Raw genomic sequence first — 57,671 nt, forward strand, 5'->3', positions numbered from 1 at the left:
ACCACAAAGGTGCCACCGTCCGCCGCGATCAAATACGTCAGGTTGCTGAACCCGCCGGGGTACTGCTGAATCTCGCGCACCGCACCCACGCTCGGCGCCTGCGCGGCCGCCCACGCACTCAACGCTGCCAGCGGCATTTCCGCGCTCATCCCTGAGTCTCCCGTCGTTTCGGCATCTCGCCGTCCGCGTATTCCCACAGGGTCATCGTCATCTCTCGGTGTGAGCCGAATCAGCCAGGATACCAACGAGCCGAACGTTGATGTAAAAACTCGATCGACCCACCTTCGTCTTGGCCAGAATCCCTGCCTCGGCGAGCGCGTCCAAGTACTTGGTCGCGGTGATACGCGAAACACCCAAATCGTTTTCTACGAACTGGATTTTCGTGTACGGATGCGCGAACAAATTGTTGATCAGATCCTGCGAGTAGAACTTGAACCCGCTCCGTACCTGATGCTTCACCTCAAGCATTGCCTCTCGAATCGCGACCACCATCGCAATCGCCTCACGCGCGCTCTCCGTCACCGCAGTGAGCATGTACGTCACCCACTCCTCCCACGCCCCCTGCTCCCGCACGGCCAGCAGGAGGCGGTAGTACTCCCCTTTGGTCTGCACAATGTGTCGGCTCATGTACAGCACCGGTATGTCGAGCAGCCCTTCCTTCACAAGAAAGAGCACGTTCAAAATCCGCCCCGTGCGCCCGTTGCCGTCGTAGAACGGATGGATACTCTCAAACCGATGATGCATCACCGCCATCCGCACGAGCGGGTCCATGCGCTCGGTACGCGGCGCATTGATAAACGCCTCGAGTTCAGTCATCAGCGTAATCACGCGCGTCGCATCCTGCGGCGGTGTGTACACCACGTGGCCGGCTCCGTCCTTCAACGTTGTGCCGGGCACCCGCCGAAATCCGGCGCTGTTTTCTTCCAACTTGGCTTGTATCTGCAGTATGTGGTTGTTCGTGATCAGTCCGTCTCGGCGAACGAGATCATAGCCCACCTGCAGCGCCTGACGGTAACGCAACACTTCCTTCGCCGCCGGATTGGCAACTTCGCTGCTGTTGGACGACTCGCGAAAAAGCTCGTCGTGCGTGGTGACAATGTTCTCGATGGCCGACGAGTCCTTCGCCTCCTGTATCCCCAGCGCGCTGATCAAAATGCGCTGGTTCGGAATCGAAGCCGCCACTCCCTTCAGCTCCGCCAACTGACGCGACGCGTCCGTCACCCCCCGCAGAATCGCGGGAGTCTCGAGTGCCGCCTCGTCGAGAGGGGTGAGGTCAAAGGTCGTATATGTCAGTTTACTTTACCTCAGGATCGGATATGTATAGCAATAGGCATAAATCTATACATATACCCTCCTAAATGCAAACAATACGGCCTTTTTCTATCTGGATTCCCCCGCCGGCCCACGCCGGCGCCCTGGCAACCCGTACTCCTTCAAAATCCGGCGCGCCACGCTCGCCTTGTGCACTTCGTCTGGCCCATCATAAATCCGCGACGCGCGCTCGTGCGCATACCAACCGGCCAACGGCGTGTCGTCTGTGACGCCGAGCGCGCCGTGTACTTGAATGGCACGGTCGAGCACCCGCTGCAACACGCCGGCCACGTGGAACTTGATCAAGCTGATCCGCTCACGCGACTCGTGCGCGCCGCGCGCCTCAATCTGGGCGGCCGTGTCTAACACCAACAGCCGCGCCGCGTCCATTTCCGCGCGACTCTCCGCAATCCAGAACTGCACCGCCTGCTGATGCCCCAACAACTCGCCCGGGTTCAGCTCGCGACTCACCGCGCGCTCACACATCAAGCGGAACGCGCGCTCGCAAATGCCAATCCACCGCATGCAATGATGGATGCGCCCTGGGCCGAGCCGCTCCTGCGCCAACTTGAACCCATCCCCCTCGGCGCCCAAAATATTGGTCACCGGTACGCGCACATTCTCATAGCGCAACTCGGCGTGGCTCATCCAATCGCTCCCCGCGTGCCCAAAGGTGCTGATGTTGCGCACCAGCGTAATGCCGGGGGTGTTCATGGGCACAATGATCTGGCTCGCCCGCTTGTGCGGCGCTTCGGCCGGGTTGGTCACCGCCATCACAATGGTGAACGCGCTCCCCTCGGCGCTGCTAATAAACCATTTGTGGCCGTTGATCACATAGTCGTTGCCATCGCGCACCGCCGTGGTGCCCATGTGAATCGGGTTGCTCCCCGCAAACTCCGGCTCGGTCATGCTGAAGCAGCTGCGAATGTCGCCGCGCGCGAGCGGCTCGAGCCACTCTTTTTTCTGCGCCGCGGTGCCGTGGTCGTGCAGCAGCTCGCTGTTGCCGATATCCGGCGCTTGGCAGTTGAACAGGTAGTGCCCAATCGGGCTCTCGCCGAGCAGGGCGGAGACGTGGGCGAACTCGCTCAACGTCATTCCGCGGCCGCCGAGCGATTCCGGGAGATGCGGCGCCCAGAGCCCCCGCTTTTTGACTTCAGCGCGGAGGGTGGCCAGGAATGGCACACTCTCGGCGAAGGGCTTGCTCATCACGCCTGTTTCGGCGGGAAAGACGTGGGAGTCGAGGAAGGAGCGTACTTCCTTTAAGTAGGCAGCGCCGGTGGGGGTCATGCAGGTACCCGTGGCGGGGGAATGGTGAGGGAGGGCGTGGGGGGCGCACTTAGAATCTATCGCGGTGGCGAGGGGGCTGCCATCGGCCGAACCCCGGATTGTAACGTATAACGTTATTCGTTATACTCCGGCCTCATCCACCGAGGCAGGGACATGGCCCGAATCCCCACGCACCGCGCGCCGACCCACCCGGGCGCCATGCTCATGGAAGAGTTTCTCAAGCCGCTCGGTATTACCCAGACGGAGTTAGCCGAGCGCATTGGTGTGTCGTATCCACGTATCAATGAACTGATTCACGGCAAGCGCGGCATGACGCCCGACACCGCGCTGCGGCTGGAACGATTACTTGGCGTGGAGGCAGAGTTCTGGCTGAACCTGCAACTCACTTGGGATCTGTACCACGCGCATCACTCTGCGTTGACGACGGAGTTGAAAAAGATTCGTCCGATCGCGATAGCGTAGCGTCCTCCGGCCGGCCGACGTGGCGAATGCTGTGACAAAGGTCCGCCGCGCACGGTGAGCGTCATTCTTGACACCAATGCCTTGGTGTCCGGCGTGTTCTTTATGTTTCTCGCCGTAGCGTGAGGGGCGGAGCGCCACAGCGCAACGACGACGGTCAGCTACGCGAGCTCGTCGGCCTCAAACACAATGCCGAGGTGCTCGAGGAGGCGGTTCTCAATCTCCGCTTGGTGCTGCGCATCGCTCAGCACACCAATCTTCTCAACCAATCGCAGCGATGAAATCGACCGCACCTGCTGCGGCATGGCGATGCTCGCGTGCTGCGCGGTGAGCGTGCCCGTGGGAAGCAGCACTTCAAACGGATAGACGCGCCGCACTTTGTGCTCGAGCTTAGTGGTCGGCACCACGGTGACCATGCGGAACGTGGCGTTGTAGCCGTCGTTCGACACAACAATCACTGGACGGTGTGCGCCCTTCTGTTCGTGGCCAACGCCAGGTTCGAGATCGGCCCAGTACACATCCCAGCGATGCACCACTCCGGTGTACGACACGCGCTAGCGCTCGTGGTGATCGTGGTCGTGCGCCGAGAGTCCGTCGCTTACGGTGTGGTCGAACGCGCGCGCGGTGTCGTGCATTTCCTTCATAAACTCCGCGTCATCGGCGGCGGCCGCGTACGACTCGTACACATGCTTGCGACGATTGTCGCGCAGTTGAGCGACGATGGCCGCTTCGATAAAGGCGTCCGCGCTGGCTGCTTCGCCTGACTCGACGAGAGCGCGAATTGCGCTGGCCACGGAGTGGTGCAGGCGGAGCGTCACCTTCTTGAGCGGATCTTGCGCGGTAGACCGGCGGCGGCGGCCGGCCGGCGAAGAGGAGGTGGCGTGCGCGGACAAAGTCATCGGACTCGTGGCTCAGAGAATTGTAGTCGAGAACGGCATCCACTCAGCGCCGATCTTCATATGTGTATAGTAGGCAGAATAAGGTATGGCGTCAAGTATGGCACTAAAGCGAGGCTTTATCGTAAATTATTGTCTGTAAACGAGTTAGACACGGTTTGTCGCAGATCTCAGGCAGCCTGATAGCGGGGCTACCGTGCCTTTCGCCGTTTGGTCGCCGCTTGCAACATCGCCACATCGGATTGGTCCCGCTCTCGCCCCGTCGCCCGCTTGTTCTGAATCAGGTGCGCGAGACTCACGAAGGGCACGCGCACACCACCCACCTCCGTTTCGGTGCGGGCCTTATACGCGGCCTCAAACTTCACCCCGTCAATCGAGGTGAGAATATCCACGCGACTCGGCTCCACCCCGACCTGCACAACGATATCGGGCTTCAGTAGATGGGATCGCTTTACCAACCCGCGGGGCGCGCCGAACGCCGCGAGCGCGCCAAGTACGCGATCGGCGTTCTCCGGTGTTCGGTGTATCCAAAAATCGAGATCGCCCGTGGCACGCACGTAGCCGTACTGCGCCATCGCATACGCGCCCACCACCAAATACTCAACGCGCTCGGCGTTGAATGCGGACAACATGTCGCGAAAGTCCGGGTTCAGCACTGACTCGCCCTCCGGTAAAGGCCCAGGCGCTGCGCGCCAATGGCCACATCATCTCCAAGCGTTCGGCCGGAGTCATGGCAAGGGTATCAGTACCTTGGATGTCGTCGCACTGCCGCATCACGCGAACGCGGACGGTGGCACGATCCCGCACGGGAGCCGGCGACCCCGCATGCGACCCCGCATGCGACCCCGCGCGCGGCTTGGTGTGCGGCTTGGTGTGCGGCTCCGCGAATCCTTCGAACACCGCCCCCGGATCGCGCCGCGCAATCTCCAGTAATCGCAGCGCGGCACCCTCCGGCCGGCGACGCTCACCCTCCCAGGCCTGCACGAGCTGCGTGCTGACGTTGAGGAACCGCGCGAATACCGCCTGCGAGGCGCGGAGTGAACGCCGCAAGGCGCGAAGCTGCGCGGCGTTTACGGCGGCTGGGGCTGTTGGCAGCACGGCGCTGCGGAGGTCGCGGGGGGAGGAGGGTGGCATATACTACAATGTCGCATACTACGCTGTAGTACTCAATGCCGAAGCGCGAAGAGCTCCGACTGGGTTCGACGGACGGTACTCCGCGGCCCTGCGGGGGCCGCGGCGCGGCGCTTCGGGCGGCAAGGGAATGGTGGGGGCCGACGAAGGCCTTGGGGTGAAGTTGTTGAGCTGGGCAGGCTTCCAATTTTTGTATATTGTCATAATATACACATCTGATGCTCGCCAACTGCCGAGTGGAGCGCGAACGATATGAGCAAGCGTGCGAAGCAAATGAAACTCAAACCCATCCCGAAATTTGCTTCCGATGAGGAAGCGGGTGCCTTCTGGATGACGCATGACACCACGGACTACATCGACTGGAGCAAGGGTCGCAAGGTGTCGTTCCCCAACCTCAAGCCCTCCACCCAAACCATCTCGCTCCGGCTGCCGCTCGGCATGCTCGATGAACTCCGCGCGCTCGCCAACGAACGTGACGTACCCTACCAATCGCTCATGAAAGTCTATCTCGCCGATCGGATTGCGGAGGAGCGAGGACAGTATCCGGTCACAGCAGTCGGCTCACCGGCGAAGGCTCCGGCCAAGAAGGCGCCCCACAAGAAGGCTCCCCACAAGAAGGTGGCGAAATAGCCGCCGCCTCGGAGTGACCGTTGCGGCGGAAAAGAAATTTCGGTACGTTATTCTGTACCGTTCTATTTTTCACGAGACACCCATGGCAACGCTGAAACCAAGCCGCGACATCCAGCCGGTAACCGAGTTCCGCGCAAACGCAGCCCACTTCATTGGTCAAGTGCGCGAGAGTGGAGCGCCGATGTACCTCACACAGCATGGACGGAGTGCGGCAGTATTGCTCGATATCGCCGCTTACGAAGCGCTGACGGAAGAACTCGAACTGCTTCGGGACGTCCGCGCCGCCGAGGATGAGGTGGCCGACGGCAAAACACTCTCGCACGCCGCAGTCGCTAAGAAATTGCGGAGCCGTCACGCCAAGTGAACGTCGTCTGGTCGCCTCGTGCCCTCCAGCGTGCGACGGAGGCAGTCGATTTCATCGCCAAGGATCGGCCGCAGGCCGCTACGGCGTGGCTCGAACAACTTCTGGCGCGGATCTCCGCGCTCGATCGACTCGCAAAGCGCGGTCGGATAGTGCCGGAAATCAATCGGCCGGAGTATCGCGAAATCTTGCACGCGCCGTATCGCGTGATCTACCGCGTGGACGGCAAGCGCGTGGTGGTACTGACCATCAGGCACGCCCGCCGCGCGTGGGATACGGCGGAGATCACTGACGGCTGAAGGAGACCTATTTCCCCACCTTCTTCCCCTTCTCCGCCAGCGCCACCCACTGCTCCGTGGTCAGCTGCTCCATCCAGCTGAACTCCCCGGCCCCCTTAATAAACTCGCCGCCATCAATGCGAATGCACTCGCCGTTGATATACTCGGCTTGGTCGCTCACCAAGTAGCTCGCGAGATTCGCCAACTCCTCATACCGCCCCACGCGCTTGAGCGGAATACGGTTGATCGCCGAGGCGTGCAGCGCGGGGTCGGGCATCAACCGCTCCCACGCGCCTGGCGTGGGGAACGGGCCGGGCGCAATGCACACCATCGTAATGCCATAGCGCGCCCACTCCACGGCGAGTGATTTACTCATTGCGAGCACCGCGGCCTTGCCGGCGGCGCTGGGCACTACAAAGGCACTGCCGCTGTCGGTATACGTGGCCACAATGCTGAGCACGCGCCCTTTGTGCTTGGTGGCAATCCACTTTTTGCCGAGGGCGAGCGTCACATAAAAGGTGCCGTGCGCCACAATACCGAGCACCGCATCCACCGCGCGATGTGAGAGCAACTCCGTGGGCGAAGTAAAGTTGCCGGCGGCGTTGTTCACGAGAATATCTACGCCGCCGTAATGCTCCCACGCGGCGGCGACCATGTTCTCCACCTGCTCGGGGTCGCGCACGTCGCACGGAATGGTGAACACTTCGCCGCCCTTCGCCGCCACCATTTCGGTGGCGGCGGTTTTCAACACTTCTTCACGTCGCCCGCAGATAGCGAGATTGGCGCCGAGTTCGAGGTAGCGTTCTCCCATGGCTCGGCCGAGTCCGGTGCCGCCGCCGGTGATGAGAACGACTTTGCCTTTGAGGAGATCTTTCTCGAACACGCGTAGCTCCTGAGCGATGCGGAAGAGTGTTGCGCGCGCACGGTGAATGCCGCACGTGAGGCATTCACCGTGCGCGCGGCGTGCTACTTGTTGCCGGCCTTGGCCTTGGCAACGATGTCCTTGATTTCACTCACCAAGCGCGGCCCGTTGTAGGGGATGCCGTCCTTGATGATCCACTCGGGTCCGAGCGTTTTTACTTCCTTGCCGTCGCGAATGGCGCTCGTGCCACCGGCGTAGAGCACCTTGATGTCTTCGAGCGGATTGCCATCCACAACAATTAGATCAGCAAGAAAGCCGGCGCGGATGCGGCCGATTTTGTTTTCCATGCCGAGGATTTTGGCGTTGTTGCCGGTGCAATGCTGAATGATCTTGATGGGGTTGAAGCCGGCTTCCTGATGCAGTTCCATCTCGCGCACGAGGCCATAGCCGTACACCTCGTAAATAAAGCCCGCATCGTCGCCGCAACCGATGATGCCGCCCTTGCGTTCAAAATCGCGCAGCGCGCCCATCCAAAGCGCGTAGTTCTCCTTCCAGTACACTTCGTCGGTGCTGCTCCAGCCAATGAAGTACGAGCCGTGGTTAGCGGGGTCGGGCTTGAAGTAGTTGGCGAGCGAGGGGTGCAACATGTCCTTGAACCAAGGTTGGTTCTGCGCGCGCTGCAGATCGCGGCTGGCTTCGTAAATGTCGAGCGTAGGCACCCACGTCACGTTCGCCTTGACCATCGCGGTGAGCAGCGAGTCGAGAATCTTGGGGTCGGCCTCGCGCCACAAGCGACCGGCCCAACGAAAGCGGTCGGTCTCATTCAAATAGTTGTAGTTGCTCGGAAAGTGCTGACGGAGATCGGGAATGGCGGCGTCGGGAATGCCGTACCAGTGTTCGATGCTGCGACCGCCAAACTTCACTTCGTCCCACGCGTTGGTTTCTTCCACGCCAATGTGGTGCGCGGTGGGAAGCCCAACCTTGTGCGCTTCGTCGTACGCGGCTTCCATGAGATCGCGATCGATGCCGCCGAACTTCACGCCATCGGCGCCAAGGGCTTTGAGGCGGCGAATATGTTCGCGCGCGAGCGCGGGCGTGGTCACGCCGCGCCCTTCTTCGTTGGCGAACTGCGGATACACCAGAATGCGCGGCGCAACAATCTCGGCTTTGGCCGACTTCTCGCGCAGATCGATCGCGCCCTTGTTGTTCTCAGCGCCCACTTCGCGCACGGTCGTGATGCCGTTGGCGAGTTGCAGCTTCATATAGTAGTCGAACCCGCCCATGCTCTGGCCGGAGCGATTGCTCTGCATGTGCGTGTGCGAGTTGATCAACCCGGGCAGCACGGTGCGGCCGGTGGCGTCAATCTGAATGTCGCCCTGTGGCCGGCGCGCCTGCCCGCGATTGAGCGCTACGGGGTCGAGGTTTACGATTTGCGTGATCGTGTTGCCGTCGATCACAATGTCCACGGGCCCGCGCGCGGGGGTGCCGTTGCCGTCAACGATCATCGCGTTGCGAATGACGAGACGGGCTGGGCGGGTGCCGTGTGTAACACCCTTTGTCTGGGCGGCGAGCGGAAAGGCGGCCACCGCGAGCAAGAGCGCGGCACGGGTAAGGCGGGTCATGGGGTCTCCAAGGGAAAAGGCGCTCGCATACGTTATCGCCTGTGCTTGTGACTCGCTACCAGCGCCGCTTTTGGATTGGTCCGCACTCCGTCGCTTATGGATTGGTCCGCGCGACGCCGCGCGAAAAGGGGTCTCCCCTTCGGGCGTCCATACAGCGAGCGCCCTACGGCGAGACCCCTTTCCGCGGGCTGCGTGGGGGAGCTGTCCTGGGGCTGGTGTGTTCGAGTGAGTCCGGGGCGGCGACGCTCGATGGGCGCTACAGAGCGGGCGGGCGCACACGCGACACTCGTCGCTCGCTACGGGCAGGGCGCAAGCGAAGGCCCCCCGCAGAAGGCGCTCGCTGTATGGACGCCGTATGCGGGGGGCCTTCGCGCAGCGACCGGGTCTGATCAACGCGCTAGATTATCACACCGAGCCGACGCACTGGAGACGTACATGGATATGAATCGACGCGAAATGCTGGCCTCGGTCGGCGGGATTGCCGCCGCGCAGTCGTTTGGCTTGGGCGCCAGTGCGCCCGCCACGGGCGATGCGCGGCCCACTGAAATGCCCGCGCCCGGCGCGGAGTTTCCACGGAAGGCCGACTTTACCATTGAGAACGGTTACTCCTATCTCAATGCCGCGTACACGCACCCCATTCCCAAGGTGTCTGTGGAGGCCGCGCGGGCCGCAGCTGATCGGCGTGGCGCGATGCGCGCACCGGTGGCCTCTGGACCGAGCGCGCCCACGCCGCGGGCGCTCTTTGCGCAGTTGATCAATGCTAAGCCGTCGGAGATTGCGCACGTCTCGAGCACGAGCGCCGGCGAGAATCTTGTGACGCGCGCGCTCGGGCTCGATCATCGCTTTGATGGCAATGTGGTGACCGACGGGCTGCACTTTGAAGGTTCCATTATGCATCTCATGGAACTCAAAAAGCGCGGACTCGACGTGCGCGTAGTACAACCCACCGCCGACGCGCGCATCGATATGCGCGACCTCGAACGCGCGGTCAATAACAAAACGCGCCTCATCGAAGTGTCAGCCGCGGCGATGTACAATGGCTTTCAGCACGACCTTAAAGCCGTGGCCGACCTCGCGCATGCGCACGGCGCGTATGTGTACGCCGACATTGTGCACGCGGCGGGCGCCGAACCCTTTGATGTGAAAGCCACGGGCATCGACTTTGCCTCCTGCTCCAGCTTCAAATGGCTGATGGGCGACTTTGGGCTCGGCTTTCTCTACGCGAGCGAGAAGGTACTCGACACAATCGAACGTCCCGTACACGGCTACTACCAAGCCGATGACATTGACGCCAACTATCCGCCCACCCTTCCGGCGGGTGGCTACACGCCCGTGTCGTACAGCTTCAATCGCACGGCACAGGGGATATTCGAAACGGGTTCACTCACTGGGAGCGTGGAAGTGAACGTCACGCTCCTCGCCACGTCGCTGCAATACGTGCAGGCGCTTGGCGTGGCCAACATTCAGGCGCATCGCCTGCCGCTCATTCGTAAACTGCAGCAGGAAATGCCGCGCTTTGGTTTTTCGAGCGTAACGCCGAGTACTGCGACCGGTGGCAATGTGACCTTTGCCAAAGCCAATGTTGGCTCGAGCGATGTGCCCAAGCGACTCGCGGCCGCAAAGATCAACGTGCGCGTGACGAAGAACTGGTTGCGGGTGTCACCGTCGGTCTATAACGACATGGCAGACATCGACCGCCTGCTCGAGGCGCTTTCATAGCGCACCTCGACGCATTCATCGGTCACGGATGATATGCGCGCAGGGCGCCGACGCTCGATGCGTCGGCGCCCTTGTACTTTACCGGTCGAACCGAATCCGCAGCATGCGGCTCGCGCTCACCTCAAAGCCGTTGATCTTGCCGCTCGCGTCGCGAGTGAAGGCAACAAAGCCCTGCCCCATGGTGAATGCATCCTTCATCACCGGCTCCATCGGCGACTCACCAATCGCGCGGCCCGCAATAAGCAGTTTTCCATTCTCATTGCGCACGGTCCAGCTGGTTCCCAACTCCGCGCTCGTATAGACGCCCACGATTTGCGCGAGTTCGCTCGAGGTTGGCGTAACCGTTTCAATACGACGATAGCTGCCACTCGGCGCCCCGCCCCGTGTCAACGCAGCGCGCGTGCGCCCTTCGGTAAAGGCCAGCGTCACGGCGCCGCCCATTGCCTCCAGTTGATTTTCACGCGACGATGAAAGCGGAAGTTTTGCACCGAGCACTGAGAGCACACCTTTGCCGCCATCATTGGTGATGCTCAGCACTGACTGATGCTCTTCCGAGAAGTAGCTGCCAACATAGGGCGCGGCATCGAACGTCGCAGATTGAGCGCTCGTACCTTGAGCAACCGCTGGCGATTTCGCTCCACCCGCGGGCTCCTTGAACGCCTGTGCTAGCACAACGTCGGCCACACGCTCCGAGCGGGATTGCGTGTCGGCGTTCCCCACATTGCAGGTGAGCCCAATGGAGAGCCCCTGCTCGGGAAAACGCATGAGCATCGCACGGTAACCGGCCCAGGCGCCGCCGTGATGCACGCGCCGAAGGCCACGATATGTGTCCACGAACAGGCCGCGCGCATAGCGCACGCTGTCGCCATTGTTCAGCGCGCCGCGCTCCTGCATGCGACTGATCAACGCCGTGCCGCCAACTTTAGCGTCGTAGAAATTAGCGTCCCACTTGGCGAGCTCGAGCACGTTGGTGTTGACGGCACCGTCGCCGGCTTGGTCCCAATCGGACATGTCAATCGAAAACCCACCCTTCTCACTCGGCGAATACGCGGTGGCGCGATGCGCAAGAATGGCCGTGTGATCGGTGCGGAAATGCGTGATGGGCATGCCGAGCGGGGTGAAGAAATTGGTTTTCGCAAAATCACCCAACGTTTGCCCAGTGACGCGTTTGACAATCACGGAGAGGAGAAAGAAGCCGCTGTTACTGTAGTCCCAGTTGGTGCCTGGGGCAAAGTTCAGATTGCGTTGCGCGACGATGATTTTGAGTGCGTCGGCGTCGTCGGTAAAATCTTCGAAGTAGTGTCCGCCGAGGTAGAGGAGGCCGTTGTAGTCACGCAGGCCGCTCGTGTGCCGGAGCATGTGATCGATGGTGATGGTCGATCCGTAGCTTGGCAGTTCGGGAATGAATTTGCGAACGTCGTCGGAGAGCGAGAGTTTGCCTTGGTTGGCCAACATCACAATGGACGCGGCTGCGAACTGTTTGGATGTGGAACCAATATCAAAAACGGTTTTGGGAGTGATGGGAACGCCGAGGTTAAGGTCGGCCATTCCGTACCCTTTGGCGTAAAGAATCTTGCCGCGGTTGTAGATACCGACGGCGCACCCTGGTGTGTTCTTGCCAAAATCTTTGAACACCGCGTCGATCTGCGCTGGCGCAAGGGCAAAGGCACTTGCCTGTGCGCGAAGACCTGCTGGCACACACAACGCCGCGGCGACGGCAACAGCGAACAGAGCGTTGCGCGACGCCGCGCGCGATGTGTTCAAAGCCATAACAGTTCGAAGAGAGTGAGTGGTTGGATGAATCGAAGCGTGTGCGCTGTTGTTACTGCAGCACCTTCGGCCCGAGCGTGTACTTGGAAATCCATTCGTACTCGCGCTTCATGCGATCCATTTGGTGATAATACTCGGTAAAGCCGTGCCCTTCGCGCGGGTAAAACACGAGCTCGGTGGTCTTGCCGCGATCTTTGAGCGCACGATAAAACTCCATCGGCTGTCCAATCGGCACGCGTTCATCGTTACCACCGTGCAGAATGAGTAGCGGCGTGGTGACTTTGTCGCTGTAGCTGATGGCGGAGCGTTCGAGGTAGTGCTTGATGTTCGCGTTCACAATACTGCCGTCGTACTGTGGCATACCATTGAAGAAGGTGTCGATGTAGCCCGGAATGTCGGTGGTGCCGGCCATCGAGAGCATCGAGGGCAGTCCAGCGCCCATCATCGCGGCCTTGAAGCGCCCCGTCTGCGACACCACCCACGACGTCATGTAGCCGCCGTAGCTCCAGCCTTCAAAGGCCATGCGTGTGGAGTCCACGACGCCGGTGCGAATGAGTTCGTCCACGCCGGTCATGATGTCGCGGTAATCGCCGCCGCCCCAATCGGGAATATTGCCGCGCATCCACTTTTCGCCGTATCCGGTGGAGCCGCGCGGATTGGGATACAGCACTGCCCATCCCTGCGACGCCCACGTTTGCCCGGGGCTCGTGCCGCCCTTGAAGCCATTCGTGTGCGCGCCGGTGGGACCACCATGCGCCGAAACAAGAAGGGGCACTTTGGTGCCGGCGGTGTAGCCTACGGGCTTGAGCAACACGCCTTCTACTAACGAACCGTCCTTGCTCTTCCAGGTAATGATTTCCGAGCGGCCCATGGCAATCTCTGCGAGCCACGGATTGGTATTGGTGATGCGCTTGGGCGTTGGCGCGGCGGCATCTTGCACAAATATTTCTGCGGGCCAATCGGGCGTGTCGAGCACCATCGCCATCTTGCTGCCGTCGCGGTTAACCGAGAGGCCACCCACAAGCACGTCCTTGGTGATCTTGGCGTAGCTCTTGGTGGCAATGGTGTAATCGTAGAGACTTTGCCACACGCGATCACTCGCGGTGAACCAGATGTGCTTGCCGTCTGGCGACCAGCGCGGTTCGCCCACGGCCACATCAAACGACGCCTGCGCATGATCAGTGAGGGCGCGCGTGGCGACGTCGAACATCATGAGATGTTCATTGCGCAGCGTGCGCGGCATGATGCCGTCCTTATACCCTTTCCACTCTTGACCGATCGCGGTGTAGGCAATGGTCTTGCCGTCGGGCGAGAACGACGGCGTGCTCATTGCTTCGTGCGCGGTGGTAAGTGCATCGAGCTGCTTGGTGGCGATGGTCACCACATACGCATCGCGACGCTGATCGCGAATGAGATTGGTGGGCGACGCATCAAAGGCGAGCTTGGTGCCATCGGGCGACCAGTTCGGCGCACCGCGAACGGTGTACTCGCCGCTCGTAATCTTGGTGGCCTTCTTGGTGGCAACGTCTACCACCCAGATATGGCTGAGTCGCAGATCGCCTTCATACACTTTGGGATCGTCGCGGCGGCGTAGCTTGGCTTCGGCGTCGCGCGAGATCGAGTCGGTGGTGAGGTACGCAATGCGCTGGCCGTCGGGGCTCCACGAATAGGCGGTGACACCGTCGCGCGCGGAGGTGATGGACCAGGCCTCGCCGCCATCGGAATTGAGCAACCAAAGCTGCGGACGCGGACCGTCTTCACCGGTGGCCGCGCCGCGCGCGCTCACAAAGGCAATGAGCGAACCGTCGGGCGACCAACGTGGCTGCGATTCCCCGCGCTCGCTGAAGGTGAGCTGCCGAGTGGTGCCGCCCGTGTAGGGCACGATCCACACGTGGGAGCGACGATCGTGTTTGTCGCCGAGTGCGGTGTCGCCGCGTGCGGGATTGGCGTTGGTGTGTTCCCACGCTGATACCGTGTAGAGCACACGATCGCCCGCGGGCGAGATGGAAGCTCCGGCCACGCCGCGGACGCGCATAATGTCGTCCGCATTCATGGGGCGTTTGCTCTGCGCGCTGAGGGCAGCGGGGAGCAACGCGGCGATCAAGCCGAGTACGCGCGCGGATGCGGCGCGGGACGATCGTGACAGCATGGAAAACTCCGAGTGGGGTGCGTGTCGAATATGCGACGAACACACACCTCGCACCAGCCGCTCCGGAGGCAACAACAACGGCGCTACGCCATATGGGGCGTAGCGCCGCGGGGTGTTACTGATGTTACTGGTGTTTCTGGCGTACCGGCTACTCGCCCTGCTTGCATTACGCCTGTGCGACGACGGCTTCGGATTCGAGCGTGATTTTCACTTCGTCGCCCACCACCACACCGCCGGTCTCGAGCGCGCTGTTCCAGGTGAGCCCCCAGTCGGAGCGCTTGAGCTTGGCCGACACATTGATGGCGGCGCGGCTCAGCCCCCACGGATCCTTCATGATGCCGGTGATTTCGCCGGTCATGGTGAGCGGCTTGGTGACGCCACGCATGGTGAAGTCGCCCGTGACGGTGATGTCGGTGCCCTTCTGCTCAACCTTCGAGGACACGAACGTCATGGCCGGGAAGTTGGTGACGTCAAAGAAATCGGCGCCGCGGAGGTGATTGTCGCGGTCGGCCACGTTGGTGTCGATGCTGGCAACGTCAATGTCGATCTTGGCGCTGAGGAGCGTGCCGGCATCATCGGTGGTGGCAGTGCCGGTGACGGTCTTGAAGCGTCCCTTGACCGTCGAGATCATCAGATGCTTCACCGCGAACTCGGCGATGCTGTGGGTGGTGTCGAGATTCCAGTTCATATGTACTCCAAAGGTGTTGGGGAGCGGTACGGAGATATTTCCGTGGTAAGTATCTTACTACTGAGAATATATTGATTTGTTGGGCGATGTCAATGGAGGGGTGTCACCAGGCGGAAGCAGTGCCAGCGCCCGGGCCTCTTTGCTCGCCGCCGCCGGGGTTTGGCGGAGGCCGCGAACCGAGCCTACTCGCCTACTCGGCTACTCGGCTACTCGGCTACTCGCCTACTCGCCTACTCGCCTACTCGCCTACTCGCCTGCGAGGGTCGCGGCGGTGAGCCCGAGCTTCTTGAGCAGCACGGCGGCCACCTTTTGGTCGGCCTGGCTCAGCCCGGCAACGGCGGCGGTCATCACTTTGGCGTGGTTCGGAAAAATGTCGCGCAGCAGCTTTTCGCCGGCCGCCGTGAGTTGTGCGTAGCGTGCGCGACGATCCGTGGGGCACGCTTGGCGCGCGACGAGTCCGCGTTTCTCGAGACGATCCACCAAGAAGGTGGTGCCGCCACTCGAGACGAGCACGCGCTTTTGCACTTCGCCGAGGAGCATCGGGCCCTTGTGATACAGGAGCTCGAGCACGGCGAACTCACCCGTGGTGAGATCGTGGCGTTGGATGTCGCGCGCCGAAAACGCAGAGACGGCGTTGAAGGCGCGGGCCAGCACCACCCAGAGGTTGAGCGCGGTGGCGGTTTTGGGATCGAAGGCCGCCGGCGGGCGCGACGATCGGAGGGCCGGCATGGCTGGGGTGTCGGCGCTGGCGGCCGGAGCGGCCTTCGCAGACTTGGCGCGCGGAGCGCGTGGGGACGACACGGGGGATTTCATCTCAGTTCTAAGGTATTACGGACAGCGCGGAGTCGCAATAGCAAAAACAGTCGGCGGACCTCACGCCGAAATGCGCTAAGATGTTGTTGGATAAGGGGTTGTGATATGATAGCTTTTACGCTATCTTGATAGCTATATGGCTATCTCATCTATATCAGTCGCGTTGCACGACGCGCGTACCAGTGCGGGGCTCTCGCAGCGCGAGCTCGCTGATGCGGCGGGGACAGCGCAGTCGGTGGTCGCGCGCATTGAACGCGACGCGGTGAGCCCGACCATCGCGACACTCGAACGTCTGGCCCGCGCGGCGGGGTGTGAGCTGGAGCTGCGCTTGGTACCGGCACCGGTTCGCGACCCGGTGATCGAGGCCTACAAAAAAGATGTGGATCGCACGTTGTTGCGTGAAAACATTCAGAAGAGTGTGGAAATGCGATTGCAATCGCTCTGCGATCATTGGACATTCGCTGAAGAACTCAAACGTGCGGGAAAGGCCATGCGCACGCAGTGCACGAAACCGAAAACGAGGCCACACCCGTGACGCCATTTCCTGCACTCTTGAACATGCTGAGCCGAGGGCAGGTGGATTTTGTGCTCGTGGGTGGTGTGGCCGCCATCGCGCATGGTTCGGCGCGCCTCACGCAGGATGTAGACGTGGTGTACGCACGGACCGAGGCGAATCTTGAACGGCTCGTGCAGGCCGTGCGGCCGCACGCGCCGTATTTGCGCGGCGCGCCGCCAGGACTGCCATTCGATTGGTCGGTGGCCACGCTGCGCGCGGGCCTCAACTTTACGCTCGTCACCGCCCTGGGCCCGCTCGACCTACTTGGCGAAATCACGGGCGGCGGACGTTACGAAGACATCCTGCCACACACGGCAACGCTCTCGGTGTTCGGGCACGACACGCGGGTGCTCGACCTGCCTTGGTTGATCAAGGTCAAGCGCGCAGCGGGGCGGCCCAAGGACTTTGAAGTGCTGGCCGAACTGGAAGCGCTGGACGAAGAGCGGCGTCTTTCGTGAGCTACCGCTTGTCCACCACCACCGCCCCGCCTTTCATCACCCAGCGCACGCCAAGCAACAACGCATTCACGTCGCGCGTGGGGTCGCCCTCTACCGCAACAATGTCCGCAAAGTAGCCCGGCGCCACGCGGCCGAGTGTGTTGCTCATGCCGAGCACTTCGGCGCCAATCACGGTGGCGGTGTTGAGGGCATCGAGCGGAGTCATCCCTGCTTGCACGAGCAAGCCGAGTTCGCGGGTGTTCTGGCCGAACATCATGTGCACGGCGTCGGAGCCCATGGCGATTTTTACGCCGGCTTTGTGCGCGCGGCGTGCGGTTTCGAGATTGCGGGCGCGGTAGGCGTCGAGGCCGAGTGCTTGTTCGAATGTGTAACCGTAGTCGTCGCGGAAGTCGGCGTAGTAGCGATTGTGGTCGATGGTCGGCACATAGATGGTGCCTTGCTTGACCATCTGCGCGAGGGTGGCGTCGTCGAGCTCAATGCTATGCTCAACCGTGTTGGCGCCCGCGCGCACGGCGTCGCGTCCACCAGCGGCGCCGTATGAATGAATGGCAATGCGACGGCCGAGCGCGTGCGCGGCGTCGACAGCGGCTTTCATTTCGTCGTAGTTGAACGTTTGCGCGGTGCTGGTGTCGGCGCCGGTGCCGCGTGAGCCGTACATCTTGATGACGTCGGCGCCGCTGTCGATTTGTGTTTTGATGGCGCCGGCGATTTCACTGATGTTCGCAATGCGACTGCGCATCCAGCCCGGGACTGCGGGTGCAGTAGTCGCGGCAGCTCCTGCGCCGCCCGCGCGCGCCGCACCGGCTGGTGGTGTAGCCCCCGGAGCGGGCGGCATGATTTTTTGCAGACCAAAGCCCGCCACAAACATACGCGGGCCGATGGCGAGTCCTTTGTTGATGCGATCGCGCATCATGACGTCGGTGTAGTTCGACGCGCCGAGGTCGCGGACGGTGGTGACGCCGGTCTCGAGGGTGAGGCGGGCGTTTTCCATGGCGACCGTGGCGAGTTCCTGCGGGGTGCGCCGTGTGTTGCCGGCGCCGTACGGGCGTGAGCCTGGGGCATGATCCCAGTAGTAGGTCATGTGCGTGTGCACATCGATCATGCCAGGGACGGCGGTGTAGTTGGTGAGTTCAACTTTTGGCACGCTCGCTGGTACGGAGTTGGTGCCGGAACTGACGCTCACAATGCGATCGCCGTCTACGACAATCACCGCGTCGTTGGTGATGGCGCCGGTGCCGTCCACGAGTCGCGCAAAGTGGTAGGCGCGAGCGGTTGGTGAATAGGTGATGGAGTTGGTAGTGGTGGTATTGGTGCGCACGGGGGCGCAGGCCAGTAACGAGAGGCTCGCGAGTAACGCGAGGCTCGCGAGTGACGCGACGGCCGCGACGACCATTTTCTTCATGCGCATTTAGTGCTGCTCTCCGTGAGACGCGGCGTTGGCATTCTTCTTGGGCGCCGCGAGATACTTGGCGTACCAATCGAGCATACGCTGATGATAATCCATGAAGTCGCTTTCGGTGGTGTTTGGCACGCCGTGTCCACCGTTGGCGTAGTTCGCCCACGTCACGGTTTTTCCAAGGCGCCGTAACGCGTAGTACATCTCGCGCGTGTTGATGGCGGGCACGTTGTGGTCTTCGCCGCCGGTCATCAAGAGGAGCGGCGTCTTGATGCGATCGGCAAACATGATGGCGGAGTGCTGCACATACTTCTGCGGCTGCTGCCACATGGTGGCGCCAATGCGGTCTTGGCTTTTTTCGGCGGCGTGAATGTTGCGCACGCCGAGCCGTGGGCTGTCGGTGTAGAACGAAATGAAGTCGACCTTGCCGCTCATGTTGATGGCCGCTTTGAAGCGGTCGGTTTGCGTGACGAGCAGGTTGGTGGCGTAGCCACCGTAGCTCGTGCCCTGCACGCCCATGCGCGAGCTGTCGGCGACGCCCATGCGAATCACTTCGTTGGCGGCGGCGGTGACGCCCTTCACCCAGGCTTCGCCCGGGTAGCCGATTTCAAAACCCACCGACGGCTTGACCACGGCGTAGCCGTGCGAGGCGAGGATGTTGGCAAAGGCGTCCCACGCGTCGTCAAAGAAATCTTCGTACACGAGCATGATGGTCGGATACTTCTTGCCTTTCTCGTACTCGGTGGGGTAATGCAACACGCCGTAGCGCGTTTTTCCGTCGGCGTCGAGGTAGTGAATGAGTTCTGTTTTGGCGATAGGCTTTGCGGCGAGCTGCGGATTGCTCTCGAGCACGCGCCGCATGTTGCCAAGGGTGGCGTCGGCGACGTAGACGTCGGCAATGTGATTGCCGTCGCCAACATTCAGGATGGCGGTGGCGCCGTCTTTGGAAAGACGAAGATTGGTGTAGAACTTGTTGCCGTGCACAAGCGATTGCTTCTGCTTCGTTGTGCGGTCGTAACGCACGAGCGAGCGATTCCACTCGGTGCGCGCATTTTCGGCAAAGTACAAATAGCGGCCGTCGTTGCTCCACGCCACAAGCGTGGGGCGCGGCGTGTTGGCGTCGGACGAGTCGGGCGTGGTGACAATGAGTTCTTTGTTGCCGCTGGCGGCATCAACAATCCAAAAGCCTTCGCTGTTGGTGGCGAGCAGCGCGTCGCCGGCGGGGCTCCAGCGATTCACGCTAAAGCGTTCTTTGGCGCGGAGGGCGCGGGCGGCGGCGCTGGTGTCGGGAGCGCTGGGTGCCGGTGCGCCACTCGTGGCCGCTGGTGATGCGGCGCTGTTACCACCGGCTCGGCTCACTGTGGCGGGGCCGAGTATTTGTTTGGTGGCGGTGTCGGTAATGGAGCCAATAGCAATGCGGCCGTCGCGGGTGATAGCAAAGCGTTGACCGTCGTCGGCCCAAGCGAGTTGTGCGCCTTTGAGGGAGGCGAGAATGGTGCGTTCGTTTTTCACGGGGCGCGAGGCGATGGAGTTCGTGCTAGTGGGCGCGTCGCCTGCAAAAGTGCGCGCGACGAGTTTCCAATCGCGGCCGCCGATAATGTCGTAATCGGTTTTCTTGGTAATGTCTTGCTGCGTAGTGATGGCGCTGCCGTCTTTGGCGAGGGTCCAGGCGCCGAGCAGTGCGTCGGCGTGGAGTTGTGTGACGGTATTGGCGGCGACGTGCCACTGGACGATGGACCGATCTTCGTTGAGTCGGTTCATGGCGTCCCACTCAAGAAAATCTTCGGTGCCGTCAAGAACGGTGACCGGGCCCTTGGTGAGTTCGTTGAAGCGCTGCGTGGCTTTGGCTTTCCAGCCGACTTGGCGCGCGGCAAAAACAAGAGCGGCGCCGTCGTCGCTCCAACGGAGCTCACTGTTTTCGGCGACGTAGTGCGTGGCGGGGAGTTTGGCGCTGCTGAGTTTGCCACTCGCACGATCCCACACGGTCACCGTCTGTGCGTCATTCTCGAGCACAATCATCGCGAGCTTGGAGCCGTCGGGGTTCCAGGTGGCGCCGCGTACCGATTTCTTGGTGGGGAAGACAGCGCGTTGTGCGAGGGATTTTGTGTCGACCACAATCAAGCGCGTGAGGATGGCGCGGAGGTAGCTGGGATCACCGTCGCGTGCGGCTTCGGCCCCGAGTTGGTCGCGACGGGTGGTGATGGTGAGGGCGAGCCAGCGGCCGGCGGCGGAGAGATCGGCGACGGTGGTGGTGGCGATGTCGAGGAGGTCGCGGATGCCGAGGGAGTCGGCGCGGGCCGAGGCGGGGCGCGCGGTGGCGTGACTCGTGAGCCTCGTGGTGCTCGTGGTGCTCGTGGTGCTCGCGGGCGCAGTGAGCGTCCGTGTTGATTGTGCCGGGAGCTGCACGGCAGCGGCGATCAGGGCAAGCAGGGCAACGGAACGTGAGCGCCACATAAGAACCTCAGCGGGTGTGTTGTCACTGCTAAAGGTGCTTGGATGTGGGAGGTGGGCGCCAGAGTGGGTGTGGGCTAGGACGGTGTGAGGGAAAAGAAAGCGGGGCCGCGCCACCTGGCGCGAGCCCCGCTGACTGGCAGACTGCGAATCGGAGGTGAATTTAGGGATTCCGTTCTGCATCCGCAACAACGAACACTCGCCCGTGCTCGAACCGGGATTCGAACCCGGACGACCTTTCGGTCAGCAAATTCGCAGTCTGCCGCGTCTACCGTTTTCGCCACTCGAGCCGGGATCACCGAGGTGATCGACGCGTACGCTGCGACATACGCGCTGCGAGTATTCCCATCAGCATACGGCCAGCGCCGCGGCGGCCTGACATCGGAGAGCCGCAAGCCGGCGCGAACTATTGCTAGCGTTTTGGTTCGTATTACCGCAGTTCGTACGCCGCCATCTTGCGATACAGCGTCGTCCGCCCAATCCCAAGCACTCGGCTCGCCTTACTCAGGTTACCGCCCGTGCGCCGAATGGCGGCCGTGATGGTGGCGCGCTCCTGATCGGCGAGCGAGACATGACTCGGCGGGGTTGCTGCCGTTGTGGACGCGCGGTCGTCACCCGACTCCACCTTCGCAATGACGCGGCTGATTTCGCGCACGAGCGCGCGGAGCGATGCGTGCTGATCGGGCTCACTATTTTCGCCCGCGCGCGTCACTTCGTGTTCGAGGTGCGCCACACGCACGGCGAGACTGGCACGATCGAGTGCGTTGTGGAGTGTGGTGAGGAGCTTGGTGCGCTCGAGCGGTTTGGTGACAAAGTCGGAGGCGCCGAGTGCCACCGCCTGCCGCGCGGAAATGGGATCGTCGTCGCCGGCGAGGGCGATGATCGGCGCGTGCGGATATTGCCGACGGATGCGGCTGAGGAGTTGATCGGTGGTGGCGCCGGGGAGATGCAGGTCGAGCAGCACGGCGACCGGCGGCGCACTGTCGATCGCGGCAATGGCTCCGGCGGGATCGGTGAAGGCAAAGGCGCGGTGGCCGGCGTTCTGGATCCAGCGTTCGAGGAGGAGCCCGAGGTCGCGGTCATCGTCAATGACGATGACGCCTCGGGAGCCGGCGGGGAGGGCGGGCGCGGTCATACGATGGGGTGGGCGGCGTAGATCGGCAGAAAAGGTCCGGTGATGACTTGCTCGGAACACCACACGAATGTGATGTTCCGTTTTGGAACAGTACTGAATCGGCAGCTACTCTGCAAGTAGCTCATAGACAGGCACTTGCAGATATTGCCTAGTGCCGAATTTATGGTACATTTATGTTCCGTATGCCCCGCAAGCCACCCAATCCACCGGACTCGCAGTCCGAACTCCCCATCTCGAACGGGGATTCGGGGGCGTTTGAGGCGATGGCGGCAGCGAACACGGCGTTGGCGGCTGAACGGGATGCAGCCAACGCCGCGAACCGTGCCAAGAGCGACTTCCTGGCGGTGATGAGCCACGAGATTCGTACGCCCATGAACGCGATTCTTGGCGTGACCGAACTGGCCCTCGAAACCGCGGCAACCGAAGAACAACGCTCCCTGCTTCGTACCGTGCGCACGAATGCCGACGAGTTGATGCTGCTCGTCAACGAAATTCTCGACTTTTCCAAGATCGAAGCGGGGCAGGTCACGATCGCCGAGGAGCGCTGCTTCGTTTCCGACCTCATCGAAAGTGTGGCGGAAGTCATGAGCGCGCGCGCCAATCTCAAAGGGATCGACATCACGGCGGACGTGGATCCGGCGATTCCCGTGATGATGCTCGGCGACCCAACCCGACTGCGACAGATTTTGTCGAATCTCGTGAGCAACGCCGTGAAGTTCACGCACAGCGGCGGCGTGGTGATTTCGGCGGAAGTCATGGAACGGCACGACCGCGCGCTCCATGTGCACTTCACGGTGCACGACACGGGCGTGGGAATTCCCGACGAAGCGCAGGCGCGGATTTTTCAGCGTTTTTATCAAGTGGACAGCTCCTTGCGGCGTGCCTACGGCGGCACGGGGTTGGGGCTGAGCATTTGTAAGTCGCTCGCCGAGTTGATGGGTGGGCGGATTTGGTTGGAGAGTGTGCCCGGCGCGGGAAGTGAGTTTCACTTTACGTTGCCGTTCGTACTCACCGACGACGAACCGCCGGCGCGGCGATTGTCGGACCAAGGGTTTGCAGGGCGGCGTGCGATTTTTGTGTGCTCCGACAAACGCACGCGTCCGGGGATGGAGCGTGTGTTGCAGTCGCTGCGCTTTGACGTCACGGTGGTGGACGAAACACCGGCCGCGCTCGGCGGCGTGTTGCGCGCTACGTTGGCGACCGACGAAGCGCTCAGCGCGGTGGTGGTGCTCGACGCGGCGATTGGAGCGGAGGCGGTGGCCAGTGCGATAACGGTGATACGCGCACAGCCCGTGGTGCACGCCGTGCTTGTTGCGGCACGCGCGACGGGCGACGAACAACACGTTGCCACGGCGAGCGGTGCCGCACTGCTGGCGAAGCCGCTCGCGCGGCGGCGCACGGCCGATATCATTGGCGAACTGTTGCACATTGTGCCCGTGCACCCCGCTACGCAGAGCGTCGTGGAGCGGCGCAAGGTCCGGGCACCGCGCGCGGTCGGCGGGCGCGTGCTGGTAGTGGAAGACAATCCCGACACGCGACTGCTCGCAACGGCCGTCCTCGAGCGCGCGGGCTACGACGTGGACACGGCGTCCGATGGCGAAGAAGGGTTGCGCCTCGCTACGGAAAAGCGATGGGACTTGATCATCACGGATCTGGAGATGCCGCAGCTTGACGGCATTGCCATGACCGAAGCGGTGCGTCAGCGCGAACACGAACACCAGCTTGATCCTGTGCCCGTGATCGCGTTGACGGCGCATGTGCTGGAGGGCGTTCGCGATCGCACGCGCGACGCGGGAATGAACGACTTTATTCCCAAGCCAATTCAGCGTGACGCATTTTTGGCCGTGGTGCGTCGGCACATCGATTTGCGCCCCGTGATTCTCGTAGCAGACGATACGCCGGATAGCCGTTTTTTGATGCGCCGCATGCTCGACGGACGTGGGTACCGCATTCTTGAAGCCGCCGACGGTGACGCGGTGCTCGCGTTGTTCGATGCGGGGCGCGTGTCGATGGTGCTGCTCGACATGTCGATGCCGGTGCGTGATGGATTCAGCACGGCGCGCGAATTGCGCAAACGCTCGCGCGGCCAAACGCTGCCGGTAATTGCGGTGACGGGCTACGCGGACGCCGAAGACAAAGCGAAATGTCTCGCCGCGGGTTGCACGGGATATCTCACCAAACCGGTGCGGCGCGACACGCTCGTGGCCGCCGTTGAACAAGCGGTGGGGCGTCAGGAACCGGTGACCGCGCCGCATATGGCGCCGGTCGTGGTCACCTCCGGCGTGGACGATGGCGCGCCGCCAGTAGAGATCGATGCGGACATTGCCGACCTGATTCCGATGTACTTAAGTGGACGCCGCGCGGACGTTGAACGCGCGCGCGTGCTCGTGGCGCAGGGCAGTTTTGAAGAACTCGGCACCATTGGGCATCATCTCAAAGGCAATGGGCAGAGCTATGGCTTTACGGTGGTGACGCGGATTGGACGTGAGCTCGAAGCAGCCGCTGTTCAGCGCGATGCCCTCCACGTGACGGCGCTCACCGAGGAGCTGTCGGCGTGGGAGCGCAGCGTGCGGTGGACGGCGGTGGCGGTGGCCTAGGTCAGTGCGGACCCGCTGAGCCGCGTGAACGATTGGTGCCGCGGATAACATCCACGCGAAGTTCCGTCCAGCCATCCACCTGATAGTATTGCACCCGCACCGTGTGGTGACCCGGTGTGAGAGCGGCGTAATCCACCATGGATTCGTGCGGCGTCCAGTGGTCGATGGCAAGCGTGCCGTCGATCCAGACGCGGACGGCGTCGTCGCTGATCACGCGGAGCGTGTGGTCACCCGTCGGTACGTCGAGCGTGGTGATGGCCTCGAGTGCCCAGCGTGTGAGCGGGAGCGCTTTGATGGTGGGGCGATACCACTCGAGATCGAGGCGCGTGAGCGATTGCTCGAGTAGCGGCGCGCCGGTGAGCTGTGCGGCGAATGCATCTGTTTTGGTGCGGGGGTCGGTGGAGTCGGACCAGGCATAGAACTTGGCGCTCCAGTTGGTGCGCGGCTCGTGGTGCGCAAAGCTGAATCGCTGCACCGTGCCGGCCTTCAGCTTTTCACCGCGCGGGGAGATGGTGGCCGCGCCGGTGTATTCGAGGGTGAGTTCCCAGTCGTTGGCTGATTCGGGTTTGGGCGTAACGGTGATGGTGTCGCCGATGCTGCCGCTACTCGCTGAGAGCGTTGCCACGCCGCGCCGTGTAAGGACCATCCAGTTTCCGGCGGGGCCGAGTGTGAGGAGTCGCGGCGAGGGTGCGTGAATGGAGTCGGCGGGCCAGAGTTTGGGGGAGCGCCAGTCGTAGGGGCCCCACTCGTCCACAATAATGGCGCTGCGTACTCGGCGCGCGTCGGTGCTGACGGGCGCGGCGCGGGTGATGCGCGCGAGCGCGGGCACGCGCGCGGCGTATGGCGCTGGGATGGTGGGGGTGCACTCTGCGGTAACTGTTCGTGACACCGTGCGGCGCGTGCGCTGGCCGCGTGTGTTGCCAACGGTGTCGAGTGCGGTCGTGTTCTGTACGCGGAACAGTTCATTGTTGCCGGCGAAGACGTTGTCGGCTATGCGATAGCCGTGGCTCTTGGTGTCGCGCTTTTTAGGATAGCCCCAGTCGGACGGTTCGATGGAATCGGCCCAGAGGCGAAAGACGATGGTGTCGCCGTCAAAGCGATTGTGGGTGATGGTGTTGAGCTGACCGTGTTCAATGGCGACGGCAATGCGATTATCCGAAAAGCAATTTCCGGCGACAATGCTTTCGTAGCTGTAGCCGCCCCAGAGTCCGTGATCGCTGCCGGCAATGCGATTGCCGACAAAGATGTTGCGGCTGAAGGTGGCTTCCATACCGTTGGTGGGCGCGTAGCTGAAATCGTTGCCGACAAAAATGTTGTCGTTGACGCCACCCTCGCCGCTGTCCATGGTGCTTTGCCCGGCCCAAATGAATAGCCCGTCGCCGCCGTGGGTGACGGAATTGTATGCCACCACGTTGCGGAGGCATTGCTCGAACATGAGAATGCCCGCGGAGTCTTGGCCGCGGCGGTAGACGCCGTGGCTGTAGCCGCGGACGTCGTAGTCGATGCGGTTGTTGGCGAGGAGGTTGTCGCTCGAGCGGTAGAGGCCGACGCCCAGTCCCGAGTTGAAGGAGAAGTTGTTGTGGGTCACGCGCAGGTGATTGGTGCGCGTCATCATCAGGCCGTTCATCCCTTGTTCGGCGCGGACGTTGGTGATGCTGCCGCTGTCGACGTCCGCGAGGTAGATGGCGGCGCCGAAGCGGAGCCATTCGTCTTTTTCGTTGTGATGGAAGGAGAGCCAGTCGGTAAGGCTTTCGTGCTCAACAAGGGAAAAGAGGCGCGGTTTCCAGTTATAGCTGAGGTCGGTGCCGGTGATGCTGAGTTGGGTGGTGTTGCGAGCCACGATGCCGAACTTGAAGCCACGGGCGCGACCGTTGATGAGGCGTATGTGGTCGCCCGCTTCGACGCGGATAGCGGTGGCGAAGGCGGCGTCGGGGTCAGCCGATTCGGGAGCGCCGACGAGTGTGACGCCGGTGAGGTCGAGGGTGATGTTATGGCCGCGGACGGTAATGAAGGCCGCGTCGGGGGAGGTGCCCGCGGGCAGGCGGTACGTGCCTGGCGCAACGCGGGTGGAGTGGGTGACCACGAGGCCGACGGAGGGGCGCACGGGGCGCGACTGCGCGGGCAGTTGGTGTACCGGCAGCGCGTGGACGGCGAACAGCGCGAGGGCGCAGACGAGGGGGCGTCGGGTCATTCTAGCAATCTGCATCTATTAGAAGGCGCTGACGAGGGCTGCGTCGGGGGTTACCCGATTCCGTTGGGGCGGGCGCGGGGCGATTTTTCGGGTTCGGAGGATTTCTTATGCCGCTCGATGCTTCGACCCTCGCGCCCAATGCGCGCGAAGATCTCAGTGCGTTGCTCGCCCCCCGTTCCGTTGCCGTGATTGGTGCCTCGCGCCGCGAGAGCAATATGGGGCGGCAGATTCTGTACAATCTCATCCATTATGGATTCACGGGATCAGTGTATCCGGTGAATCCGCACGCGCCTTCCATTTGCTCGGTGAAGGCGTACCCGCACATTGGCGACCTCCCGGAGCGCGCCGATCTTGCGGTGATTGTGGTGCCAAAGGAACAGGTACTCACGACCGTTGAGGAATGCGGCGTGGCCAAGGTGAAGGGGCTGATTGTGATTTCGGCTGGCTTTCGCGAGGTGGGCGGCGAAGGCGTGGGGCGTGAGTCGAAGTTGATGGAGATTGTGCAGCGCTACGGCATGCGGATGATTGGGCCGAACTGCATGGGGGTGGTGAACGCCGACCCCGCCATTTCGATGAACGCAACCTTTGCGCCGACAATGCCGCCCTTTGGGCACGCGGCCTTTGTGAGTCAGTCGGGGGCACTGGGATTGAGTGTGCTCGACTATGCGCGCGAATATGGCATTGGTATTTCACAATTTGTGTCGATTGGCAATAAGCCCGACGTGAGCAGCAACGATCTGCTCGAACGGTGGGAGACGGATCCGTCGGTGAAGGTGATTTTGATGTACGTGGAGAACTTTGGAAATCCGCGGCACTTTTTGGAGATTGCGTCGCGCATCACCAAGACCAAGCCAATTATTGTGGTGAAGTCGGGGCGGTCACGCGCGGGCGCGCGGGCGGCTTCGTCGCACACGGGCGCTTTGGCGGCGAACGACACCGCGGTGGACGCGATGCTCGCGCAGGCAGGCGTGCTGCGGGCGAGTTCGGTGGAAGATCTCTTCGACTTGGCGATGGGCTTTGGGGTGAGTGCGTTGCCGCGTTCGCGTCGCACGGCGGTGCTCACCAATGCGGGGGGCCCTGGCATTCTCGCAGCGGATGCGATGGAGACGCACGGGCTCGAGTTAGTGGAGCTCTCGCCGGCCACCGTTGAACGTTTGCGGCCGCTCTTTCCGCCGGAAGCTTCTATTCGCAATCCGCTCGATATGATTGCCTCGGCCACACCGGAAGGGTACAAGGCGGCGCTCACCGCATTCTTGGCTGATCCGGCGATTGACGCCGTGGTGCCGATCTTTGTGCCGCCCTTTGGCGTGAAGCAAGAAGATGTGTGTGAAGCCATTGTGAGCGCGGCGGCGGAAGTGCCGAGCAAGCCGATGCTCGCGGTGTTGATGGGACGCGAGGGATTACCGCAGGGGCGCGCCGAGCTGCACGAGGCGGGCATTCCGGCGTACATCTTTCCGGAATCGGCGGCGCGTGCGCTGAATTCGCTCAACCGTCAGCGCGAATGGGCTGAGCGTGCACCGGCGCTGGTGACGGCGCGCACGGTGGACCGCGCGGCGGCGGAGGTGATTCTTGCGGGAGCGCGTGCGGCACAGCGCGAGCAGCTCACGCAGGTGGAATCGATTGCGCTGTTGCGCGCGTACGGGATGCCGGTGGCGGAGACGCGCTTTGTGGCGACTGAGGCGGAACTCGGCGCCGCAGGCTCGGCGGTTGGGTATCCGCTTGCGATGAAGCTCGCTTCCTCCGACATCACGCACAAAACCGACGTGGGCGGCGTGATGCTCGGCATTGCCGACAGCGCGCAACTCGCCGCTGCGTACACGCGCATGATGACGACGGTGCGGGCCAAGGCGCCAAAGGCAACGATTGATGGCGTAGTGCTGCAGCGCATGGTGACGGGTGGCTGCGAGACCATTGCCGGTATTGCGCGGGATTCGAACTTCGGCCCGCAACTGATGTTTGGTCTGGGCGGCGTGTTCGTAGAGGCGCTGCAGGACGTGGTGTTCCGCATTGCGCCGGTGGATGAAGTACAAGCACTCGATATGATGCATGGTATTCGCGGCGCGCGATTGCTCGACGGCGTACGCGGCGCACCGCCGGTGTCGAAGGATGCAATCGCCGAGGTGTTGGTACGGCTTGGCCAAATGGCGATGGCACATCCGGAGATTGCAGAGCTCGACATCAATCCGTTGCTCGCATTTCCGGATGGTGCGATTGCGGTGGATGCGCGAGTGCGGGTGACGTTCGGCTGATTCGCATGGGCGGGCTGGCCGGGGTGACTGGGTAGCGTTTGGGGGAGATTTTCAGCTCGGCGATGCACCGCGGCGTGGCATGAACTTGCCACGCCGTTCGCATATGCGTGGCATACAGCGCATACAGATTCAACGCCCTTCCCTTCCTCGCGCGCACCGGTAGCGTGCAAGTATGAGCTTCATACGCATTATTGGCGTGCCGATGGACCTGGGCGCCTCACGCCGCGGCGTGGATATGGGTCCCTTTGCCGTGCGCTATACCGACCTGCGTGAACGGCTCGTGCAGATTGGCCACACGGTGGATGACATCGGGAACGTTCCGGTGCCCTTTCGGGAAGATGCCGAACGTGGCGCACAGCGCGGTGCTCGGTATTTGGGCGCCATCACGGAAGTCTGCCGCACGGTAGCGGCTCACACGCAGCAGGCCGTTGCCGAAGGCAAAGTGCCGTTGGTGCTCGGCGGCGATCACGCTTTAGCGGCTGGCTCAGTGGCTGGCGCAGCGGCTCACTTTGCAGCTTCTAATCAACGAATTGGATTGATCTGGCTCGACGCGCACGGTGATCTGAACACGCCGAGCTCGTCGCGTTCGGGAAATGTGCACGGTATGCCGCTGGCGCATTTACTTGGCCATGGCGACAGCGCGCTCGCGTCAGTGGCCGGTGTGCGCCCCGCGGTGCGACCGGAGAATGTGGCGCTCGTGGGTATTCGCGATCTCGACGAACCGGAGCGCGAGCATATAGACAAATGGAAACTTCGCACCATGACCATGCGCGCAATTGACGAACGCGGCGTGCGGAGCGTGATGGAAGAAGCCATTGCGGTGGCATCCGACGGGACCGCGGGGATTTGGGTGTCGTTCGACCTGGATTGCGTCGGACCAGAAGCGGCCCCCGGGGTAGGTACTGCGGTGCCGGGCGGCATGACGTATCGGGAAGCGCATCTCGCCATGGAAATGCTTGCCGATACGAAAAAGATTATTGGCGTGGATCTCGTGGAAGTGAACCCGGTGCTCGACGAGCACAATCGCACCGCCGCTGTAGGCGCCGAACTACTGCTTAGCGCGCTCGGCAAGCGCATTCTCTGAGGACGCCATGAATACGCGAACATTGCCGCGCTACATCGTCCCGGACTTCTCGGCGGCGCGCTTCTCCAAAGCACCGCCGGCGCGCACGATTACGTGTGAAGCAGACGGCGTCCTGCCGGATGACTTTTTTGCTACAACGAATCTGCCCTCGTATGTGAAGGGTGATGACGGCAAGTGGACAATGCCGCAAGAACCGCGAATGGATGGATGCCTCGTGCGCGCGAGCGGCGGCGGATGGGTCGTGCGCGAAGCGCGGCGCGTGATGCGGGGCGAAGCCGTGGTGGTGGGACGCGCTGAGGATGGGAGCGATGGAGTCCTCGTACACGCGAATGCCTTTGACTACGGCCACAATGTGGGCGGCGACTTTCATTTTATGTCGAGCCAAGTGTCGCGCGAAAAACCGATTGACTACCGGTCGCTGGCGCAGATGCTGGTGGAAGAGAAGCGGCGCGGCGGCTACATCAGTTGGGTGGCTGGCCCGGCGCTCGTGCATTCACGCGCGCGCGACAATATGGTCTGGTTTATTCGCCACGGGTACGTGCAGTCGATGTTAGCCGGCAATGCCGTGGCGGCGCATGACATTGAGGCGGCCGTGGTCGGCACCACACTCGGCATGACGAGCACCGGTGCACCAACCGAGGGCGGTCACTCTGCGCATATGCGGGCGATCAATGCCGTGCGGCGCGCCGGATCGATAGCCGCAGCGGTGCGCAGCGGGCTCGTGGGGAGCGGCATTATGCACGCTCTTGTTATTGAAGAGGTGCCCTTTGTGCTCTGCGGCTCTATTCGCGATGACGGGCCACTCCCCGATGTCATCACGGATGCGGTGAAGGCGCAGGACGCTATGCGCGCGCACGCTATCAAAACCACGATGGCGGTGATGGTCGCGACCGCGCTGCATTCAATTGCGGTGGGCAATATGCTTCCCGCGTACTACGAGGACGCGGAGCGCGGGATTGTGGAGCTGCCCACGATCTGCGTGGATGCGAGCGAGTTTCTCGTGAGCAAGCTCAAGGATCGCGGCACCCATCAGGCCGTGGGTGTGGTGACAAACGCGCAGGACTTTATGAGTATTCTGCGAACAGCAGTGGAAGAAGAAGTGGAGACCGGCGCGCGATAGCTGGGGTGATTAGCGTGGGATAGTAGGCAGCGTGATGTGCGAGGGATGCGTGGCGTCGTGCACGATGCGCTGGTGCGCGACGACCCAGGTCGAGTCCGTTTCGTTGTTATGACCGGTATTCAGATTTCGGTCATATTTCGGGAAGAGCGCCGACGATATGCTCACGCGTAGCCGATGACCGGCGGTGAAGACGCGCGACGTGAACCAGACGTCAATCTCGTACTGCTCCACCTGCCCCGGCGTGAGCGCAACCTCGTGATCGTACCCCTTTCTGAAACGCGCGCGCGCCACGCCATCTTGCACGCGCTCGGCGTGGCCGTCCGGAAAAACGTCCAGAAGCATCACGTTCCAGTCGGTGTCTTTGGCGTCGCTCGCGGCCCAGAGTGTGGCAGAGAGCTGGCCGGTCACCTCGAGGGGTTTCGCGAGCGGCTTTGAGGTAAACACCAGCGCATCGCGCCGCGAGGCATTGAGCGCTGTGAAGTCTTCATTGAGCGACGTCTCGAGCTCGCGCGAGTCGATGAGGAATGGCGTCGGCTTGGCGGGATCGTAGGTGAAGGTGTCTGCGGCAGCACCCGTGGGGGGAAGCGTGTCGAGCACGCCGTTGCCGGCGCTGGTGTTCGCGCTGCCGTTTGACGAGAGGTACCACTTGGTGGGCACGGCGCGTGCGAGCGGCCACGCGGCTTCTTTGCGCCAGCTGTTGTCGCCGAAAACGAAAATATCTACCGGCGGTTCGCGGTCGACTCCGTTGTCGCGGCCGAGTAGGTAGTGATCGAACCAGCGGAGCTGGAGGCGGCGCGTCTCAACGCGTGACTGTGGGCCGAACTCGCCTGCCACGTAGTCGACCCCTTTGTGCGCCCCGGGGCCCATCACAAGCCGGATGAACGGATGGTTCGGCACCTGCAGCAGCGCGTTCGTGTAGTCGATGGGGCCGCGCGAGTCGTCGTACCAGCCGGAGATCTGCAGGACTGGGGCTTTCACCTTTGCGATATTTGTAGTGACGGCGTGTGCGCGCCAGTACGCGTCGAGGGTGGGGTGCGCGAGCCAGCGATCCCAGAGCGGCACTTGGCCGCAGCCGAGTTTTTGCGGCAGGTCGCTGAGTGGGAGGTGCATCATCGCCGTGCCGATGTCGAGATCGTCGGTGCGCTGCAGGGTGCGCGCGCGCATGAGGCAGGCCCAGGCGACGTTGATGGGCGAGAAGACCATGTCTTCGTAGGGGACGATACGCCATGGGTCACCGGTCGCAGCGGACGGTGCGAGCGCGGCGAGATGCGGTGGCGTGCTCACGGCGGCGTACCAAGCGAGGCGTCCTTCGTCGGAGTGGCCGATCATGCCGACCTTGCCGTTGGCGCCCGGAAGTTTGGCGGCCCACTCGACGGCATCGTAGCCATCGCGTACGTCGGTGTCGTAGTCGCCGAAGGCTGTGCCGTCGGAGATGTCGCGGCCGCGCACGTGTTGAGCGACGAAGATGTAGCCGCGTGCCGCCCACCAGCGCCCCGCCGAGTGGAGGATGCGCGTGTATGGTGTGCGTTGCATCACCACGCCAAAGGGACCGGGGCCGACGGGGCGTGCCACGTAACTCACGAGCTTGGCGCCGTCGCGTGTTTTCATGAACACTGCGGTGTCTTCGGTCACGGCGAAGGTGGAGTCAGAGACGGCGCCGGGCCAAAGGGCGTACTGCTGCTCGACGGTGAACGGGGTGGAACGGCGCACGAGGCGGAAGCGGCGACCCGCGGCTTTACCGTCGGAGAGCAGCACGCCTGTGAGAGTATCGCCGTGCCACGCGGCGCGCAGGGCATTCTTTCCCGCGTCGCTCAGCGTGATCGAATCGTTCTTCGCCACAATGCTGGTGACATCGAGCATCACCTCTCCGGTTCGCCGACGGATGGACCCGGCGAAGCCGGAATCGTGCCCCGCAAAATGCGCGAAGCCCATTCGGCGCCACCCTTCGAAGCCGTCGCCAGGCGCCGAACCGAGCGCGACGTACGCGTCCCAATCGCCGGTGAGCGTGTGCGATGCGCATCCGAGTGTTCCGGCGCATGCGAGCACGAGGGCGGCGCATGCGGCGCGATGAAGAGGTGTTTTCATGTGACGACTCCCGTCAACTGATGATCGTACCGAGGGCCACACCGAGCAGACCGAAGAGTGTGGCAAGCATAGCGAGCCAGCCGATGCCGGCGAAGAGGCCACGCACATCGCGCAGCAGATGATGCGGCGCGTGGTCTGCGCTCGCACGTTTAGTGAGTAGCCGGTCGGTGGTGCCCCAGGCGGCAAGCGCGGCGAGCATCACGCCGGCAGCGGAGAACACGGGCCACGCCGGGGGACGTCGTACATAGGTGCCGACGGTCACCAAGAGCCCGACCGCGCCAGCGCTGGCCAGCATGCCAGCGCTGGCGTTTCGCGCCTCGCGTGCGACGAACTGCGCGAGGTTTTCATTTTCGGTTTCGGGCAGTTGTTCCATGCGGTGCCTCCGTACCGTCAAGCGTCGCGTCGCAATGCCCAGAATTCGCGAGCCGCGACCGCAAGCGTTCCCACTGCAAATGTACCGAAGATCGTGAGCGTTCGGCCAAATGGGAGGACCATCAACGCGCCTACTATGCCGCCGACCAACGGCCACTGCATGGCGTCCGAGAAGCGCGACCGACGGTGCCGCGTCGCCCGTTCTCCGAGGAGTGTGCCGAGTGCGAAGCCGATGGCCGTGGCGATGGGCGCCGTCAGCAGGAGGCCGAGGGAAGCGGGCGCCGGCGGACCGTGCACGGTCGAGAAGATTGCGGCGAGCCATACGCCGTAGAGCACGCAGGCGCCTGTGACCGACATGAAGATGCGGGTGAACATCGCAGGAAGGTCTAGCCCGCCTGCGTCGTTCGGATTGCGATCGCTAGGGGCGGTCACTGCAGCGGTCCGCCCTTCTTGGTCTGCGGCACGCCGTCGGTCATCCACTTGGCGGCCGGCTTCCCCATGAGGTAGTGATCAAACCACTGCTTCATGCGGAGCTGGAAGTCTTTTTGGTTTTCTTTTTTGGCGAGGTGGTGCGGTTCGCCAGGATACGAGAGGAAGACCACTTCTTTTCCCCAGCGACGCGCAGCGTTATACCACTCGACGCCCTGCAGCCAGTCTACGGCGCCGTCGTCGGTACCTTGCAGAATAAGGAACGGAGTTTTGATGTTCCGCACATTGTGCACCGGGCTCTGGCTCTCATACAACTCGCGCGCCGTCCACGGCGTGTTGCCGTCGCCCATGCGCACTTGGCCGATTTCAAAAATGCCGTGATTGACCGTGCCGGTCTGCTTGTAGAGCTGGTCGTACATGCTCACGAGATTGGCTGGCGGTGCGCCGGTGACGACGGTGGCGAACATATCGGTTTGCGTCAGGATGAAGCTGGTTTCGTAGCCGCCCCAGCTGTGGCCTTGCAGGCCAATGTGTTTGGGATCGGCGAGCCCCATCGCAATGACTTTCTTGACGGCGGCCGTGACGCAGTCAAACGCACTTGAACCAGGCTTTCCGGTTTCGTAGACGATGTCCGGCTGCACGACGAGATAGCCGTTGCTCGCATAGGCGCTAAAGTGTGGGCGGTCATCGTACACTGGCTGCGAAAAATTGTGGTGCGTGTTGGACAGCATTTCGTAGAAGTAGACGAGCGTCGGATATTTTTTGCCGGGTTCGTAATTGGCCGGCAGCGTGACGGTCGCCTGGAGTTTCTTGCCTTTGGAGTTGGTGTAGTCCACGAGAATGCGTTTGCCCCACGCAAACTCACTGAGCTGTGGATTGACGTCGGTCACCTTCTTGGCGTTGGCAAAGTCGGTGCTGCTCGTCCAGAGATCCGGAAACTCAGTGAACGTCTGCTGCGTGAAGAGCACGCGATCGGCGTTCTCTGCCTTTTGTGCGCCAGCGATGGACTTGTCCGCCCAGATCAACGGCGTGGGCGCCTTGCCGGCGCTCACCGTCCAGTAGCCGCTCTTCTTGGTCCACTCGCCATATGCGGAGAGCGTGAGCGGCTTTGCCAGATCGAGCCCTTCTTCATCTTCGGCGCCGGCTCCACCGCCGCCGCCGCGTCCACCACGCCCGCCACGACCACCGGTGAGCCGCACGACGCGGAACTGGATGTTCTGCGCCTTACCGATGCCGTTGGTGAGGTTGGTGACTTTGCCGCTCTCGGGATTGGCCTGCCAGATGTCGTACTTGTCGTAGAGGAGCACCGAGCCGTCTTTCACCCAGCCGCCGACGCCCCAGATGGGTTTTTCGTATGGGTGATCGTCGTCGGTATCAATGAAGCTCTTGCCGCCAGCGATGGCGTCGATGTCGACCGACTTGGCGGTTTCGAGATTGAAGGCCTTGAGGTGCTTGTCTTTGATATAGAGAAACCACTTGCTGTCTGGGCTCGTGCCGTAGGTGCGCGTGAGTCCTTTGTCGATGAGCGTGCGCTCACCGGTTTCGACGTTGACGCGCATGAGGTCGGCTTTGTTGCCGCCCCACTGCACTTCACCGCGGTACGGGGCGTCGAGTCGGCCGAGCCCCCATTTGCCATTTGGCGTATTGGCGACGGTGCGCATGGCTTCATCGCCGAGTCGGACGAACTTGTTGCCGGCTACAAGGAGGGTGGCCGGATAGGTGGCGCGACGTTCCTGTTGCACGCGCACAATCTGTACGCTTTGAATTTCTGCGTCCTTCCAGTGCCAGACGTCGACGTTCGCCTTGAGTGAATCGGCGGCGGTGACTTCCTTTTCTTGTTCCTTGATGCCGAAGAAGAGGCGTGAACCGTCTTTGCTCCACCGCGGAGCGGTGAACTCGCTGACCACATGTTCTTTGGGGAAGGCGGCGTCTTTGGCGGGATCATATTCGAGCGTGGTCGGCGACGCACCAGTCACTCCGCGCCAGGCGAGGATGACATTGTCTTTCTGCTTCATGTCGGACTTCTTTTCGCCGCGCAGTACGGAGAGTGCGGTGCCGTCGTCGTTCCACGCGAGCTGATCGTAGTCGGCCGTGGCACTATGCATCGCCTTGGATTCACCGGTCGCCAGATTGAGCAGATAGATGCCATTGCCCTGTTTGTCGGTGGCATCGACGGTGTACGCGACGAATGCGCCGGCTTCGTTGAACTCGTAGGCGTTGACGTTGCCGATGTTGCGCGTGGTGCCTGCCGCGAGGTCGCGGAGCAGTAGATCGGCGCCGTTATGCTTGGCGGCCGGATCGGCTTTGTTGAGGCGTACGGCGAGAATCTTTGAGCCTTTCGAAAAACGGAAGGTCGCGGGATTCGCGAAGTTTATTTTTTCGCCGGTGGCGAGATTCAGTAGTTCGAGGTGCCGCGCCGCGCCGGCCGCTGCGGCGCCATTAGCAGCACCACGGCCGCCCGGAGCTGGTGTCGCGGGAGCACCGCCGCGACCACCGCGACCGCCCCCTGCACCGGCACCCGCCGCGCCGGTACGATCCGGCGGATTCACCACATAGGCAACCCAGTGGGCATCATCAGAGAAGAGCGGCGCCGCTCCGCCGCCACCACCACCGCCGCCGCCACCGCCCCCACCGCCCGCAGCGGCCGCACCGAGACTCACCGTGTAGCTCTTATCGCCCGCGAGTTGCTTGACGACGAGCGTGGCGTCGCCATCGTTTGGCGTCGTGACAACACTCATCCACGCGCCATCAGACGAGATAGCGGAACTCGTGATGCGCGCCCACTTGCCGTAGTCGGCCAGCACAATGGCGCGCTTCGCGTCGGACTTGGCGGGCGCGTTCTGCGCGGCCAGCGGCGCGGTGAATGCCAGCGCCGGCATAACAAGAAGCGCCAAGGCGCGGCGCGCGAGGGAATGGGAATAGCGCATGGGACAGTTCTCCTGGTGGCGCGGCTCTTTGGCCGCATGTCCTATTCTACGCCGAATGCGGCTCCAGCGCTCGGCGGAAAGCCGCGCGGGCGGCGCGAAGGCTCGGAAAACGGCAGGCGAGGGTCCGGAATGTGAAACGGCGGTCGGCGCGCTCCACCGCGCCGACCGCCGCCCAGTTGCCGTGCCCAGTGGCTCAGGGCGCTTTTTCCTTGTTCCAGACAAAGCGCTTCATAAATGCGCCGATGTGCTCAAAAGTATCGATCCAGTTTTTGTGGAGCATGGATTCGTGCAGGTCATCCGGAATGACCTGCAGTTCGTAGTACACACCGCGCGCGCGAAGGAGCTGCACGAGTCCGACGGTTTGCGCAAAGTCCACGTTGCGGTCATCGTCGCCGTGCACGAGGAAGACCGGCGACTTCCAGCCATCAATGGCGCCGATGGCGGACGAACGGAAGGCGAGATTGTTGGTATCGAGCACGGGGCCGTACTGGTGCACGCCGGCGAGATCGGCGCCCGCAATGAAGATGTCGCTGTTGCGCGCGAGGGCTTCGCTGGTGAGCAGGCCACCATACGACAGCCCCCAGATGCCGACGCGTGTCGGATCCACATCGGCGCGCCCCTGCAGATACTTGGCGCCGGCGAGCACGTCCTGATACTCGCTGTTGCCGCGCATGTTGGTGTTAGGCGCGTTGCGGAAGCTGCGACCGTAGCCAATGCCACTTCTATAGTTGATCGACAATACCACATAGCCTTGGCTCGCCAGGTACTGATTGTACCCATAGGCCCAGTGGTAGAACTGCATGTAGTGATAGCCAGGCATCATCTGCCGCGGCGGGCCACCATGCACGAAGATCAGCGCCGGACGCTTTTCGCCAGGCTTGATGTCCTGCGGCATGAAGAGCGTGTTGTGAATCTCGAGTCCGTCGGCCGCCTTGGTGACGATGATTTCGGGATCCACATGCGCCGCAGAGGGAAAATCTTTGCCGAGTGTTGGGAAGATGGTCTTGGGCGCTGCGCCGGCTGTGGGAACGAGCGCAATCGACGCCGGTGTTTTGTAGTCGTAATACACGACGGCCATTTGCTTCCCGCTGGCGAGCGGCGCCGGATACACTTCGATGCCGCGCCCCGTGGAAACTTGGCGCGGGGTGCCACCCGACGTCGGCACCGCCCAGATGTGACGGCGTTCGATATCGCTGGCATTCGTGCTGTAGTAGAACGTTTTGCCGTCGCTGGAAAGCGCGACCATAGTCGCATCTTCCACCAGACCATTGGTGGTGGTCAACTGGATGGGATCGCCACCGGCGAGCGGAATCGAGTAGTAGCGCTCGAATTCATCGTTGGGTGGATTCAGCGGGAAGATGACATGGTCGCCGGCCCACTGAATGTTGTTGATGGCGTTGTAGAGGCGGTCATTGGGCTGATTGTGCCAGACTTCCTTGGCGTCGCCGGTCGTGGCATCGGCCACCATCAGCGAGAGGTTGTAGCCACCACGGAAGGTGGCGCTGTAGAAGCCCGGCGAGCGCACGCCGCGGCCGACGCTTGAATCGGCCGACGCCACCGCACCGCGTCCACCACCGCCACCACCACGACCACCACCGCCGCCACAGCCACCGCCGAAGCCACCACGACCCGCGGCCTGCGCGCTGGGATTGTACGCGGTGCCCTGCGGAAAGCCGATGCCACCGCCTCCCTGCTGCGTCTGATTGCCGAACGGCGTGCCAGGACGGCGCAGAAACGCAATGCGTTTGCTGTCGGCGCTCCAGGTGGGGCTCACATCACAATCCACGCTTGGCGACACATACGTCACGTGGCGCGTTTTCATGTCATAGATCATCACGAACCCATGGTCCGTGCGGTCGCTCGTAAACACAATCTTGGAGCCATCGGGCGACCAGCGCGGATTGCCGTTGCGCCCCCATTCCTTAATGAACGGAATGCCGCCGGTGTCCATCGCGCTCTTGGGGCCGTCGCCCATCACGCGGCCGCGGTAGATCTGACCGTCCTTTACGAAGAGCACCCATTTGCCATCGGGCGAGAGCACGGGCGCGCCACCTTCCGCAACGCGCCAGGCCGGGCCGCCACTCGTCTTGATCGCCCATATGGCGCGCTCCGCGCCGTTTGGGTCGTGCGACGGATTGGCGATCCACCCCACACGGTTGGGTGCCGAACCGCGCACGAAGACCGCGATGGTGCCGTCGTGTGAAAGTTCGACATTGGTGAGGTCGCTGCCGTCGTCCGCGAGGAACTTGGTCAGCCGCACTGGCTTGAAGTCGGGAGCCGCTGCGGTGTACACGTTCCGCATGCCCTGTTCGTAGGCCATCCAGGCAATGCGATCGGCGCCATGCGCAGAAGTGAGCTCAAGCGGCGAAGCCGGCGAGAGAAACTGGGCCACGGTCGGCTTGGACTGCGCCGCAGCGATGGCAGAGGTGAGTAGCAGCGCCGAAAACACAGATGCGGCGCGTCGGAACATGAACATCGGGCCTCGCAGGTGGGTCGTTGAACACAGTACGGACAACCGGGGCGGGACGCTGGAGTTATGGGCGACCACGCAGGAACTCTTGAACAGCCACGATGCTCCGCGCCGGATCTTCTTCATGCGGCACATGCCCGAGCCCGTCGAAGGTGACGACGGTACTGCCGGCAATGTCGCGATGAAAGCGTTCGGCGTTCTCGAGCGGAATGAGATGATCGAGCGTGCCCCAGAGAATGAGGGTGGGCACGTGGATGGACTTGATGTCGTTGGAGAAGCTGTCCGACGGTGCCTGCTGAAAGCGCGCCGATACAGCGGCGCGATTGCCGGCGCGCAACGTGAGTTCGTAGAATCGATCGACGAGTTCCGGTGTGACCTTCGACGGATCGCCGTACACATTGCGCACGCTCGACTCGACAATCGACCGCGGCAGCACCTTCCGCATGAGCGTGCTGAGCAAAGGCGAGCGCGCAATCCGAAAGCCGATGGGGACCGACGTGGAGCGCATCGGATAGCCGGCCGCATCGACCAACACGAGCTTGGCGACGCGCTCCGGATGAGCGATGGCGAACGACGTGGCAACCGCGCCTCCCATAGAGTTGCCGATGAAGATGGCGCGCGTCACATGCAGCGAGTCGAGCAAGCCCGCGAGAAAAGCGAGGGTGCCCGGCATGGCGTAATCGCTGTCGGGGGTCGGGCCGGTGAGGCCGAAGCCCGGCAAGTCGAGGCGGATCACACGGTGCGTGGGGGCCAGCGCCTTCGTCCACCCGTCCCATGTGTGCAGGCTCGCCGATGTACCGTGCAGCAACACCAGCGGGAGAGAATCGTCGCGAAGGCCTTCATCGCGCAGATGCATCGCGAGGCCGTTGACCGTAATGAACTGCGACGGGGGTGGCGCCCAACGCGGGGCGAGTTCGGCGACCGTGCGGTCAGGCGCCCACGCGCTAAATACAAACGCCGCGATCAGCACCACGACCGCGCCAACCACAATTCCCATCCCCTTCCAGAGGCGTGTCATTCTCTGAATGTAGGGCGGCAACGGAGGGTCGGCCAGCAGACGAGGCGCGGCCCGGTTGCTGGACGCCGCGTGGTTGCGGGCGACGGTGGTCCTGCCACAGCTTGAGAGACCGACCCCAAGCGTCAAAGACCGACCCCTCGCTCCCCTTTTTCGACCGGTTTATGCTCCCCTCGCGCGTTGGTGCTCTACTCGTGTGCGGTTTCGCCGCCTTCACCTCGCTTGCCTCCGCACAAGCGCGCCCCGAGGCGCTCTGGTACGCCACGGCATCGGAGGAAAGCGTCCAGGCCTTTATTGCGCACGCGGACAGGATTTCGATTGTGTCGCCGCAGGTGTACTTCGTGGACAGCACGGGCACCATTTGGGGAAGCATCGATCGCCGGTTGGTGGAGACGGCCCGCGCTAAGGGAGTGAAGATCATTCCCTTGGTGATGAACCCGGGGTTTGATCAGCCCACGATGCACCGGATCCTCACGCACCCGGATGCCCGCAAACGGACCATTCGCTCAATCACGGCGCTCTGCCGAGATAACCGCTTTGACGGAATCCAGTTCGATTTTGAGAACATCCACATTCAAGATCGCGACGCCTTTACCGCCTTTTCGCGCGAAATGGCCGACTCGCTCCACGCGGCTAAATGCTCACTCTCCGCGGCGGTGGTGCCACGGTCGTCGGACCTCGCGGGCCAAACGCCCTACCACGCGTGGATTTTTGACAACTGGCGCGGCGCATACGATTACAAAGCGCTCGCCGACGCGATGGATTTTTTGTCGTATATGACCTACGCGCAGCACACCGGTGGCTCTACACCGGGACCCGTCGCAGGCTACACCTGGATGGAGCGCGGCCTCAAGTTCGTACTGGCCCAAGGCGTTCCGCCGCAAAAGATCTCACTCGGCGTGGCGGCCTACTCAGATTGGTGGTATCCGACCTTCGACGCCAAAACAGGGCCGCGTACGACGGGGCGTGACGTGTCATATCGCACCGCGATGGGAGTACTCGCGCGCAGCGGCATCACGCCAACTTGGGACGAGCGCCAGAAAAACTACTATGCGCTCTGGGACGAAGATGGCGTCAATCAGTTGGTGTTCGTTGAGGACGCGCGTTCGTTCAACGAAAAAGTCGCGCTCGTAAAGCAGTACGGACTGCGCGGCTATTCCGTGTGGGTGCTCGGCCTTGAAGACCCTGCGGTATGGGAGCGCCGCTGAACGCGCAACGGCCATTCGCGGGCGCGCTGGCGCGACTGCTCGTCGTGCTGCTGCTCACCGCGTGCCGCGCGCCGAAGGTGGAACAGCGCGTGTTGTTTATTGGAAATAGCTACACCAGCGCGAACAATCTCGCCGGCATTGTCGAAGCGATGGCGACTGCGCGACATCATCACATCGTCGTCCGCGCGCTAGCGCCCGGCGGGCAAACGCTGGCGCAACATGCCGAGTCAGCGGAGACGCGTGCCGCGCTTGCGGCCGATGCGTGGACGGCGGTGGTACTCCAAGAACAGAGCGTGGTGCCTGCGGTGCGCGCGTCGCGCGAACAGACGATGTATCCTGCCGTGCGCCAGCTCGCGGACGTCGTACGGGCGCGCCATGCGCGGCTGTTGCTGTTCAATACGTGGGCGCGCCGCGATGGGATGGGCCAGTTTGGTTATCCGGATTTCAGTTCGATGCAGTCGGCCATCGACGCGGCATATGCAGAGATTGGCGCGGAAACAGAGGCCACCGTTGTACCCGTGGGCGCTGCGTGGACGGCCGCGCGCGCTGCGTTCCCGAATCTGCAACTGTGGATTGCCGACGGCAGTCATCCGACGCGCGAAGGGAGTTATCTCGCGGCCTGCCTGTTTTACGTGACGTTGTTCGGCGGTACACCGGTGGGATTGCCACCGATGGAAGGGATGGACGCCGCCACCGCCCATCGTCTGCAGTTGGTTGCGATGAGCGTCACCACAGCCGGGAGTCGTCCGTAACTACCGCGCCTCCACAGCGCGCGGCGGCACCGCACTGTTATGCGTGCAGCGGCAGAACGTAGCCGAGGATTGCCCAGGCGTGACTCACACTGCCGGCGAGCACAAACAGATGCCATACCGCGTGGCTGTAACGAACGCGCTCCCACACAAAGAACACGACGCCCACCGTGTAGCACGCGCCGCCAATGAACAGCCAGCGGAGCGCATCGTGGCTCACGTGCGCGAGCATCGGCTTGAACGCAACCACCGCGAGCCAACCCATGCCGACGTACACTGCGGTGGAAATCGCCGGCAGACGGTGCGCGCCAAACACGCTTTTGAGTGTCACGCCAAAAGCCGCGAGCCCCCACACCACACCGAACAGCGACCAGCCCCATGGCCCGCGCAAATCCACGAGCACGAACGGCGTGTAGGTGCCAGCAATCAACAAATAAATGGCCGCGTGATCGAGCCGTTGAAACACGGCCTTGGTGCGCGGCATTGTGACGTGCGGAAAGGCATGGTACAGCGTGGACGTGGCGTAGAGCAGCACCAGTGTCGTGGCATACATGCTTGCCGTGACAATGCGCCACACATCATGCGTGTGCGCCGCCACCACAATCAGCGCCGGCGCCGCGACGATCGCGGCCACCAAGCCGGCGCCATGCGTGATGCTGTTGGCGATTTCTTCGCCGAATGTCTGTGCCCGTTCCTGTGCCATGCGCGCGTCCGTTTGTGCGAATATGTACCGAGCGATCAGGCGTGCTTAATAAATGTACCGTCGCGTAGCTCGCTGACCGCTTGGCGCAGCTCTTCCTTGGTGTTCATCACAATGGGGCCGTACCACGCCACGGGCTCTTCGAGTGGCTTCCCAGACACGAGGAGAAAGCGCATCCCCTCGTCACGCGTTTGTACGGTGATTTCGTCGCCACTGTCAAAGAGCACGAGTGAGCGATTGCCATTTTCATCGGTCACCGTGTCGGTGGCATCACCATCTTCCGTGCGCACGTTCTGCGGCGTGGACGCGGCGCGGAACGAACCCTTGCCGTCAAAGACATACGCAAAGGCGTGACGGTACGTCTCCACCGGCAACGTCTTGCGCGTGCCCGGCGGAATGTAGACATCGAGGTACCGCGGATCGGCGGCAATGCCATCGACGGGGCCAGACTTGCCCCAGAAGTCGCCGCAGATCACGCGCACGCGCGTGCCGTCGTCGTCAATCACTTCGGGAATGTGTTGCGACTGCACGTCCTGATAGCGCGGCGTACTCATTTTGAGCGACGATGGCAGATTGGCCCACAACTGAAAGCCGTGCATGCGACCGGCGGCATCGCCGGTGGGCATTTCTTGATGCAGAATGCCGCTGCCGGCCGTCATCCACTGCACGTCACCCGCACCAAGGGCGCCGGTGTTGCCGAGACTATCGGCGTGCGCCACGGTACCGGCGAGCACGTAGGTGATAGTCTCGATGCCGCGATGCGGATGCCAGGGAAAACCGGCCAGATAGTCCTGCGGCCGATCGCCACGGAAGTCATCGAACAACAGGAAGGGATCGAAGTCGTTGGTCTCACCAAAGCCAAAGGCACGCCGCAAGTGTACGCCGGCGCCTTCCATTGTAGGCTGTGCTTGAACGACGCGTTTGACGGGACGAATAGACACGGAGATTCCTCTCGATGCGGGGGCCTATTTAAAGAAAGAACGCCCGGCGTGAGCCGGGCGTTCCCCAGTTCCGCTTATGCGCGATCGCGACGGACGAGCAGCTTCTTGCCCTTGATAGTGGCTGCGCCGAGTGCGGCAATCACCGTGTCGGCAATGTCGGACGGCACTTCCACCGTGGAGAACCGATCGGAGATGGCAATAGCGCCGATGTTCGACGAATCGATGCCGAGCTCACCGGTGATGGCGCCCACGAGATCGCCCGGCCGGATCTTGGCCTTGCGTCCGCCGCCGATGAACAGGCGTACGGGTTCCCACGCTGGCTTCGGCACGCCACGCGGACGCTTGGAGCCGTCCGTGGGACGCGGGTTCTTTTCCGTTGAAACGCGCGCGCCGCGCACGGGGCGCGCAATGGCGCCCACGGACACACGCGAGGCGAGCGGAATTTCTTCCGGCTCATCTTCCCCGCGGCGATTTTCAACAAGCTTGATCGCCGCCGCCGCAATATCCATCACATCCAACTCAGCGGCGAGTGACTCCACCACCTTGCGATACATATCGAGTCCGCCTGACATCACCGCATCGCGCACCGAGGCGCGCGTGAGCTCCAGGCGCTTGGCCTTGAGATCGGCGATCGTCGGGACTTCGGAAATCTCAATCTTCTGCTTGGTGGCGCGCTCAATGTTGCGCAGCAGGCGGTGTTCGCGCGGCTCGGCGAAGGTAATCGCCACGCCTTCTCGTCCGGCGCGCCCCGTGCGACCAATGCGGTGCACATACGCTTCGGCGTCGGCGGGCACGTCAAAGTTGATGACGTGGCTGACGTGCTTCACGTCGAGGCCGCGCGCGGCCACGTCGGTGGCCACGAGCAGATCCGTTTTTTTGGCGCGGAACTTCTTCATCACGCGATCGCGCTGATCTTGGCTCAATCCACCGTGCAACGCTTCGGCGCGCTGGCCGTGTGCGCCGAGCGCTTCGGTGAGCGCGTCCACGTCACCGCGCGTACGGCAGAAGACGATGGCTGAGGTGGGCTGTTCCACGTCGAGCACGCGACCAAGCGCGGCAATCTTGTGCGGGCGCGGCACGATGTAGGCCAGCTGACGCACGCGCGCCGCTTCAACTTCGGGCGAGACGCTGCGGTCGATGGTCACGACGATCGGGTCGCGCAGGTGCGCGCGCGCAATGGCCTGAATGCGCGACGGCAAGGTGGCGCTGAACAGCGCCGTCTGGCGAATCTCCGGCGTGGCCTTGAGAATGGCTTCGAGATCTTCGGCGAAGCCCATGTCGAGCATTTCGTCGGCTTCGTCGAGTACGGCCATTTTGAGATGGCCGAGGTGGAGCGTTTTGCGGTTGATATGATCGAGCGCGCGTCCCGGTGTGGCGACCACAATATCGACGCCACGCTTGAGCGAGCGAATCTGCGATTCCATCGGCGCGCCACCGTAGACCGGCATGACGCTCACGCCCAGGTCGCGTCCGTACTTGTGAATCGCTTCGGCCACCTGCATGGCCAGTTCACGCGTGGGAACAAGCACGAGTCCCGTGGTGCGTTCGCGCGGGACTGCGTTTGGCGTAATGAGATGGATGAGCGGCAGTGCGAACGCCGCTGTCTTGCCGGTGCCGGTGGCAGCCTGCCCGAGGACGTCACGGCCAGCAAGCAGCGGAGGAATTGTGGCTTCTTGTACGGCGGTCGGTTCTTCGTACCCGAGGCCCGTAAGTGTCTTGAGCACGCGCTCATCGAGACCGAGGGCGCTAAATCCAGCGGCCACGGGAACTTCCTTAGACTTTATCATCCTGAAAACTACACCCGCCGAGGGGCTAAACGGTGATTTTGCCTGCTAGCACGTACGCAACGCCGGAGACGGTTGCGGTGAGAATGGTGCCCCAGGCGAGATCGACCACGGCCACGCGAGCGGGAAAGTCTTTGAGGAGCGCCAAACTGGTCAGGTCGAACGCGGCGTAGGCCGCGAGGCCAAAGAGCGCGCCGAACCCGAGCGCTCGGCTCAGCGACTGCCGTTCAATGGCCGGTTGCACGCACAGCACGATGACGGCGGCGATGTAAATGAGGTAAAACGCGATAGCCGCGCCCCATTGGACGTCGGGGCGCATCAGGTGGCCCATTTGATTCTTGTAAAACCCGCTGGCCACAAAGCCGAGCCAGGTGAAATCGAGCGCGCAGAAGGTGAGAAAGGCGACGCCGTAGAGTTTGAGGAAGTTGGTCATGGTGTGATGGTAGGGTGCTCGGGCTCCGTTTGCCAGACCAAACGGTGTCAATCGTTTCGCTCGCCGGTTCGCGACGTCACTCGACCGAGCGCGCGAGTAGTGCCTGAAAGAGCATGACTGCCGCGAACGCGCCGAACATCGTGATGAGCGATGTGGTGGTTGAGGCGCGCATCATTTTCACGACCAGCAGGCCACCGCCGATGATGACAATATTGAGCAGCATCACCAGATACGACGCTTTGTGCGCGAAATTCAGCGTGTAGAACGCGAACAAGCGGCGCCCGCGCACCACGAGGCGCGGGTCGTCTTTGCACACGTAAATGCGGCCGGCGAGCCAGTGGCGGTCGTCGGCCCAGAGGCGGTCGAGGGATTCGGACATAGTAAAAAGATGTGGGGAGGAGGCACTCCGATGGAAGAGCGCCGAGCGGCGGGTGGTTTCCGCTCGGTGTGATCGATCCCCCGCATGCACGAGCGGCGCCGCCGAAGATTCGGGGCGCCGCTCGAGTATTGCCGTTGAGGACGGTCCGCCGTGCTTGAGGATCAGCGCACGATGGACTTCATCTCACCTTCCGATCACGGGACGATCGGCATCGTCCCCTTGACCACGGTCACCGTGAGTGCCGACGGATACTGCGCCGAGTGGTGCACCACGTTGTGCGCGACCACAGGCTCGGTTTCGTTCCAGTTCTTGCCGCCGGTGTTCAGGTTGCGGTCGAAGCGCGGGAAGTTGGAGCTCGTCACTTCAATGCGCAGCTTGTGGCCGGGCGCAAAGTAGTTGCTCGTGTTGAGCGGTTGCAGCGTGACTTTATACACCTTGTCTTTTTCCATCCACACTTCGGGCTTGTCGTAGCCGTCACGATAGCGCATGCGCTGAATGGACTCATCCAAGTTGTACGCGCGGCCATCGGGGTACACGTCAATCACCTTGACGGTGAAATCCGTATCCTTGGCGTCGGACGACACATAGAGCGTGGGAATAATCGGCCCGCTCAACTCCATCCCTTCCTTGAACGCTTCTGTCGTATACACAAGGATGTCCGGCCGCGTTTCCATCTTGCTTTGGTCCATCGATCCGGCCACCACCGCGTTCCCTTGGCAGCAAACATTGCCACCGTACGACATCACGGGGTTCTTGGGATCGTAGGAGAATTTGTCGGGTTTGTCGGTCTTGGGCGCGATGGTCGAGAGCACACCGTCGCCCTTCAGCGTATTGGCGTTGCCTTCGCTACCGAGGTGGAAGGTCATCGGGACGGCGTCCTTGGGCGGCCAGACGTCCGAGGTCTTCCACTGATTGAGCCCCATCACGTAGTAGCGAACCTTCGGCACCGTATCCATCGCGGCCACGGGCTTGTCCTTGAGGAAGCGATCAAAGAACTCATACGTGAGTTCCTGATACGCGAGTCGGGCATCGCCCATATCGCGTTCGCCCACCACCGTGTGCTCCGTGGCGCGGGTGTACGAGCAGTGCGCCACGGGTGCGATAACCGCCCACTGTTGATTGGCGGCTGCGCCCTTGGCGGTTTTGCGGACGTGGTTGAACATCGCGAGGTTCGGTCCCACGGACACGTCGTACCAGGACATGAACCAGAGGCCCGGAATGTTGATGGCCATGTTCTCGTGCCAGAGTCCGCCCTTACGCCACGCCGGATCATTGGGCGTGCGCTTCATCATTGCGCCGCCGCTGGCCACGGGCATGGAATCGGCAAAGACGCCGTGCGGGCCGTCGACGGCCTTGATGAGATCAATCGTTGGCAACGTCCAGAACGCTTTCGCCCAATCCACCGGCGGCAGGTGCTGCGCGAGGTCAAACGACTTGGACACGCGAATGAGATCTTCCTGCGACGTGTTGCGTGGGAACATGGGGCGCACCTGATTCTGCTCGCCCATGAGCCAGTCAATGAACAGCATCTGCACGGCACCGCCGCGATACCAGTTGCCCATTTCGTAGTACGGGCCAACCTTGCCGACGCCGGCGCCAAAGCCCTGCACATTCATCGCGGTGAAGCCCTTGTTCCCAAGCGAGGCCACGGCCGGCTGCCATTCGGCGGTTGAAGAGCAACCGGTAGTGCCCACCTTGCCGTTGGACCACGGACGCGAGGTGAGATAGTTGAGTTCGTCGTCGCCGTCGGAGATCGGGGCGCCGAGGATGTCGTAGTTCCCCTCGGAGAAGAAGTGCCCGCGTTCTTGCATGTCCACAAACGCGTAGCCGCGTTTGACGGCGGTGAGCGCGGCGCTCATATCGCGTGGTACGCCGTTGGCGACGTCCCAGTAGTTGAAGTTGTAGGGCGTGCGCACCCAAATCGCCGGATATTTTTCCGAGGCGTTTTTGGGATAGTAGATGTCGGCGGCAATGCGCACGCCGTCGCGCATCGGGATCATCACTTTGCGTTCAACAACAGCGATCGACTTCAGTTCGTTTTCGACAGCCCAGCGTTTGGCTTGCAGGCTGTCGGGCATTCCGCCACCGCGCTGCGCGGCGGCCGGCTGAACGGAGGCAAGCAGGAGCACGGCGGTCGCCGCGAGCGGACGGAGTATGAGCTTCATACGGAAGTATCCTCAGCAGAGGTATTCCTAAGAGTGCGTCCTTGGACGCGGTGCGTCCATACGGTACTATGCAATTAGTACGCGGCACGTCGGTTACCCGCTGGGGCACCACAGGCCGTCTTCTCACTTCCGTACTCGCTCGTGCGAATCCTCAAAGGCAAGTTCACGGGTCGCGACCTCACGTCGCCATTGGATTTTCGCGTGCGCCCCACGGCGGAGAATGTGCGCGGGGCGATGCTCGATCTGCTGGCAGCCGACCTCAAGGACGCGCGGGTGATTGAGCTGTTCGCTGGCACGGGGGCGCTGGCTATTGAGGCTATTTCGCGTGGCGCGCGGACCGCGGACTTTGTGGAGACGCGCCCGTCGAGTTTACACGCGCTCAAAGCGAACATTGGGCTCTTTCGGCTCAAGGATCAGACGCGCGTCTTCAAAAAGGACGCGGTTCCCTTTGCCGCCGAGTTGGAGACCGGACGCTACGACATTGCGTTCGCGGATCCGCCGTACGGTTCAAAAATGCTTGACCATGTGATTGGCAGCTGGCGGACGCGTAAGTTTTCGCGCGTGCTCGCGGTCGAGCACGAACTCGCGCACGTGATGCCCAAAGTGCCGAAGGCTGCGGAGCGTCGCGTGATCGACGATACGGTGATCACGATCTACCGCATCTAGCGCATCGGGCGCATCTAGCGCGACGGGCGCATCTAGCGCGCTGTCTTCCGTCGCCCTCAGTCGATGCGCGCGACGCCCGGCTTGACGATCGGAAAGCGCAGGAACACAGCGGGGTCGTGACCCGGCACGATGAGCTTGGGCGATGTCGCAATCGTCGCCATACGCGCCTGCGCGGCGAGGTTTGACGCTGCGTCGAAGGTCTGCGCAATCGCGGCGTGCTTCTCAAGATTCTCGTACAAATAGCAGTTGTCCGAAGCGATCACGACCGTCCCGGCACGCGTGCGCACCGAGGCGAACTGCGACGCGTACGTGTGACGGCCGCCCGTGTACACCCGAATGCCGGGGATTGGCTCCTGATCGTCCCCTTCCACAAGCGTCACGCGGCCCGCGGCTTTCAATCGGGCGAACATTGCCGCGTCACTCGCCGTGATGCCCGACTGCAGCGCCTCCCCACTGGGCCCCACATAGTACTCATACTCGGCGCGCTGAATCCAAATGCGCGCGTTGGGAAAGAGATCAATGCCGTCGGCGTGATCCCAGTGCACGTGTGAGACAATGATATCGGTCACGCTTCCGGCCGGGACACCGAACGCCTCGACCGCTTGTGATGGGCGCACATAGTTCACCGGCTTCCACCGTGCCATGAACTCATCGCGATAGAACCCCGCGTCCACCAACACCGTGCGACCGCCCGGCGCTTTGAGCAGCCACACCATTGCCGCCACGTCGATGCGTCGCGCCGTGTCTGCGCCGGCCACAAGGCCGCGCACGGGAAAGTTGGCGAGCGTGCCGTACTGAATGGCGTACGCTTCGTAGCTTGGCGACTGCTGTGCGACGAGCGTGCGCGCGGCCAGCATCGACAGCACAACAGTCGCGAACAAACGCGTGGCACGTGACATGCGAGAACTCCCTGACATCAGTGAATACGACGTAGCGCGAGGTGCTATGAACTCTCAGATGGCCTGATAGTACACGCCTTTGGGAGGTTCGGCGATGAGGGTGCGCACTTCGTTGATTTTCTCAGACGGAATGTGTGTCACCGACGCCTGATGCGCGTCGATACTCTGCCACTCTTCGATGATCGCAAAGCGGGTGACATCATCGTGGTGCGCAAACAGTGTCACGCTGATGCACCCCGGCGCGTCCTCAATGAGCAAGACGACCTCCTGAAGAAAGGTGCGCAGATCGGCGGCTTTTTCTGGAAGGGCGTGAAACTCGTTGACGCGGGTGATGGGCATGTCGGGGGGTGGGGTTGGAGGATAGGTGAACGATGGCACAGTCGCCGGATTCGTGAAAGCGGGGGCCGTGGCACCGTGCACTCAGCGCCAGAGCCTGCTCCCGCGTACCTAATCACCGTGTGTCACGTAAGTTTCGGACTGCGGCCCCCGTAGTGGACACGCGCCCAGGATCCCGATTGTGAGCAAAAAGCGCAAGAACAACCTCGTCGCACTCGGTTCCGCCGCGGTCTTTACGATCTACGCGGCGGGCTACATGCGTACGCAGGCGGCGGCGCAGCTGTTCGCGCAGGAAACGGGCGCGCGCCGGCCAGCCGCCGAGCCGCCGCGCGTGGAGCAGGCCGCTACGCCGGCTGGGTCGGGAGTGAGTTCGCCGAATGGGGTCGCGAAGGGCGCCGCTGCCTCGGCGCCCCCCACAACCGGTCAACCCGCGTCCACGGCAGTCGTCGCGCCCAGCGCAACGACTGCTCCCGCGACGACACCGACGGTCGCGACGACCACCTCGCCAAAGAAAGCGGCTCACACGGATTCCTCGGCGGCGGCAAACAAAGCCACTGCCCCGGTCGCGCCAGTGAACGGAACTAGCAGTACCAACAACTCCACGAACTCCACTGCCCCAGCATCAACATCGGCGGCTGACAGCACCACCTCGGCGGCCCAGGGCGAGCGCGGGCCGTACAAGGACGGCACCTACTACGGCTGGGGAACGTCGCGGCACGGCGATATTCAGGCCTCGGTTGAGATTCGCGACGGACACATTTTTGCCGCCCGCATCGCCCAGTGCCTCACCCGCTATTCCTGCTCGTGGATTTGGCATCTGCAAGCGCAGGTGGCGCTCCGCCAGAGCCCAGAAGTGGATTACGTGTCCGGCGCAACGCAGAGCGTGAATGCGTTCTACTATGCCGTGGTCGAAGCGCTGAAGCTCGCTCGGTGACCGAATCCCTCGTTGTGACCACGGCGCGAATGGGGACGACGGTCACCATTCAGATCGTGGGCCCCGGCCATACCGCCATTGCACGCGCCGAACGCTCGGCGGCCATTGCGCGCGCGGATCGATGGTTTGAGCGAGTCACCGACGTGTGCAGCCGCTTTGACCCGCGCAGCGAACTGGCCCAGCTGTCGACGCGCGTGGGTGAGACCGTGAAGGTCAGGGACCTCCTGTATGAGGCCGTGGGCTTTGCGCTCGCCGTTGCCGAAGATTCCGGCGGTGCGTTCGACCCGACCGTCGGGCACCGCCTGTCGACACTCGGGTTCAACCGAAATTATCAGAGCGGCACACTCGTGCAGACGCCGTTTGAAGTCGACCCAGACGCGACGTATCGCGACGTCGTGCTGGATCGTGAGCGGCGCACGATCACGATTCGCCGCCCGCTTGTGCTCGATCTCGGCGCCGTCGCAAAGGGACTCGCGGTGGACATGGCCGCGCGCGAGCTCCAACCCTTTGAAAACTTTGCAATCGACGCCGGCGGCGACGGATACTTTGGCGGGAGCAATGCGGCTGGCGAGCCATGGAGCGTCGGCATCCGGCACCCGCGCATCGAGGGTACGCTCATTGAGACCGTGCGTGTCTCGAATGCGGCCGTGTGCACCTCCGGCGACTACGAACGCTTGAGCCCCGTCGATCCTACACGGCACCATCTGATTGACCCGCGCGCCAAAGTGGGCGCGACCACGGTCGCGAGCGCCACGGTGATCGCGCCAACCGCGATGGTCGCCGATGCGTTCTCCACCACGGCCTTTGTGCTAGGAGCTGCGCCCGGATTGGCGTTTCTCAACACCCACGACGTGGACGGCCTGTTAGTCACGCCGTCGATCGAACGATTTGAGACGTCCGGATTGCGCGATGTCCACCGCTTTGATCCGCCGCTCGTAGCGGGGGCCGATGAACGTTAGGCGCTTCTTCCGCACGCCAAAGGGACTGCTCATCATCATCTTGTCGGTGCTCACGGGCATTGCGGCGATCGGTGAGGGACTGGCCTTGGTGGCCCCGGGATTCTGCGGCGCCATTGCCGCCGCGATGCTCCTCGATGCACCGCTCCTGCGCTGGCGGCACAAGCGCTGGGTGTTTCCCGACGGCGCGCTCATCACCGGCATGATCGTGGCCGCCATTCTGAGTCCGCACGAACCGTGGTACATCGCGGCGGTCACGGCAGGCGTGGGCGTCGTCAGTAAGTATTTGTTCCGCGTGGGCAAGGCGAATATTTTCAATCCCGCTGCGTTCGGACTCGTGGCCACATTCTACGTGTTCGATTCCGGCCAGAGCTGGTGGGGCGCCCTTCCAGAGATGGCCACCCCGTGGCTGTTGTTGCTCGTCGCGACCGGCGCGTTCATTACCTGGAAAGTGAACAAGGCGCCCATCGTCCTTGGGTTTCTCGGTAGCTACTACCTGTTGATTACGCTCACAGCCTTTGCCGTCAATCCGGCCCATGTGGCCGAATTGTACCGGGCGCCGGATTTACACGCGGCGCTCTATTTCGCACTATTCATGGTCACTGACCCGCCAACCTCACCGCCGCGCGATCGCGATCAACTCATCTATGGCACCGGCATCGGTGTCGTCGCGTATGCGGCATTTATGTGGATTGGCGCGGCGTATTGGTTGCTCGCGGGGATGCTCGTGGCGAACGCGCTGGATACGTTTCGTCGAGTTCGCCGCCGGCCGCTCACTGCATAGCCCCCCCTTCACTCCCCTCCGGACCCTGCCCATGTCCCTGTTTCGCCGAGTGTCGCTCGCATCGCTCACGCTCCTCGCCACGCCAGTCCTGCTGCTCGCGCAGGGTGGACGCGGCGGTGAGCCACCCAAGAACCTGCAGGTATTTCCCAAGGACACGCCGCGTCAGCAGATCACGGCGGCGATGAACGGCTTTACGGCCGCCCTCGGTGTGCGCTGCGACCATTGCCACGCGGTGGACGCCAACGCTGCTGCCCCAGCTGGTGGACGCGGTGGACCGCCGCTCGATTACGCCGCCGACAGCAAGGAAGAAAAGAAAGTCGCCCGTGAAATGCTCAAGATGATGATGGACATCAACGGTAAGTATCTGCCGCTTACCGGCCGCACGTTTGGCGCGCGCAATAGCGTCACCTGCGAAACCTGTCATCACGGGCTGGCCAAGCCGCAGTCGCTGCGCTCGGCACTCGCCGGCGCGGTGGAAGCCAAGGGCGCTGACTCGGCCACAGCTTTGTACCGTGAATTGCGGGCCAAGTACTTCGGCAGCGCGGCGTACGATTTTGGAGAAACCTCGCTCGCCCGCGCTGCCAACGAACTCGCGCAGGCCAACCAGCGCCCGGCCGCGCTTGCGCTGCTCAAGCTGAACCTCGAGTTCTACGAAAAGTCGTCGCCGACCTACCAGTCGATGGCGCAGATCTCTCTGGCAAGCGGCGACACCGTGGCCGCCTTGGACGCGCTCAAGAAGGCGATTGCCATTCAGCCGAACAATCCCCAGCTGCAGCAGATGCTCCAGCGGATCAGCAAGACGCCGTAACCGACCGCCGGCTCCAGCAGAGCCGTCGTTTTTTCCGTAGGATTGATAGTGACGTTTCCGCAGCCGTACCGTCTCACCCATCGACCTATGACAAACTTTCGCAAAGTCACCAGCACGCTCGCCCTCGCGCTCCTCGGCGCGGCGCCGCTCGCCGCCCAGTCGTCGGACGCGACCATTCAGCGCATCTGGCGCCTCGGCATGGACAGCTCGCATGTCCAGTCGCTCGCTCAGACGTTGCTCGATTCCGTCGGACCCCGCCTGACCGGCGCCCCCGGACTTCTGTCCGCGAGCGACTGGGTGATTGGCCAGTACAAATCGTGGGGCATCGACGCCAAGCGCGATAACTACGGCACGTGGCGCGGCTGGAAGCGCGGCACATCTCATATTGATCTCATGCAACCGCGCGTGCGGTCGCTTGAAGGGACGATGCTCTCCTGGAGCCCCGGCACCAAGGGAAAGCCAGTGACCGCCGAAGCGATTGTGCTGCCGAAGTTCAAGGACAGCACAGAATTCGTGAAGTGGTTGCCGAAGGCCAAGGGCAAGATTGTGTTGCTCTCGCCGGCATTCCCCACCTGCCGTCCGTCGGAAGATTGGATCAAGTTCGCGACGCCGGAATCGAAGGCACGCATGGACACCACGATCGCTGAACTGCAGCGCGAGTGGGCCGTGATGACGGGCCCCGATGGCCGAGCCGACAGCACCAAGATGTATCGCGGCACCGGCTACACGCTCGCGCTCGGCACGGGAACGCTCGGTCTGCGTCTCGAGAAGGCCGGCGTTGTCGGCATGATTTCGTCGCGCAACAAGTTGAGCGGGTTCGCCAATCCGTTCGCCGCCGCCGGTGCTGGTGGTGCGGGTGGTGGGCGCGGCGCTGGTGGCGGGCGTGGCGGCGCAGCTGCGCCGGGCGCTGGCAGCATGCGTGGTGGTGGGCCGGCCGCGAACAATCCAGCTGCGGCGCAGGGCCGCGGTGGATTTGGTGGTGGCCCTGGCGGTGCCGGCGGCTGGGGCGTGATCGAGGTGTTTGAGACGTATAACACCGTTGCGCCCGCCGTCACGCTGACGTGCGAAGACTACGGCCTCGTGTATCGCCTCGCCGACAACAAACAGAAGCCGATGGTGCGTCTCGACCTCGAGGCGCAGGCGCTCGGCGAAAAGCCGGCGTTCAATACGATTGGCATGATCAAGGGCACCGAGAAGCCGGAAGAGTATGTGATGCTCTCCGCGCACTTTGACTCGTGGGACGGCTCGTCGGGCGCAACGGACAACGGCACCGGCACGCTGATGGCGATGGAAGCGATGCGCATTCTCAAGACCGTGTATCCGAAGCCAAAGCGCACGATTCTCGTTGGCCACTGGGCGAGCGAGGAGCAGGGACTCAATGGCTCCACGGCGTTTACCGAGGACCACCCCGAAGTGATGAAGGGGCTGCAGGCGCTGTTCAATCAGGACAACGGCACGGGACGCGTCACCTCGCTGTCGTCGTCTGGCCTCACCGCCATCGGGCCGCATCTCAAGAGCTGGTATGGTCAGCTGCCGAGTTTCTTTACCGACAGCATGAGCGCGAACGTGGTGGGCTGGAGCTTCAATGATGTGCCCACTGGCAACCCCGGCGGCACCGATGGCGCCGTGTTTGCGTGCTTCGGTACGCCGTCGATTGGGATGGGTGCGGTAGGCTGGAACTACAGCACGTACACCTGGCACACGAACCGCGACACGTACGACAAAATCGCGTTCGATGATCTCAAGCATAACGCGACTTTGGCCGCGATGATGGTGTACGCCGCGTCGGAAGATCCGGTGTTCATTGCGCGTGACAAGTCGCCAGGCACGTGGCCGGCCAACTGGCCGACCAACTGCGGCAAGGTGCCGCGCAAGACGAAGACGCGGTACTAGTTCCAGAGGTAGCAACAGAAACACCGCGCCCCCACGCCGATTGATTCGGCGTGGGGGCGCGGTGTTTTGTGCGTCGTTGGTGTATCGGTTGGTGTATCGAGCGAGGCGCGCGGCTGGCGCGCGCCGGTTGTCTTACTTGCCGCCCAACGCAGCCTTGAAGCGCGTACGAATGAGCAGCAGCTCTTCGCTCGCTTCGACGTTCTTCTTGAGGATGTCCTCGAGGAGCGTCATGATGGCAACGCTGTCGTCCACAGGCGTCGGCTCACCGCTCAGGTGCAGGCCGAATCCGAAGTGCGTCCCCGGAACGAGCACGAGCTCGTTTTTGAGCACGACGTCGTTCTTGCCGTCAGCCACGCGCACGGCGCAGAACTTCTTGCCGTGCTTTTCCATATAGCTGATGCGAAGACCGTCCACCGACGCTGGCCACTCGGGATACGTATGCACCTGTCCGTCGGTGCCTTCGAACGTCGTGCCCCCCGGGACGAGCTTGCTGAAATTGCGTTCGAAGCCGCCGACGTACATCAGAGCGTGTCGCATGGTCCCCCGGGGGTGTGGGTAATTTCTGGTAGCCGATCAAACGATCGGCCGATGGGTCAAATCTACGGCGCGCAACGGTTTCGCGCGATATCACAGGAGCGGTCGATTCCGCCCTTTGTGGGACAACGGGCACCCCTCCGGCTCACGCCAGGGGGCGCCGCGAAAGGAACCGCCGAATATGAGGCGTCAGAAGCGGGGCTAGTCGTTCCGCGTCCGTCGGGGTAAGCGCCGACGCACCCCGGATCGACCCGGCACAGTGCACAGCACCGCAATGACAGTCAAAGGGCGTCGCCATCGCAACTTCGGTGGTGTTGTAGTTGAAGGTCACATCTTCGAGCGGATCAATATCGCATACCGCCACGAGAGACTGTCCGCGCAACACCGTGTTGGGTTCGCAGTGATGGTTGGTATAGCGCCAGAAATACTGGTCGAGCATTTCGATGTCGCTGCACCCGTCAGGCGTATCGACGTGCATGTCCGTGCCAATCTGCACGGAGTGCCGCGTTGGCGTGACGCTGGAAACCCCCTCGATCCGGTACACCTCGGTCCCCGCCGCCACACGCACGACCGCCACGACGCGGCGCGCCCCGTCGTGCTCAATGACGCCGACGAGCTCCGAGCCAACGCTCCGCAGCACGTTCGTCATTCGGCCAGCACGAAGGCGCGCACCGGAAACGTGCCAAATCCGCGCACCTTCACTGGCACCGCAAAGAATTTGCCTCCGCGATCCGGCGCCGCTCCAAGTCCGCACAAATGTTCGGCAATCGGAATGTCGTGCTTGAGCAAGACGCTATGCACATCGTGCGCGCCCGTATCGGTGCTGTCGATATTGAACGAGTCGATTCCCACAAATACCGCGCCGGCCTTCACCAGCCACTCGGCGAGTTCGCCGGTGAGGTGCGGGTGTTTGTCGTGATACGCATCGGTGCGCCAGTGCCGGTCCCAGCCCGTGTGCACAATCACCGCCTTTCCGCGTACTTCGTCGGCG

At 62.6% G+C, this 57,671-nt stretch carries 51 protein-coding genes, 1 tRNA gene and 1 pseudogene (1 of these 53 running past the window's edge); 19 read left to right on the plus strand and 34 right to left on the minus strand.

From position 1 onward, the window contains the following. Positions 1-207: 207 nt before the first annotated feature. A complete protein-coding gene (locus NTZ43_13675) occupies positions 208-1,221 on the minus strand; it encodes a Fic family protein (GenBank protein MCX5768263.1) in 1,014 nt (337 codons plus the stop codon). A gap of 159 nt (positions 1,222-1,380) precedes the next feature. Beyond that, positions 1,381-2,598 carry an acyl-CoA dehydrogenase family protein gene (locus NTZ43_13680; protein ID MCX5768264.1) on the minus strand — a complete coding sequence of 406 codons (1,218 nt, stop codon included), beginning with the start codon at positions 2,596-2,598 and terminating at the stop codon, positions 1,381-1,383. A 153-nt stretch (positions 2,599-2,751) separates the two neighbouring features. Between NTZ43_13680 and NTZ43_13685 the strand changes: the two genes are divergently transcribed. Then, positions 2,752-3,060, plus strand: coding sequence for a HigA family addiction module antitoxin (locus NTZ43_13685; protein ID MCX5768265.1), 309 nt, complete (start codon positions 2,752-2,754; stop codon positions 3,058-3,060). Positions 3,061-3,218: 158 nt separating this feature from the next. Here NTZ43_13685 and NTZ43_13690 read toward each other — a convergent pair whose 3' ends face one another. The 4 genes from NTZ43_13690 to NTZ43_13705 form a co-directional block, all read right to left on the minus strand. Beyond that, positions 3,219-3,608 carry a type II toxin-antitoxin system PemK/MazF family toxin gene (locus NTZ43_13690; protein ID MCX5768266.1) on the minus strand — a complete coding sequence of 130 codons (390 nt, stop codon included), beginning with the start codon at positions 3,606-3,608 and terminating at the stop codon, positions 3,219-3,221. Between the two features lie 3 nt (positions 3,609-3,611). After that, complete coding sequence (locus NTZ43_13695) at positions 3,612-3,956, minus strand: hypothetical protein (protein ID MCX5768267.1); 345 nt, start codon at positions 3,954-3,956, stop codon at positions 3,612-3,614. Between the two features lie 188 nt (positions 3,957-4,144). After that, positions 4,145-4,585, minus strand: coding sequence for a nucleotidyltransferase (locus tag NTZ43_13700; GenBank protein ID MCX5768268.1), 441 nt, complete (start codon positions 4,583-4,585; stop codon positions 4,145-4,147). Beyond that, positions 4,554-5,087 carry a hypothetical protein gene (locus NTZ43_13705; GenBank protein ID MCX5768269.1) on the minus strand — a complete coding sequence of 178 codons (534 nt, stop codon included), beginning with the start codon at positions 5,085-5,087 and terminating at the stop codon, positions 4,554-4,556. Before NTZ43_13705 ends, NTZ43_13700 begins: the two co-directional genes overlap by 32 nt. A gap of 270 nt (positions 5,088-5,357) precedes the next feature. Here NTZ43_13705 and NTZ43_13710 point away from each other — a divergent pair. The 3 genes and pseudogenes from NTZ43_13710 to NTZ43_13720 all read left to right on the plus strand — a co-directional run bounded on the left by NTZ43_13710 (position 5,358) and on the right by NTZ43_13720 (position 6,374). After that, a pseudogene (locus tag NTZ43_13710) lies at positions 5,358-5,609 on the plus strand (BrnA antitoxin family protein). Between the two features lie 187 nt (positions 5,610-5,796). After that, a complete protein-coding gene (locus tag NTZ43_13715; protein MCX5768270.1) occupies positions 5,797-6,078 on the plus strand; it encodes a type II toxin-antitoxin system Phd/YefM family antitoxin in 282 nt (93 codons plus the stop codon). Beyond that, positions 6,075-6,374, plus strand: a complete 300-nt coding sequence (locus tag NTZ43_13720) for a type II toxin-antitoxin system RelE/ParE family toxin (GenBank protein ID MCX5768271.1) — start codon at positions 6,075-6,077, stop codon at positions 6,372-6,374. Before NTZ43_13715 ends, NTZ43_13720 begins: the two co-directional genes overlap by 4 nt. A gap of 7 nt (positions 6,375-6,381) precedes the next feature. Here NTZ43_13720 and NTZ43_13725 read toward each other — a convergent pair whose 3' ends face one another. Together NTZ43_13725 and NTZ43_13730 are read right to left on the minus strand one after the other, a co-directional pair. Further along, positions 6,382-7,236: an SDR family oxidoreductase gene (locus NTZ43_13725; protein ID MCX5768272.1), complete on the minus strand. Its 855-nt coding sequence runs from the start codon at positions 7,234-7,236 to the stop codon at positions 6,382-6,384. Positions 7,237-7,319: 83 nt separating this feature from the next. After that, positions 7,320-8,837 (minus strand): amidohydrolase family protein, encoded by a 1,518-nt coding sequence (locus tag NTZ43_13730; protein ID MCX5768273.1) that lies wholly within the window; start codon positions 8,835-8,837, stop codon positions 7,320-7,322. Positions 8,838-9,278: 441 nt separating this feature from the next. Here NTZ43_13730 and NTZ43_13735 point away from each other — a divergent pair, with 441 nt between their 5' ends. Continuing rightward, on the plus strand, positions 9,279-10,556 hold the full coding sequence (locus tag NTZ43_13735) for an aminotransferase class V-fold PLP-dependent enzyme (GenBank protein ID MCX5768274.1): 1,278 nt from the start codon (positions 9,279-9,281) through the stop codon (positions 10,554-10,556). Between the two features lie 78 nt (positions 10,557-10,634). Here NTZ43_13735 and NTZ43_13740 read toward each other — a convergent pair whose 3' ends face one another. The 4 genes from NTZ43_13740 to NTZ43_13755 all read right to left on the minus strand — a co-directional run bounded on the left by NTZ43_13740 (position 10,635) and on the right by NTZ43_13755 (position 15,964). Further along, positions 10,635-12,326 carry a serine hydrolase gene (locus NTZ43_13740; GenBank protein ID MCX5768275.1) on the minus strand — a complete coding sequence of 564 codons (1,692 nt, stop codon included), beginning with the start codon at positions 12,324-12,326 and terminating at the stop codon, positions 10,635-10,637. A 52-nt stretch (positions 12,327-12,378) separates the two neighbouring features. Next, positions 12,379-14,475 carry a S9 family peptidase gene (locus NTZ43_13745; protein MCX5768276.1) on the minus strand — a complete coding sequence of 699 codons (2,097 nt, stop codon included), beginning with the start codon at positions 14,473-14,475 and terminating at the stop codon, positions 12,379-12,381. A gap of 166 nt (positions 14,476-14,641) precedes the next feature. Continuing rightward, positions 14,642-15,163, minus strand: coding sequence for a YceI family protein (locus tag NTZ43_13750; GenBank protein MCX5768277.1), 522 nt, complete (start codon positions 15,161-15,163; stop codon positions 14,642-14,644). Between the two features lie 246 nt (positions 15,164-15,409). Further along, positions 15,410-15,964, minus strand: coding sequence for a MarR family transcriptional regulator (locus tag NTZ43_13755; protein MCX5768278.1), 555 nt, complete (start codon positions 15,962-15,964; stop codon positions 15,410-15,412). A 148-nt stretch (positions 15,965-16,112) separates the two neighbouring features. Here NTZ43_13755 and NTZ43_13760 point away from each other — a divergent pair, with 148 nt between their 5' ends. Both NTZ43_13760 and NTZ43_13765 read left to right on the plus strand, forming a co-directional pair. Then, positions 16,113-16,511 (plus strand): helix-turn-helix transcriptional regulator, encoded by a 399-nt coding sequence (locus tag NTZ43_13760; protein MCX5768279.1) that lies wholly within the window; start codon positions 16,113-16,115, stop codon positions 16,509-16,511. Beyond that, positions 16,508-16,990, plus strand: coding sequence for a hypothetical protein (locus tag NTZ43_13765; protein MCX5768280.1), 483 nt, complete (start codon positions 16,508-16,510; stop codon positions 16,988-16,990). Before NTZ43_13760 ends, NTZ43_13765 begins: the two co-directional genes overlap by 4 nt. 1 nt (position 16,991) lies before the next feature. Here the strand turns inward: NTZ43_13765 and NTZ43_13770 are convergent, their stop codons facing one another. The 4 genes from NTZ43_13770 to NTZ43_13785 form a co-directional block, all read right to left on the minus strand. Further along, positions 16,992-18,398 (minus strand): amidohydrolase family protein, encoded by a 1,407-nt coding sequence (locus NTZ43_13770; protein ID MCX5768281.1) that lies wholly within the window; start codon positions 18,396-18,398, stop codon positions 16,992-16,994. After that, the gene (locus tag NTZ43_13775) at positions 18,399-20,840 is read right to left on the minus strand and encodes a prolyl oligopeptidase family serine peptidase (GenBank protein ID MCX5768282.1); all 2,442 of its coding nucleotides are present in this window, start codon (positions 20,838-20,840) and stop codon (positions 18,399-18,401) included. A gap of 203 nt (positions 20,841-21,043) precedes the next feature. Then, positions 21,044-21,127: transfer RNA gene (locus tag NTZ43_13780), tRNA-Arg, on the minus strand. Between the two features lie 140 nt (positions 21,128-21,267). Further along, on the minus strand, positions 21,268-21,972 hold the full coding sequence (locus NTZ43_13785; GenBank protein ID MCX5768283.1) for a response regulator: 705 nt from the start codon (positions 21,970-21,972) through the stop codon (positions 21,268-21,270). Between the two features lie 173 nt (positions 21,973-22,145). Here NTZ43_13785 and NTZ43_13790 point away from each other — a divergent pair, with 173 nt between their 5' ends. Next, positions 22,146-24,569, plus strand: coding sequence for a response regulator (locus NTZ43_13790; GenBank protein MCX5768284.1), 2,424 nt, complete (start codon positions 22,146-22,148; stop codon positions 24,567-24,569). A gap of 1 nt (position 24,570) precedes the next feature. Here NTZ43_13790 and NTZ43_13795 read toward each other — a convergent pair whose 3' ends face one another. Then, positions 24,571-26,760, minus strand: a complete 2,190-nt coding sequence (locus tag NTZ43_13795; GenBank protein ID MCX5768285.1) for a right-handed parallel beta-helix repeat-containing protein — start codon at positions 26,758-26,760, stop codon at positions 24,571-24,573. Between the two features lie 107 nt (positions 26,761-26,867). On the opposite strand from NTZ43_13795, the gene NTZ43_13800 reads away from it, so the two are divergent. From NTZ43_13800 to NTZ43_13810, 3 genes are all read left to right on the plus strand, one after another. Beyond that, positions 26,868-29,009: an acetate--CoA ligase family protein gene (locus NTZ43_13800; protein MCX5768286.1), complete on the plus strand. Its 2,142-nt coding sequence runs from the start codon at positions 26,868-26,870 to the stop codon at positions 29,007-29,009. Positions 29,010-29,181: 172 nt separating this feature from the next. Further along, a complete protein-coding gene (rocF, locus tag NTZ43_13805; protein MCX5768287.1) occupies positions 29,182-30,093 on the plus strand; it encodes an arginase in 912 nt (303 codons plus the stop codon). 7 nt (positions 30,094-30,100) lie between these two features. Continuing rightward, on the plus strand, positions 30,101-31,213 hold the full coding sequence (locus NTZ43_13810) for a hypothetical protein (protein MCX5768288.1): 1,113 nt from the start codon (positions 30,101-30,103) through the stop codon (positions 31,211-31,213). A 9-nt stretch (positions 31,214-31,222) separates the two neighbouring features. Here NTZ43_13810 and NTZ43_13815 read toward each other — a convergent pair whose 3' ends face one another. The 6 genes from NTZ43_13815 to NTZ43_13840 form a co-directional block, all read right to left on the minus strand. Then, positions 31,223-33,298, minus strand: coding sequence for a CocE/NonD family hydrolase (locus NTZ43_13815; GenBank protein ID MCX5768289.1), 2,076 nt, complete (start codon positions 33,296-33,298; stop codon positions 31,223-31,225). A 13-nt stretch (positions 33,299-33,311) separates the two neighbouring features. Then, positions 33,312-33,671, minus strand: coding sequence for a hypothetical protein (locus NTZ43_13820; GenBank protein ID MCX5768290.1), 360 nt, complete (start codon positions 33,669-33,671; stop codon positions 33,312-33,314). 17 nt (positions 33,672-33,688) lie between these two features. Then, positions 33,689-34,102 (minus strand): hypothetical protein, encoded by a 414-nt coding sequence (locus tag NTZ43_13825; protein ID MCX5768291.1) that lies wholly within the window; start codon positions 34,100-34,102, stop codon positions 33,689-33,691. Beyond that, positions 34,099-37,026, minus strand: coding sequence for a prolyl oligopeptidase family serine peptidase (locus NTZ43_13830; protein ID MCX5768292.1), 2,928 nt, complete (start codon positions 37,024-37,026; stop codon positions 34,099-34,101). The genes NTZ43_13825 and NTZ43_13830 overlap by 4 nt, the downstream gene beginning before the upstream one ends. A 193-nt stretch (positions 37,027-37,219) precedes the next feature. Continuing rightward, complete coding sequence (locus tag NTZ43_13835; GenBank protein MCX5768293.1) at positions 37,220-39,502, minus strand: prolyl oligopeptidase family serine peptidase; 2,283 nt, start codon at positions 39,500-39,502, stop codon at positions 37,220-37,222. Between the two features lie 58 nt (positions 39,503-39,560). Continuing rightward, positions 39,561-40,523: an alpha/beta hydrolase gene (locus tag NTZ43_13840; protein MCX5768294.1), complete on the minus strand. Its 963-nt coding sequence runs from the start codon at positions 40,521-40,523 to the stop codon at positions 39,561-39,563. 152 nt (positions 40,524-40,675) lie between these two features. Between NTZ43_13840 and NTZ43_13845 the strand changes: the two genes are divergently transcribed. After that, positions 40,676-41,719 (plus strand): glycosyl hydrolase family 18 protein, encoded by a 1,044-nt coding sequence (locus tag NTZ43_13845; GenBank protein MCX5768295.1) that lies wholly within the window; start codon positions 40,676-40,678, stop codon positions 41,717-41,719. After that, on the plus strand, positions 41,704-42,471 hold the full coding sequence (locus tag NTZ43_13850; protein MCX5768296.1) for a hypothetical protein: 768 nt from the start codon (positions 41,704-41,706) through the stop codon (positions 42,469-42,471). Before NTZ43_13845 ends, NTZ43_13850 begins: the two co-directional genes overlap by 16 nt. Before the next feature lie 37 nt (positions 42,472-42,508). Here NTZ43_13850 and NTZ43_13855 read toward each other — a convergent pair whose 3' ends face one another. The 6 genes from NTZ43_13855 to NTZ43_13880 form a co-directional block, all read right to left on the minus strand. Further along, positions 42,509-43,171, minus strand: a complete 663-nt coding sequence (locus tag NTZ43_13855; GenBank protein MCX5768297.1) for a hemolysin III family protein — start codon at positions 43,169-43,171, stop codon at positions 42,509-42,511. A 35-nt stretch (positions 43,172-43,206) separates the two neighbouring features. Continuing rightward, positions 43,207-44,109, minus strand: a complete 903-nt coding sequence (locus tag NTZ43_13860; protein MCX5768298.1) for a pirin family protein — start codon at positions 44,107-44,109, stop codon at positions 43,207-43,209. 74 nt (positions 44,110-44,183) lie between these two features. Continuing rightward, positions 44,184-45,896 carry a DEAD/DEAH box helicase gene (locus NTZ43_13865; protein ID MCX5768299.1) on the minus strand — a complete coding sequence of 571 codons (1,713 nt, stop codon included), beginning with the start codon at positions 45,894-45,896 and terminating at the stop codon, positions 44,184-44,186. A 25-nt stretch (positions 45,897-45,921) separates the two neighbouring features. Beyond that, the gene (locus tag NTZ43_13870) at positions 45,922-46,326 is read right to left on the minus strand and encodes a DUF2177 family protein (GenBank protein MCX5768300.1); all 405 of its coding nucleotides are present in this window, start codon (positions 46,324-46,326) and stop codon (positions 45,922-45,924) included. A gap of 76 nt (positions 46,327-46,402) precedes the next feature. Next, positions 46,403-46,705 carry a hypothetical protein gene (locus NTZ43_13875; protein ID MCX5768301.1) on the minus strand — a complete coding sequence of 101 codons (303 nt, stop codon included), beginning with the start codon at positions 46,703-46,705 and terminating at the stop codon, positions 46,403-46,405. Between the two features lie 194 nt (positions 46,706-46,899). Further along, a complete protein-coding gene (locus NTZ43_13880) occupies positions 46,900-48,783 on the minus strand; it encodes a CocE/NonD family hydrolase (GenBank protein MCX5768302.1) in 1,884 nt (627 codons plus the stop codon). A 228-nt stretch (positions 48,784-49,011) separates the two neighbouring features. Between NTZ43_13880 and NTZ43_13885 the strand changes: the two genes are divergently transcribed. Then, on the plus strand, positions 49,012-49,536 hold the full coding sequence (locus NTZ43_13885; GenBank protein ID MCX5768303.1) for an RsmD family RNA methyltransferase: 525 nt from the start codon (positions 49,012-49,014) through the stop codon (positions 49,534-49,536). Positions 49,537-49,592: 56 nt separating this feature from the next. Here NTZ43_13885 and NTZ43_13890 read toward each other — a convergent pair whose 3' ends face one another. Beyond that, the gene (locus NTZ43_13890) at positions 49,593-50,435 is read right to left on the minus strand and encodes an N-acyl homoserine lactonase family protein (protein ID MCX5768304.1); all 843 of its coding nucleotides are present in this window, start codon (positions 50,433-50,435) and stop codon (positions 49,593-49,595) included. 54 nt (positions 50,436-50,489) lie between these two features. After that, positions 50,490-50,774 carry an antibiotic biosynthesis monooxygenase gene (locus tag NTZ43_13895; protein ID MCX5768305.1) on the minus strand — a complete coding sequence of 95 codons (285 nt, stop codon included), beginning with the start codon at positions 50,772-50,774 and terminating at the stop codon, positions 50,490-50,492. Between the two features lie 178 nt (positions 50,775-50,952). Between NTZ43_13895 and NTZ43_13900 the strand changes: the two genes are divergently transcribed. The 5 genes from NTZ43_13900 to NTZ43_13920 all read left to right on the plus strand — a co-directional run bounded on the left by NTZ43_13900 (position 50,953) and on the right by NTZ43_13920 (position 56,146). After that, positions 50,953-51,705 (plus strand): FMN-binding protein, encoded by a 753-nt coding sequence (locus tag NTZ43_13900; protein MCX5768306.1) that lies wholly within the window; start codon positions 50,953-50,955, stop codon positions 51,703-51,705. Beyond that, a complete protein-coding gene (locus NTZ43_13905; GenBank protein MCX5768307.1) occupies positions 51,702-52,664 on the plus strand; it encodes an FAD:protein FMN transferase in 963 nt (320 codons plus the stop codon). The genes NTZ43_13900 and NTZ43_13905 overlap by 4 nt, the downstream gene beginning before the upstream one ends. After that, entirely contained in the window at positions 52,654-53,445 is a 792-nt protein-coding gene (locus NTZ43_13910; protein MCX5768308.1) for an RnfABCDGE type electron transport complex subunit D, read from the plus strand. The genes NTZ43_13905 and NTZ43_13910 overlap by 11 nt, the downstream gene beginning before the upstream one ends. Positions 53,446-53,476: 31 nt before the next feature. After that, the gene (locus NTZ43_13915; GenBank protein ID MCX5768309.1) at positions 53,477-54,253 is read left to right on the plus strand and encodes a c-type cytochrome; all 777 of its coding nucleotides are present in this window, start codon (positions 53,477-53,479) and stop codon (positions 54,251-54,253) included. Positions 54,254-54,340: 87 nt separating this feature from the next. After that, the gene (locus tag NTZ43_13920) at positions 54,341-56,146 is read left to right on the plus strand and encodes a M20/M25/M40 family metallo-hydrolase (GenBank protein MCX5768310.1); all 1,806 of its coding nucleotides are present in this window, start codon (positions 54,341-54,343) and stop codon (positions 56,144-56,146) included. 132 nt (positions 56,147-56,278) lie between these two features. Here the strand turns inward: NTZ43_13920 and NTZ43_13925 are convergent, their stop codons facing one another. The 3 genes from NTZ43_13925 to NTZ43_13935 form a co-directional block, all read right to left on the minus strand. Then, on the minus strand, positions 56,279-56,683 hold the full coding sequence (locus NTZ43_13925; protein ID MCX5768311.1) for a hypothetical protein: 405 nt from the start codon (positions 56,681-56,683) through the stop codon (positions 56,279-56,281). A gap of 142 nt (positions 56,684-56,825) precedes the next feature. After that, entirely contained in the window at positions 56,826-57,329 is a 504-nt protein-coding gene (locus NTZ43_13930) for an SET domain-containing protein (protein ID MCX5768312.1), read from the minus strand. After that, positions 57,326-57,671: the 3' portion of a cyclase family protein gene (locus tag NTZ43_13935; protein MCX5768313.1), read on the minus strand. 320 nt of this gene lie beyond the right edge of the window; 346 of the gene's 666 nt are visible here — the last part of the coding sequence; its start codon lies off the right edge, out of view — the gene reads right to left on this strand; it ends in the stop codon at positions 57,326-57,328. Before NTZ43_13935 ends, NTZ43_13930 begins: the two co-directional genes overlap by 4 nt.

The organism is Gemmatimonadota bacterium, from assembly GCA_026387915.1.
Lineage (GTDB): Bacteria > Gemmatimonadota > Gemmatimonadetes > Gemmatimonadales > Gemmatimonadaceae > Fen-1231.

Excerpts from the sequence above, each read along its gene's own strand:
- NTZ43_13680 (MCX5768264.1), bottom strand. The coding sequence starts at position 2,598 with ATGACCCCCACCGGCGCTGCCTACTTAAAGGAAGTACGCTCCTTCCTC.
- NTZ43_13685 (MCX5768265.1), top strand. The coding sequence starts at position 2,752 with ATGGCCCGAATCCCCACGCACCGCGCGCCGACCCACCCGGGCGCCATG.
- NTZ43_13695 (MCX5768267.1), bottom strand. The coding sequence starts at position 3,956 with ATGACTTTGTCCGCGCACGCCACCTCCTCTTCGCCGGCCGGCCGCCGC.
- NTZ43_13700 (MCX5768268.1), bottom strand. The coding sequence starts at position 4,585 with ATGTTGTCCGCATTCAACGCCGAGCGCGTTGAGTATTTGGTGGTGGGC.
- NTZ43_13705 (MCX5768269.1), bottom strand. The coding sequence starts at position 5,087 with ATGCCACCCTCCTCCCCCCGCGACCTCCGCAGCGCCGTGCTGCCAACA.
- NTZ43_13715 (MCX5768270.1), top strand. The coding sequence starts at position 5,797 with ATGGCAACGCTGAAACCAAGCCGCGACATCCAGCCGGTAACCGAGTTC.
- NTZ43_13730 (MCX5768273.1), bottom strand. The coding sequence starts at position 8,837 with ATGACCCGCCTTACCCGTGCCGCGCTCTTGCTCGCGGTGGCCGCCTTT.
- NTZ43_13735 (MCX5768274.1), top strand. The coding sequence starts at position 9,279 with ATGAATCGACGCGAAATGCTGGCCTCGGTCGGCGGGATTGCCGCCGCG.
- NTZ43_13740 (MCX5768275.1), bottom strand. The coding sequence starts at position 12,326 with ATGGCTTTGAACACATCGCGCGCGGCGTCGCGCAACGCTCTGTTCGCT.
- NTZ43_13745 (MCX5768276.1), bottom strand. The coding sequence starts at position 14,475 with ATGCTGTCACGATCGTCCCGCGCCGCATCCGCGCGCGTACTCGGCTTG.
- NTZ43_13750 (MCX5768277.1), bottom strand. The coding sequence starts at position 15,163 with ATGAACTGGAATCTCGACACCACCCACAGCATCGCCGAGTTCGCGGTG.
- NTZ43_13760 (MCX5768279.1), top strand. The coding sequence starts at position 16,113 with ATGGCTATCTCATCTATATCAGTCGCGTTGCACGACGCGCGTACCAGT.
- NTZ43_13770 (MCX5768281.1), bottom strand. The coding sequence starts at position 18,398 with ATGCGCATGAAGAAAATGGTCGTCGCGGCCGTCGCGTCACTCGCGAGC.
- NTZ43_13775 (MCX5768282.1), bottom strand. The coding sequence starts at position 20,840 with ATGTGGCGCTCACGTTCCGTTGCCCTGCTTGCCCTGATCGCCGCTGCC.
- NTZ43_13785 (MCX5768283.1), bottom strand. The coding sequence starts at position 21,972 with ATGACCGCGCCCGCCCTCCCCGCCGGCTCCCGAGGCGTCATCGTCATT.
- NTZ43_13790 (MCX5768284.1), top strand. The coding sequence starts at position 22,146 with ATGTTCCGTATGCCCCGCAAGCCACCCAATCCACCGGACTCGCAGTCC.
- NTZ43_13795 (MCX5768285.1), bottom strand. The coding sequence starts at position 26,760 with ATGACCCGACGCCCCCTCGTCTGCGCCCTCGCGCTGTTCGCCGTCCAC.
- NTZ43_13800 (MCX5768286.1), top strand. The coding sequence starts at position 26,868 with ATGCCGCTCGATGCTTCGACCCTCGCGCCCAATGCGCGCGAAGATCTC.
- rocF (MCX5768287.1), top strand. The coding sequence starts at position 29,182 with ATGAGCTTCATACGCATTATTGGCGTGCCGATGGACCTGGGCGCCTCA.
- NTZ43_13810 (MCX5768288.1), top strand. The coding sequence starts at position 30,101 with ATGAATACGCGAACATTGCCGCGCTACATCGTCCCGGACTTCTCGGCG.
- NTZ43_13815 (MCX5768289.1), bottom strand. The coding sequence starts at position 33,298 with ATGAAAACACCTCTTCATCGCGCCGCATGCGCCGCCCTCGTGCTCGCA.
- NTZ43_13820 (MCX5768290.1), bottom strand. The coding sequence starts at position 33,671 with ATGGAACAACTGCCCGAAACCGAAAATGAAAACCTCGCGCAGTTCGTC.
- NTZ43_13830 (MCX5768292.1), bottom strand. The coding sequence starts at position 37,026 with ATGCGCTATTCCCATTCCCTCGCGCGCCGCGCCTTGGCGCTTCTTGTT.
- NTZ43_13835 (MCX5768293.1), bottom strand. The coding sequence starts at position 39,502 with ATGTTCATGTTCCGACGCGCCGCATCTGTGTTTTCGGCGCTGCTACTC.
- NTZ43_13845 (MCX5768295.1), top strand. The coding sequence starts at position 40,676 with ATGCTCCCCTCGCGCGTTGGTGCTCTACTCGTGTGCGGTTTCGCCGCC.
- NTZ43_13850 (MCX5768296.1), top strand. The coding sequence starts at position 41,704 with ATGGGAGCGCCGCTGAACGCGCAACGGCCATTCGCGGGCGCGCTGGCG.
- NTZ43_13855 (MCX5768297.1), bottom strand. The coding sequence starts at position 43,171 with ATGGCACAGGAACGGGCACAGACATTCGGCGAAGAAATCGCCAACAGC.
- NTZ43_13865 (MCX5768299.1), bottom strand. The coding sequence starts at position 45,896 with ATGATAAAGTCTAAGGAAGTTCCCGTGGCCGCTGGATTTAGCGCCCTC.
- NTZ43_13870 (MCX5768300.1), bottom strand. The coding sequence starts at position 46,326 with ATGACCAACTTCCTCAAACTCTACGGCGTCGCCTTTCTCACCTTCTGC.
- NTZ43_13875 (MCX5768301.1), bottom strand. The coding sequence starts at position 46,705 with ATGTCCGAATCCCTCGACCGCCTCTGGGCCGACGACCGCCACTGGCTC.
- NTZ43_13880 (MCX5768302.1), bottom strand. The coding sequence starts at position 48,783 with ATGCCCGACAGCCTGCAAGCCAAACGCTGGGCTGTCGAAAACGAACTG.
- NTZ43_13890 (MCX5768304.1), bottom strand. The coding sequence starts at position 50,435 with ATGTCACGTGCCACGCGTTTGTTCGCGACTGTTGTGCTGTCGATGCTG.
- NTZ43_13895 (MCX5768305.1), bottom strand. The coding sequence starts at position 50,774 with ATGCCCATCACCCGCGTCAACGAGTTTCACGCCCTTCCAGAAAAAGCC.
- NTZ43_13910 (MCX5768308.1), top strand. The coding sequence starts at position 52,654 with ATGAACGTTAGGCGCTTCTTCCGCACGCCAAAGGGACTGCTCATCATC.
- NTZ43_13915 (MCX5768309.1), top strand. The coding sequence starts at position 53,477 with ATGTCCCTGTTTCGCCGAGTGTCGCTCGCATCGCTCACGCTCCTCGCC.
- NTZ43_13920 (MCX5768310.1), top strand. The coding sequence starts at position 54,341 with ATGACAAACTTTCGCAAAGTCACCAGCACGCTCGCCCTCGCGCTCCTC.
- NTZ43_13925 (MCX5768311.1), bottom strand. The coding sequence starts at position 56,683 with ATGCGACACGCTCTGATGTACGTCGGCGGCTTCGAACGCAATTTCAGC.
- NTZ43_13930 (MCX5768312.1), bottom strand. The coding sequence starts at position 57,329 with ATGACGAACGTGCTGCGGAGCGTTGGCTCGGAGCTCGTCGGCGTCATT.